This window comes from Nocardioides ganghwensis, from assembly GCF_014779655.1.
GTDB lineage: Bacteria > Actinomycetota > Actinomycetes > Propionibacteriales > Nocardioidaceae > Nocardioides > Nocardioides ganghwensis.
Genome location: NZ_JACXYX010000023.1, coordinates 1 through 55569, shown reverse-complemented (window position 1 = coordinate 55569; position 55569 = coordinate 1). Strand labels below are relative to the sequence as shown.

Genomic DNA, 55569 nt, shown 5'->3' with positions numbered 1-55569 from the left:
GCGACACCACGCTGCTGCTCGAGATCGACAACCTCCTCGGCAAGCCGTGGGACGACGAGCTGGAGACCTTCCGCCACGCGGGCGAGGGTGCTCCGGTGCGGTGGCTGCACCAGGTGGTGTGACGTCCTACCGGTTGCGCTTGCGCAGCCGGAACGCGTCGGTGACCTGCACCGAGGTCTCGTTGCTGGTTCCCTCGTAGGACGTCAGGAGACCCGTCAGCACGAAGCGCCCGGGCGCCGTCGCCCCGCGGCACAGCCGGTAGGTCAGCACGCCGGACTCGGCGTCGTTGGGGCCGATCAGGGACTGCGCGTTCACGCCCCGGCCGTTGCGGTCCTGCAGGGTGATGTCGAAGGTCCAGTCCTCCGACTCCGTGGTGACCGCGTAGGCGTACGCATAGTCCTTGCAGCCCCGCTTCAGCCGTCCGTCGGAGGCGCTGAGCGCACCTGACAGGACGACCGGGTCGGCCTGGACGGGAGGCTCGTCGCCGGGATCGGTGGGCAGGGGGAGCGGCAGGGGAAGCAGGCTCGTCGCGGTCAGCGCGGCGGTCGCGAGCAGGGTCGGCAACATGGCACCTCCGAGGGGTTCGAGGTGTCCAACGACCCACCTGTGACGTGCGTTACGTCGGCGCCGGCCTCAGAGCGGGATGTTGCCGTGCCGGCCGCGTCGCACGCCGGCCGTGTCGATCTCGTGGCGCATGGCGCGGGCGATGGCGCTCCGGGTGCGGCCGGGCTCGACGACCTCGTCCACGACGCCGATCTCGACGGCCTTGTCGACGCCGCCGGCGATGCGCTCGTGCTCGGTTGCGAGCTCCGCCTCGACCTGCGGACGGATCTCCGGCGACACCTCGGCCAGCTTGCGGCGGTGCAGGATGCGGATCGCGGCCACGGCGCCCATCACGGCCACCTCGGCGCCGGGCCAGGCCAGGACGCGCGTGGCGCCGAGCGAGCGGGCGTTCATCGCGATGTAGGCGCCGCCGTAGGTCTTGCGGGTCACCAGCGTCACCCGCGGGACCACGCACTCGCCGAAGGCGTGCAGCAGCTTGGCGCCACGGCGTACGACTCCGTCCCACTCCTGGCCCACGCCGGGGAGGTAGCCGGGCACGTCGACGAGGACGATCAACGGCACACCGAAGGCGTCGCACATCCGGACGAACCGGGAGGCCTTCTCCGCCGACAGCGAGTCGAGGCAGCCGCCCAGGCGCAGCGGGTTGTTGGCGACGACACCCACGGTGCGACCGCCGAAGCGGCCCAGCGCGGTGACGATGTTGGGCGCCCAGCGGGCGTGCAGCTCCTGCATGGTGCCGTCGTCGAGCACCGCCTCGACGAGGGGGTGCACGTCGTAGGCACGCTTCTTGGACTCCGGCAGGAGCGCCTCGAGGTCGCGGTCCTCGACGGCGTCGGCGTCGAGGCTGTGCTGGGCCCCGAGGAGGGAGGCGACCGTGCGCGCCCGGTCGAGGGCATCACGCTCGGACTCGGTGAGGATGTGGACGACACCGGAGCGGCGCCCGTGCGGCTCGGGACCGCCGAGGCGCAGCATGTCGACGTCCTCGCCGGTGACCGAGCGCACCACGTCGGGACCGGTGACGAAGATGCGGCCCTCGGGGCCGAGGATCACCACGTCGGTGAGCGCGGGGCCGTAGGCCGCGCCGCCCGCGGCGGGACCGAGGACCACCGAGATCTGCGGGATCACGCCCGATGCCTGGGTCATCACCTGGAAGATGCGTCCGACGGCGTGGAGGGAGAGGACGCCCTCGGCCAGGCGCGCGCCACCGGAGTGCCAGAGCCCGATGATCGGCACGCCGTCGGTGATGGCCCGGTGATAGGCGTCGACGACGACGCGGCAGCCCAGGTCGCCCATGGCGCCGCCCATGACGGTGGCGTCGCTGCAGAACGCGACGACGGAGGTGCCGTCGACGCGACCCACCGCCGCCAGCATGCCCGAGTCGTCGTCGGGGGTGAGCAGCTCGAGAGTGCCCTCGTCGAGGAGCGCGGTGAGGCGGTGGATCGGGTTGCGCGGGTCCTCCTCACGGGGGAGCTTCGCGGGCCTGGTGGCGGTGGTCGTCATCGATGGTCCTTCGGCGTGCTCAGACGCTGCCGAAGGCGACCGCGACGTTGGCACCGCCGAAGCCGAAGGAGTTGTTGAGCGCGACGATGTCGCCCTCGGGGAGGTCGCGTCGCGACGTCGGGATGTCGAGGTCGACCTCGGGGTCCTTGTCGTCGAGGTTGATCGTCGGGGGGCTGACCCGGTCGTGCAGGGCCATGACGGTGGCGACGGCCTCGAGCGCGCCGGCGCCGCCGAGGAGGTGGCCTGTCATCGACTTCGTGCTGGTGACCACGCAGCGGTCGACGTGCTCGCCGAGGACGGCGTGCAGCATGAGGCCCTCGGCGATGTCGCCCTTGGGCGTGGAGGTGGCGTGGGCGTTGACGTGGACGACGGTCGCGGGGTCGACGTCTCCCTCGCGCAGGGCCATCTTGATGGCGCGGGTGCCGCCGCGACCCTCGGGGTCGGGCTGGGCGATGTCGTGGGCGTCGTTGCTGATGCCGGCGCCGCGCACCTCGGCGTACACCTTCGCGCCGCGGGCACGGGCGTGCTCCTCGGACTCGAGGACCAGCACGGCGCCGCCCTCGCCGAGCACGAAGCCGTCACGGGCGGTGTCCCACGGGCGGGAGACGCGCGTCGGGTCGCCGCCCTCCTCGCTGCCGGTCTTGGACAGGGCCATCATGTTGGCGAAGGCGGCCATCGGCAGCGGGTGGATCGCGGCCTCCGTGCCACCGGCGAGCACCACGTCGGCCCGTCCGAGGCGGATCAGGTCGATGGCCATGGCGATGGCCTCGTTGCCGGACGCGCAGGCCGACGTGGGCGCGTGCACCGCGGCCCGGGCGCCGTACTTGAGGCTGACGTTGGCCGCCGGCGCGTTGGGCATGAGCATCGGGACCGCGAGGGGGGACACGCGGCGAGCGCCCTTCTCGAGGAGGATGTCGTAGTTGGCGAGCAGGGTGGTCACTCCGCCGATGCCGGACGCGACGGCGACGGCGAGGCGCTCGGGCTCGAGGCCGGAGCCCTCGAGGCCGGCGTCGGCCCACGCCTGGTCGGCGGCGACCATGGCGAACTGGCTGGACCGGTCGAGGCGACGTGCCTTGACGCGGTCGAGGACCTCGGACGGCTCGACGGCCACGCGGCCGCCGATCTTCACCGGCAGCTGCTCGACCCACTCGTCGGTGAGGTGCGAGATGCCGGAGGTGCCGGCCAGCAGGGCCTGCCACGTGGAGGCGACGTCGCCTCCGACGGGGGAGGTGGTGCCGAGGCCGGTGACGACTACGCGGGTCGAGGGCATCAGATGAGGTTCCGTTTCTCGCGGGGTTCGGGGGGTTCCTGGGTCACGGGGGCCGGGCTGGACGGCGGCCCCCGTGACGTGGGAGAGGGCGTCAGCCCTGGGCGCGCTCGATGTAGGCGACCGCGTCGCCGACGGTCTTGAGGTTCTTGACCTCGTCGTCGGGGATGGTCACGCCGAACTTCTCCTCGGCGGCCACGACGACCTCGACCATGGAGAGCGAGTCGACGTCGAGGTCGTCCACGAAGGACTTGTCCAGCTGGACGTCGTCGGCGTCGACGCCGGCGACCTCGTTGACGATGTCGGCGAGGTCAGCGCGGATTTCTTCGGTGGTGGCCATGGGCCTTCCCTTCTTGTTGGGGGTGGTGCTTGGGGTGGTCTGGAACGGGGGTCTGGAGCTAGGGGACGGTGACGACCTGGGCGGCGTACGAGAGCCCGGCGCCGAACGCGATGAGCAGGGCCGTGTCGCCGGACCTGGCCTCGCCCTCGGCGATCATCCGGTCGAGCGCGAGCGGGACCGATGCGGCCGAGGTGTTGCCCTGGTCGGCGACGTCCCGGGCGATCTTCACGGTGTCGGGCAGCTTCATGGAGCGAGCCATCGCGTCGATGATCCGCATGTTGGCCTGGTGCGGGACGAAGACGTCGAGCTCGTCGAGGCCGATGCCGGCACTGTCGAGCGCCTGCTGCCCGATCTTGGCCATGGCGAAGGACGCCCAGCGGAACACCGGGTTGCCCTGCATCACCAGGTGCGGCATCACGCCGCTGCCGGGGACCTCGGGGCTGCCGACGACGTCGCGCCAGTCCTCCCGCTGCCGGATCAGGTCGAACTGCTCGCCGTCGGAGCCCCACACGACCGGGCCGATGCCCGGGGTGTCGCTGGGGCCGACGACCGCCGCACCAGCGCCGTCGGCGAAGATGAAGGCGGTGCCGCGGTCGGTCAGGTCGAGGATGTCGGTGAGCCGCTCGACCCCGATGACCAGGACGTGGCGGGCGCTGCCGGCACGGACGAAGTCGGAGGCCAGCGAGATGCCGTGGCAGAAGCCGGAGCACGCCGCCGAGATGTCGAAGGCGGCCGCCTGGTTGGTGCCGAGCTCGTGCGCGATGGCCGTGGCGACGGCCGGCGTCTGGAGCAGGTGGCTGACGGTGGCGACGACCACGCAGTCGATCTGGCCGGCGTCGATCCCGGCACGCTCGAGGGCGATCCGGGACGCCTCGACCGACATCATCTGCACCGACTCCTCCGGACCGGCCCAGCGGCGGGTCTTGATGCCGGAGCGCTGCTGGATCCACTCGTCGCTGGAGTCGATCGCCTCGACGACGTCGGCGTTCGGGACGACGCGGACGGGGCGGTAGGCGCCGATGCCGAGGATGGCCGCGTGCGGCGCTCCGGTCGTGGTGGTGATCGTGGTCATCAGCTCGAACCTTCCGGGTGCAGGCGCAGCAGCGGCTGGCCGGGGGAGACCAGGTCGCCGTCCTCGACGAGCCACTCGACGACCGAGCCGCCGTGCGGGGCGGTGATCTCGGTGCGGTCGCGCAGGCTGGCGACGGCACCGATCACGACGCCGGGCACGAGCACGTCGCGCTCGACCGCCTCGGACGAGAGGTGGAACGTGCCCTTGGCCGGGGACACGATCATCCGCCAGGTCGGGGTGGTCTCGATCATCGACGCCTCGCCGTGCTTGTCGCAGAACTCGCGGGCGGCGTCGAGCTGGTCGGGCGTCTTGAGGGCGAAGGTCTCGACCCCCTTGAGCGCGCGTTTGGCGATGCCGGTGAGGGTGCCGGCCGGCGGCATCTCGAGGATGCCGGTGACGCCGAGGTCGGACATCGTCTCCATGCAGAGGTCCCAGCGCACCGGGTTGGCGATCTGCCCGACGATGCGGCGCAGCACCTCGCGACCGTCGTGGACGACCTGGCCGTCACGGTTGGAGATGACCGGCGTGCGCGGGTCGTGGGTCGAGACCGACCGGGCGAGGGAGGCCAGCCGGTCCACGGCCGGACCCATGTGGGTGGTGTGGAACGCGCCGGCGACGCTCAGCGGCATCAGGCGGGCCTTGGCCGGGGGGTCCTCGGCGAACGCGGCGAGCTGCTCCATCGTGCCGGCGGCCACGACCTGGCCGGGACCGTTGTCGTTGGCTGCGGTGAGGCCGTGGCGCTCGACCGAGGCGAGGACCTCCTCGCGGTCGCCGCCGAGGACCGCGGTCATCCCCGTCGCGGTGACGGCCGCGGCGTCCGCCATCGCGTTACCGCGCTCGCGCACCAGGACCATCGCCTGCTCGGCGGTGATCGCACGGGCGCCGGCGGCCGCGGTGAGCTCGCCGACGCTGTGTCCGGCGACCGCGCCGATGCGGGAGAACGCGTCGGCCGGGTGCGGGAAGAGGTCGAGCGCCGCGACCAGTCCGGTCGCGACCAGCAGGGGCTGGGCGATCTTGGTGTCACGGATGGTCTCGGCGTCGGCCTCGGTGCCGTAGTGGGCCAGGTCGATGCCGGCCACGGTGGCCAGCCAGTCGAACCGCGCGGCGAAGACGGGGTCCTCGAGCCATGGCGTGAGGAATCCGGGGGTCTGGGCCCCTTGTCCGGGGGCGACGATGACGAGCACGAGACCCACTCTGCCGCCTCCGCCAGCAAGGTCGCGGGTCCGACGCCGACGAAACTCACCCCCAGAATCTTGTAGGTTTCCTACAGTTCCGTACGACCCGACTGGCGCCCTAGGATCAGCGCCAGCTGGAGGGTGAACGCCTCGCGCGGCCGCGTGGGGGACCAGCCGGTGACGTCGGTGACCTGACGGAGCCGGTAGCGCACCGTGTTGGGGTGCACGAACAGCGCCCGGGCGGTCGCCTCGATCGACGAGCCGTGCTCGAACCAGGCGCCGAGGGTCTCCAGCAGCGTGCCGCGCACGCCCATGAGCGGCAGGTAGACCTCGTCGACGAGGTGGCGTCGCGCGTGGCCGTCGCCGGCGAGGACGCGCTCGGGGAGGAGGTCGCGGCTGGACACCGGCCGGGGCGCGTCCGGCCACCCGCTGGCGGCGCGGTGTGCCGACAGTGCGGCTCGGGCCGACGCGCTGGCATGGGCCAGGTCGGCGGTGACCGGTCCGACCACGACGGGGCCGTCGCCGAAGTGGTCGAGCAGCCGCGTCGCGGCAGGGAGCGGGTCGCTGACGCCGCCGAGGACGACGACCAGTCGGTCGCCCTGGATGGCGCACAGGGCGTCCATCCCGCCGGCGCGGGCGGAACGGCGTACGGACTCGAAGACGTCGAGCTCCGCGCGGTGGGGCGGCACGGCACCCAGCACCACCGCGACGTCGCCGTGGGCGCCCCAGCCCAGCGCGCTGGCCCGGGAGAGCACGGTCTCGTCGGCCTCGGCCCGGACGACGGCGTCGACGACCAGCGCCTCGAGACGTGCGTCCCATGCGCCGCGCGACTCCGCGGCCCGCGCGTAGACGGCGGCGGTGGCGAACGCGACCTCGCGGGCGTAGAGCAGCACCGCGTCGTGGACCTCGCGCGCGTCCTCCGGGTCGAGCAGGGCGTCGATGGTCGTCTCCACGACCCGGATGCTGAGGCGGACCAGCTCCACGGTCTGCTGGAGCGAGATGACGCCGGTGAGCTCGCGCGGCGCCGCCCCGAAGACCACCACGTCGAGGGGGTCGTGCGCCGAGGCCTCGACCTCCTGGTCGTACCAGTCGACGAAGCCCCGGATGCCGGCCTGCACGATCAGCCCGACCCACGAGCGGTCCTCGGCGCTGAGGTCGTCGAACCACGGCAGGTCGGTCGACATCCGGCCGGTCGCCGCGGTGCTCAGGGCCCCCGTCGAGTTGCGCAGGGCCTCGGCGGCGCGGCGTCGTGACGGAGACATGGAGCGACTCTAGTGGGGGCTGGCGCGTAGTGGGATTCCCACGAACGCGGGCCCGAGGTCACGACTTGGCATCGGCGCCGGGCCGGGCGTGGCGAGGGTGGCGGTGTCTGGTTGAATCCGGGACCTGCCCCCGCCCCGTTGGAGTCCCCGTGCCCCGTCGCACCAGCCCGCACCTGCAGCACGTCACCGTGCACGGCCACCGTCGCGCGTACGTCCGCATGGGCTCCGGGCCGGTGGTGCTGCTGCTGCACGGCCTCGGCTGCGACCACACCACGTGGGCGCCGGTCATGGAGTCGCTGGCGCGCACGCACACCGTGATCGCGCCGGACCTGCTCGGCCACGGCGCCTCGGACAAGCCGCGCGCCGACTACAGCGTGGGCGGCTACGCCAACGGCATGCGCGACCTGCTGACCGTGCTGGGTGTCGACTCAGCGACCGTGGTGGGCCACAGCTTCGGCGGAGGCGTGGCGATGCAGTTCGCCTACCAGTACCCCGAGCGGACCGAGCGCCTGGTCCTCGTGGGCTCGGGCGGGCTGGGGCCCGACGTCAGTCCCGCCATCCGGGCCATCACCACACCCGGCTTCCACCAGCTGATGGGGGTGCTCACCGCACCCGGCCTGCGGCACGTCACGACGGCGACCATGCGGCTGCTCGCCCGCAGCCGGATGCCCCAGGCGCGCGACCTCGGCGAGGTCGCCGACATCTACGACTCCTTCAAGGACCCCCGCACCCGCGCAGCCATCCGCCACGTCGTGCGTGCGGTCGTCGACTGGCGCGGCCAGATCGTCACGATGTCCGACCGCGCCTACCTGACCGAGGCCATGCCCATGTGCGTCATCTGGGGTGCCGACGACATGGTGATCCCCGTCAGCCACGCCAGCAACGCGAGCGCCCTCGCGCCGTCCGCCCGCATCGAGGTGGTGCCGAACGCGGGACACTTCCCGCACCGCGACCACCCCGAGCGGTTCGTGAAGATCGTGCGCGACTTCATGCGGTCGACCGATCCGAGCCGGTACGACCGCGAACGATGGCGTCAGCTGCTGGACGACGGCGCCCGGGTGCCTCCGGTGCAGGCGGAGGCGGGGGAGTCGCCGCTCGCACCGGTGCACTCCGTACGACGCGCGTCGAGCGCCTGACGGGGCGCCGCCGGCTATCCCCAGCTCGCGGCGTCGGTCAGGCAGAACGGGTGGCCGGCCGGGTCGAGAAGCACCCGCCAGGTCTCACCGGGCTGCGGGTCGGCCAGCCGGGCGCCCAGCCCCACCGCGCGCGCTGACTCGGCGTCGAGGTCGTCCACGGCGAGGTCGAGGTGGAACTGCTTGCGGCCGCCCTCGTCCGGCCACGCCGGGGGCCGGTGCCCCTCGACGCGGCCCAGCCCCAGCGCAGGACCGCCGCCGGGCGCGGCGAGCATCGCGTAGTCCTCGCTGCTCGCCGTCACCTCCCAGCCGAGGAACGTCGACCAGAACTGGGCGGACGGCGCGACCTCCGCGCAGTCCAGGGTCACCATCGCGATGCGTACGGTCCGCTCCTGCTCGCCCACTGTCTCTCCTCTGCTCGAACGTGGTGGTCCCGACAGTGTCGGTCGCGCCGGGAGGCCGGGGCTTGGACAAAGGCGACAGGTGCCGGCGGGGGCCTAGGCTGGCCGGGTGCCCTCCCGATCCGGCCGCGTGCAGGCTGCCGTCGTGCGGCCCAGCCGGGCGGAGCGGCGCATCGAGGTGGGCCGGGCCGAGCCCGGCAACGACCTCGCGGACCTCGTGGACTACTTCTGGTGGGTCCGCTGGGACGTGCCCGACCCGTACGACCAGGAGGTCGTGCCGCGGCCCGTGGTGCACGTCTCGGCCGAGGCCGTCGCGGGTGGTCCTCGTCTCCTCGTCCACGGTGTCCACCCACGCATGTTCCGCCGCCGCCTCGAGGGGGCCGGGCACACAGTCGCGGCGGGGTTCCGCCCGGCCGGGTTCCGGCCGTTGCTGCGCGGCGACGTGGGGGCGCTGGAGGGGCGGGAGGTGCCGGCGTCCGAGGTGCTGGGCGTGGACGACCGGGCGGTGGCGGAAGAGGTGCTGGCCTGCACCCGCCCCGAGGACGGCGCGGCGGTGCTGGGGCGATGGCTCGCCGGGTTGCCGCGCGAGGACGACCCGCTGGTGGGGCGCCTGGCGGCGCTCGTCGAGCGGGCTGAGGAGGACACGTCCCTCGTACGGGCCGACCAGCTGGCCGACCTGGCAGGGGTGAGCCTGCGGACGCTCCAGCGCTGGTTCCGCGGGCACGTGGGGATCGGCCCGAAGTGGGTGGTGCAGCGGTTCCGGCTGCTCGACGTCATGGCCGCCGCCCACGGTGGCGAGGACGTCGACTGGGCCGGGCTGGCGGCGCGGCTGGGCTACGCGGACCAGTCCCACCTGATCCGGGCCTTCACGCAGCTGGTGGGCCACCCTCCCGCGTCGTACGCGCGGGAGGCGTGACCCACCACCAGGGGAACGACGCCGTCAGGCGTCGCCGCCCTCCTGCTCGATGTCCTTGGTCGCGGTCGGGTCGTCGATCTTGTAGCGCTCGGCAGCCTCGACGACCTTCTCCACGGGAACCTCACCGGCGTCGGCGAGGGCCTGGAGGGCCTGGACGACGACGCTGACGGCGTCGATGTGGAAGAAGCGTCGGGCGGCGGGGCGGGTGTCGGCGAAGCCGAACCCGTCGGCACCGAGGACGCGGTAGTCGGCCGGCACCCAGCGAGCGATCTGCAGCGGGACCGCGCGCATGTAGTCGGACACCGCGACGACCGGACCCTGCACGCCGGCGAGCTTGTCGCTGACGTAGGCGGTGCGCTTCTCCTCGCCCGGGTGGAGCAGGTTCCACTGCTCCGCGGCCGCGCCGTCGCGGGCGAGCTCGTTCCAGGAGGTGACCGACCACAGGTCGGCCTGCACGCCCCAGTCCTCGGCCAGCATCCGCGCGGCGTCCTCGATCCACGGGTAGCCGACGCCGGATGCCATCAGCTGGACCCGCGGGCCCTCGCCGTCGGCGGTCGAGACCCGGTGGATGCCCTTGAGGATGCCGTCGACGTCGACGTCGGACGGCTCGGCCGGCATGGAGACGGGCTCGTTGTAGACGGTGAGGTAGTAGATGACGTCCTCACCGTGGCCGTCCGGTCCGCCCGAGCCGTACATCCGCTCGAGGCCGTTCTGCATGATGTGGCTGATCTCGTAGGAGAACGCCGGGTCGTAGTGGACGACCGCCGGGTTGGTTGCCGCGAGGAGCGGCGAGTGGCCGTCGGCGTGCTGGAGACCCTCGCCGGTCAGCGTGGTCCGGCCGGCGGTGGCGCCGATGAGGAACCCGCGGGCGAGCTGGTCGGCCATCGCCCAGATCGAGTCTCCGGTGCGCTGGAACCCGAACATCGAGTAGAAGATGTAGAACGGGATCATGTGCTCGCCGTGCGTGGTGTAGGCAGACCCCGCAGCGGTGGCCGAGGCCATCGCGCCCGCCTCGGAGATGCCCTCGTGCAGCATCTGCCCCTGCGCGGACTCCTTGTAGGACAGCAGCATCTTGCGGTCGACCGAGTCGTACTGCTGGCCACCGGGGTTGTAGACCTTGGCGCTCGGGAACATCGAGTCCATGCCGAAGGTGCGGTACTCGTCGGGCGCGATCGGGACGATCCGCTCGCCGATCTCCGGGTCCTTCATCCAGTCACGGAGCAGCCGGACGACGGCCATCGTCGTGGCGAACTTGTTCTTGCCGGAGCCCTGCTTGAGCTCGGCGTAGAGCTCGTCGCCGGGGAGCTTGAGCGCGGTGGCGCGGTTGACGCGGCGCGGCACCGAGCCGCCGAGTGCCTTCCGGCGCTCGAGCATGTACTCGATCTCGGGGGAGTCGGCGCCGGGGTGGTAGAACGGCGCGCCGCCGGTCTTCTCGTAGGACTCCTCGAGGTCGCGGTCGCTGATCGGCAGGTAGAGCCGGTCGCGGAACTTCTTGAGGTCCGGGAGGGTGAGCTTCTTCATCTGGTGGGTGGCGTTCTTGCCCTCCAGGGCGTCGATGGTCCAGCCCTTGATGGTGTGGGCGAGGATCACCGTGGGCTGACCGGTGTGCTTGGTCGCGGCGTCGAAGGCGGCGTAGACCTTGCGGTAGTCGTGGCCGCCGCGCGGCAGCTTCTCGATCTGCGTGTCCGACATGTGCTCGACCATCTTGCGCAGGCGCGGGTCGCCGCCGAAGAAGTTCTCGCGGACGTAGGCGCCGTCCTCGGTCGAGTAGGTCTGGAACTGCCCGTCGGGGGTGGAGTTCATCCTGTTGACGAGGACGCCGTCGACGTCCTTGGCGAGGAGGGCGTCCCACTCGCGACCCCACACGACCTTGATGACGTTCCAGCCGGCACCGCGGAAGTTGGCCTCGAGCTCCTGCATGATCTTGCCGTTGCCCGTGACCGGGCCGTCGAGCTGCTGGAGGTTGCAGTTGATGACCCACGTGAGGTTGTCGAGCTCCTCGCGCGCGGCGACGCGGATCGCACCGAGCGACTCGGGCTCGGCCATCTCGCCGTCGCCCATGAAGGCCCACACGCGCTGCTGCTTGGTGTCCTTGATGCCGCGGTTGTCGAGGTAGCGGTTGAACCGGGCCTGGTAGATCGAGCTGATGGCGGTCAGGCCCATCGAGACCGTCGGGAACTCCCAGAAGTCCGGCATCAGGCGCGGGTGGGGGTAGGACGGGAGGCCGGCACCCTTGCCGTGCTGGACCTCCTGGCGGAAGCGGTAGAGCTGCTCCTCGCTCAGGCGGCCCTCGAGGAAGGCGCGGGAGTAGATGCCCGGGGAGCCGTGGCCCTGGATGTAGAGCTGGTCGCCGCCGCCCTCGTGGTCCTTGCCGCGGAAGAAGTGGTTGAAGCCGACCTCGTAGAGGCTGGCGGAGGACTGGTAGGTGGCGATGTGGCCGCCGACCTCGAGACCCTTGCGGTTGGCCGAGGACACCATGACCGCGGCGTTCCAGCGGATGAACGCGCGGATGCGGCGCTCGACCTCCTCGTCGCCGGGGAACCATGGCTCCCGCTCCGGGGGGATGGTGTTGATGTAGTCGGTGGAGCGCAGGGCCGGGACGCCGACCTGCTTCTCGCGCGCGCGCTCGAGCAGGCGCAGCATGACGTAGCGGGCCCGGTCGCGACCCCGGTCGTCCAGCATCGCGTCGAACGACGCGAGCCACTCCTGGGTCTCGTCGGGGTCGATGTCGGGCAGCTGGGTGGGGAGTCCCTCGTGGATCACCGACGCGATGGGTTGGGCCTTGTCGGACAGGGAGGTGGACTTCTCGGCGTCACTCACCCGCTCATCGTGTCACGCGAGCCCGCCCCACGAAATCTACCCGCGGGTAGTCCCGCAGGGCGTACATCCGGGTCCACGGTCGGCCCGCCGGGCGGGACGGGGTTGCGGCTCCTGCCGTGTTCCTGTGGACTGTGCGCAACCATGCCCGACCAGCCGGCTGACAGCCGACTGTTCGGGCGCACCCGGACATTGGAGGCAATGCGTGAGCTCGACGGTGGGCGACTCTGCCCCGGTGACAGGCACGGGGGACCGGCTCGGGCTCAAGCCCGGCATGGTCGTCCAGGAACTCGGCTGGGACAACGACACCGATGACGAGCTGCGCGTCGCGGTCGAGGACTGCATCGACGCCGACATGGTCGACGGTGACTACGGCAACGTGGTCGACGCCGTGCTGCTGTGGTGGCGCGACGACGACGGCGACCTCGTCGACGGCCTCGTCGACGCGTTGACCGACCTGGTCGGCGGCGGCTCCATCTGGTTGCTGACCCCGAAGGTCGGACGACCCGGGACGGTGGACGCCGCGGACATCTCCGAGGCCGCGCCGATCGCCGGGCTGTCGCAGACGACCACCGCGGCGGTCAGCAAGGACTGGCAGGCCACGCGGCTGGTCGCTCCGAAGACTCCCGCGTGACCGCCCGCGACCTCTCGACGTCCCTCGCGGCCCGGGCCTCGGGCGTCGCCACCACGCTCGGCGTGCTGGGCCGCGCCGGCGTGATCCGCCCCTACGGGCCGCGCACCCTCGCCGACATCGGACGGGTCGTGCTGCGCTGGGGCACCGGCCCGGCGGGCGGGTTCGCGACGCTGGCCGCCCGGGCGCCCCACCAGGTCGGCGTCGTCGACGAGCTCGGCGAGCTGACCTGGGGCGAGCTGCACCGCCGGTCCAACTCCCTGGCACGCGCGCTGTCCGAGCGCGGGGTGCGCGAGGGCGACTCCGTGGCGGTGATGTGCCGCAACCACCGCGGCTTCATCGACGCCTCGATCGCCATCGCCAAGCTGGGCGCCGACATCCTCTACCTCAACACCGCCTTCGCGGGTCCGCAGCTGGTCGACGTGCTCGAGCGCGAGGCGCCGAGCATGGTCATCCACGACGAGGAGTTCACCGCCCTGCTCGCCGGTGCCCGGGTCGAGCGCCGCGTCCTGGCGTGGACCGACGGCGACCCCGGCTCGGCGGAGACCCTGGAGCGGCTCGTGTCCGCGCACGACGAGGGCGACCTGCACCCACCGCAGCGGCACGCCCGGATCGTCATCCTCACCTCCGGCACCACCGGGACGCCCAAGGGCGCGCCGCGCAAGGAGGCCGGCATCGACGCGGCCGTGTCGCTGCTCTCGCGGATGCCGCTGCGGGCGGGGTGGCGTACGCACATCGCCGCGCCGCTGTTCCACACGTGGGGCTTCGCGCACCTCGCCCTCGCGATGCTGCTGGGCTCGACGGTCGTGCTCCGGCGCACCTTCGACCCGGAGGCCGCGCTGCGGACCGCGCAGGACGAGCGGTGCCAGTCGATGGTCGTGATCCCGGTGATGCTCCAGCGGATGCTCGCGCTCGACCCGGAGGTGCTCGACGGGATCGACCTGTCCCGCGTCGAGGTCGTCGCCTCGTCCGGGTCCGCGCTGCCCGCCACGCTCGCCCGGGCCTGGATGGACCGCTTCGGCGACAACCTCTACAACATCTACGGCTCGACCGAGGTGGCGTACGCCTCGATCGCCACGCCGGAGGACCTGCGCGCGGACCCGACGTCGGCGGGCAAGCCTCCCTACGGGACGGTCGTGAAGATCCTCGACGAGGCCGGCCGCGAGCTCCCCCAGGGGGAGACCGGACGGATCTTCGTCGGCAACGGGCTCCTCTTCGAGGGTTACACCAACGGCGGGTCCAAGGAGGTCGTGGACGGCCTGATGTCCTCGGGGGACGTCGGCTACTACGACGAGGCCAGCCGGCTCCACGTGGCGGGCCGTGACGACGACATGATCGTCTCCGGCGGGGAGAACGTCTTCCCGCAGGAGGTGGAGGACTGCCTGGTCACCCACGAGCACGTGGCGGAGGTCGCTGCCGTGGGCGTCGCCGACGAGGACTATGGTCAACGCCTGCGTGCCTTCGTGGTGCGCACCGGCGAGGTGTCGGAGGACGAGCTGCGCGACCACGTGAAGGCCAACCTGGCAAGGTTCAAGGTGCCCCGCGAGATCGTGTTCCTCGACGAGCTGCCCCGCAACGCCACGGGCAAGATCCTCAAGCGGGAGCTCGCCGGGTGGGACCGGAACCAGGACGAGAAGGACGGCGAGGAACCAGCGTGACCTGCGAAGGACTGTGCATCGGCGACGAGGCACCCGACTTCACGCTCCGCGACCAGTTCGGCCAGGACGTGCGGCTCAGCGACTTCCGCGGTCGCAAGGCGGTCGTGCTGATGTTCTTCCCGTTCGCGTTCACCGGTGTGTGCACCGGGGAGCTGTCGGGGGTCCGGGACCGGCTCGACGAGTTCCTCACCTTCGACACCGAGGTCCTCGCGATCTCCTGCGACTCCGTCTACGCGTTGCGCACCTTCGCCGAGTCGGAGGGTCTCAACTTCCCGTTGCTGTCGGACTGGTGGCCGCACGGCGCCGTGTCGACGGCCTACGAGGTGTTCGACTCCGGCCGCGGTGCGCCCCGGCGATCGTCGTACGTCGTGGACCGCGAGGGCCGGCTGCGGTGGGCGGTGCACAACGCCAACCCAGACGGACGGGACCTCGACGAGCACCTCCGCGAGCTGCACGCGGCTCTCGAGACGCACCTGGTCTAGACAGATCCGGACGCTTTTTCCGGATTCTTGGAACCACCCTTGGGCCGGGGTGTAATCTTCATCTTGTTGAGCCGCTGGTGACCCGAGACGCCAGCGGCTCAACTCATTTCTCCCGCAGGTGCCGGGTCCCGTAGGGTGTGCCACTGCGCGTCGGTAGCTCAGCGGTAGAGCACTCGGTTTACACCCGAGCGGTCGGCGGTTCGAAACCGTCCCGACGCACCCCGTCCCCAGCTCGTCCGCAGGTCGACAGCCTTGCATGAGAGCCCTCTCATCGGAGCCTCACGGTCGGCTCACGGCGGCGCGCCAGTCTTCTCGTACACCCGGGGCCGCACCGGCCCCCGACGAGAGGAACCACGATGAGGAAGATCCTTCCCACCACCCTGCTGGGTGTCGCCGGGCTGACCGCCTTCGGCCTGATCGGGATGTCGTCGCCGGTCGTCTCCGCGGGCAACGACGAGGCCGCCAAGCGCGAGGACGACGCGCCGTCGCTCGTCCTGGTCGCCGACGACGACGATGACGACACGAACGACGACGATGACGACACGGGAACCAACAGCCCGTCGTACACCGACCAGAGCCGCGACACCAACGACAACACCAACAGCCGCGTCACCGACGTGAGCCGCGACCGCGACAGGAGCCGCGGCGACAAGACGCGTGACTGGACCCGCGACGGCGGCGACCGCACCCGCGACTGGTCAGCCAACAAGACCAACGACCGCAGCCGCAACGACACCCGCGGCCGCGGCTGAGCGGGCGGCGGCCGGGGAGGGACGCGACCATGGGCAGGAACGACGACGGCTGGCGCCTCGACGAGGGCGAGCTCCTCGCTCCCGGGCTGAGCGCACTGCGCCGGCTCGGCGGAGGAGCCGCGTACGAGGCCTGGCTGTGCTTCGACGAGGTGACCTGGTCGCCCGTCGTCGTGAAGGTCCTGCGTCCCTCCCAGGTCGAGGACGAGTCCTCCCGGCGCGGGCTGCGCCGGGAGGTCCTCGCCCTCGCCACGGTCAACCACCCCGTGGTCGTCCGGGGGCTGCGCGACGGGCAGGACGGCGACCGTCCGCACGTCGTGCTGGAGCACATCGACGGCCCGCGCCTGTCCAGCCTGATCCGCCGCTACGGGCGGCTCCAGGAGCAGCAGTACCTGCCGCTGGCGATCGACGTCGCCGCGGCCCTGCACTACTTCCGCCACATCGGCTGGACGCACCTCGACATCAAGCCGAGCAACGTCATCATGGGCGCCCCGGCGCGGCTCATCGACCTGTCGGTCGCGCGCCCGGAGGAGGACGCGCGGCGCCTGCGCCACCCGATCGGCACCGATGCCTACATGGCGCCCGAACAGTGTGACCCCGGGGCCTCCCACGAGCACGGCGGTCCGGTGCCGTCCTTCGCCTCCGACGTGTGGGGACTCGGCGCCACGCTGTTCCACGCCGTCGCCGGCCGCAGGCCCTTCGAGCACGGCGACCCCGACGCGCGCGACGTACGCCTGCGCTTCCCGCAGCTCGTCGACGCGCCCGTCGCGCTGCCCGACGACGTGCCCCCGGCCGTCGCCGAGGTGATCGCGGCGTGCCTGCGCGTCGACCCCGATGCGCGCCCGCTGCCGCACGAGGTGGCCGAGGCGCTCGAGCCCGTGCTGGCCGGCCTGCCGCGCGGCTCGCTGGCCGCCTTCAACCCGAGGGGCTAGGAAGAGAGGGCCTAGGAAGAGAGGGCCTAGGAAGAGAGGGGCTGGGAAGATCCCGGGTTGAGCCGGTAGCCGACGCCGCGGACGGTGGCGATCGACCCGGTGCCGAGCTTCTTGCGCAGGTAGCCGACGTAGACGTCCACGACGTTGGAGCCGGGGTCGAAGTCGTAGCCCCACACCAGGTCGAGGAGCTGCTCGCGGGTGAGGACCTGGCCGGGGTTGAGCAGGAAGATCTCGGCCAGCGCGAACTCGCGCGCCGACAGCTCGGACTCGCCCTGAGGGCCGGAGATGCGGCGCGTACGCCGGTCCAGGCGCAGGCCGCCGACGACGAGGTCGTCGCCGCTGGCCGGCGCGTCCGTCGGGGCCAGCGAGCGCAGGCGGAGCCGGATGCGTGCCATCAGCTCGGCGAAGCGGAAGGGCTTGGCCATGTAGTCGTCGGCGCCGCTGTCGAGCGCGGTGACGGTGTCGGTGACGGAGTCGCGGGCCGTGAGGATGATGACCGGCATGCGGCTGCCCTGGGAGCGGAGCTGGTCGAGCACCTCGAAGCCGTCCATCCCCGGCAGGCCGATGTCGAGCACCATGAGGTCGAAGCGTCCCGACAAGGCCTCGTCGAGGCCGCTCGGACCGTCGGCCGCGACCGTCGGCTGGTGGCCCTCGGCGCGCAGGCCCTTGGCCACGAACGCGGCGATCCGCTCCTCGTCCTCCACGATCAGGATCTGGGCCACGTCGTCTCCTCGCTCGTCTGGCTGGTCATCTGGTCATCGTCCGGGCAGGGAGGGCGATCTCGACCTGCGCGCCGTGCGGCTCGGCGTCGGTGATGCGTACGGCCCCTCCGTGGGCCTCGGCGATCGCGCTGACGATGCTCAGGCCGAGCCCGAAGCCGTCGTCGCCCGCTCGCACGTGGCTGCGTCCGAAACGCTCGACCACGGACTCCCGGTCCTCGACGGGGATGCCGTCACCGGTGTCGCGGACCCAGAGCCGTACCTCGTCGTCGTCGCAGGCCGAGCCGATCGCCACCACGGAGCCTGCGTCGGTGTGCTTGACCGCGTTGTCGGCGAGCTGCAGCAGCGCCTGGGTGACACGTTGCTCGTCGAGCACCGCGCGGCCCCGCGCCATGGCGTCGAGCTGCCAGTCGCGGTCGCCGAGCGCTGTCGCCTTGGCCAGCACCGACTGGGTCAACGAGGTCAGCTCGACCTCGCCGAGGACGAGGAAGTCGGGACGCCGGCTCTTGGCGAGCAGCATCAGGTCGCCGACGAGGCGTGACATGCGGTCCACCTCGTCGAGGAGCAGCTCGCGGGTCTGGGCGAGCTCCTCGGGGTCGTCGCCGTCGAGGAGCTCGAGGTGCCCGCGGACGACGGTGAGCGGGGTCTTGAGCTCGTGCCCCGCGTCGTCGAGGAACTGCCGTTGCGCGGCGAAACCGCCGTCGAGGCGCTCGAGCATGCCGTTGATCGTGCGCGTGAGCGCGGTGATGTCGTCGTTGCCGCGCTCGGGGATGCGCCGCGAGAGGTCGGTGGCCGTGATCTCGCGGGCGGTGCTCTCGAGGGTGCGCAGCGGCGCGAGCAGGCGGCCGGACTGGAAGGCGGCGATGGTGGTGATGAGGCCGAGGGAGAGCAGCGCGATCAGCGTGTAGGTCTGCAGGGTGCCGTTGAGCTCCTCGTGCTCGTCGCGCAGGAAGTTGACGATGACGAGGGCGCCCTCGCCCTGCGCGTTGGTGACCGGCACGAGGGTCACCCACGTCTCGCCGAACGTCGGCGAGTCGATGACCCGCGTGCCGCCGACCCCGGCGAGGTCGGAGAGGGCCTCCTGGTAGGCGGGCTCGTCGAGCACCTCCTGGCCGTAGCGGTTGACGGTGCGCTCGGGGACCTCGCCGCGCACGTAGCCGACGAGCATCTCGTCGTCGTCGGGCACGTTGCGGGTGAGGAAGACGTTGAGCACCCGGCCAACGTCGTCGAACGGCTCGCCGGTGTTGGGGTCCCGCTTGAGGTTGCGGAACTCCGCGATCTCCTGGCTGATCTGCGAGGTGACCTGGCGCTCGATGCGCGCCGACTCCAGGGCGTACACGAGCAGGCCCGCTCCGGTCATCGCGGCTGCCGTGAGGACGGCGATGACGACGGTGATGCGGGTCCGGACGGAGACACGCGTGAAGCGGCGGCGGGCACCCTCAGTCGTCCCCGTCGGTCCGCTCGTCGTCGGTGTCGTCATCGTCTGGCCCGTCGTCGTCCCACTCGTCGTCGTCATCCTCCCCGACCGGTGTCGGCTGCGGTGTCACGACGCGGGCGTCGTCGCCCCCGCCCCGGCCGGAGCCGTCGCGCCGGCGGTCCCGGTCGCCGTTCCCGTCGCGCTCTCCCCGGCGCTCGCGGTCGTCGCTGGAGGTGGGGGCGGGTGCGGGTGGCGCCGGTGTCTCCGGCTCGTCGGCCGGGGCGTCGCGCAGGATGACCGGGCTGTGGTCGGCGGGCGGGGGCGAGCCGGGCGAGGCCAGCGACCCGGCGACGTAGGCCGTCACCGGCACCACGACCGCCAGGAGCAGCAGCGCCCTGGTCACCTGTCCCATGCCGGTGATCGTGGTCCCCGATCGTGGCGGGTGCGTGAGACGTGGATGAGAAGGCTCTTAGGATCCGTTCGTCGCGGACGAGGTGCCGTCCGTCGCAGCACGCTCGGCGACCCCCTCGTCGTCGTGGGTGACGCGTGCCACAGTTGGCGCATGATCGTCCCCTTCAGCGTCACCGACTTCATCGAGCGTGCTGCGGCCGTCTACGGCGAGCGGCCGGGGTTCGTCGACGAGCCCGACCAGCCAGCCGAGTCGCTGGGCACGCTGAACTACGCCGAGGCGTACGCCCTCTCGCGCCGCCAGGCAGCGAAGCTCGACGAGCTGGGCATCGGTGTCGGCGACCGGGTCGCGATCCTCAGCCACAACTCGGCACGGCTGCTGACGTCGTTCTTCGGCGTGTGCGGCTCGGGCCGGGTGCTGGTGCCGATCAACTTCCGGCTGCGGCCCGACGAGATCTCCTACATCGTGGCCCACTCCGGAGCGCGGGTGCTCTACGTCGACCCCGAGCTCGTCGACTCGGTGCGCGGCATCGACGTCGAGCACCGCTTCGCGCTGGGCGAGGACGAGTCGATGTTCGCCGAGGCCGGGGTGGAGCCACGGGCCTGGGAGCCGGACGAGAACGCGACGGCGACGATCAACTACACCTCAGGGACCACGGCGCGGCCCAAGGGCGTGCAGCTGACCCACCGCAACCTGTGGACCAACGCGGTCACCTTCGGGCTGCACGCCGGGGTCAGCGACCGCGACGTCTACCTCCACACGCTGCCGATGTTCCACGCCAACGGCTGGGGGATGCCGTTCGCGATGACCGGCCTCGGGGTGCCGCAGGTGGTGCTCCGCAAGGTCGACGGCGCCGAGATCCTGCGGCGGGTCGAGCAGCACGGGGTGACCGTCATGTGCGCGGCGCCCGCGGTCGCCGCCGCGGTGCTCGACGCGGCTCAGGACTGGGAGGGCGAGATCCCCGGCCGGGACCGGGTACGGATCATCATGGCCGGCGCCCCGCCGCCGACGAAGACCGTCGTGCGAGTCGAGGAGGAGCTCGGCTGGGAGTTCGTGCAGATCTACGGCCTCACCGAGACCTCGCCCCTGCTGACGGTCAACCGCGGACGCGCCGAGTGGGACGACCTGCCCGCGGAGGAGCGGGCGGCGAAGCTGGTGCGGGCCGGTGCGCCGGCCATCGGCGTACGCCTGCGCACCGACGAGCAGGGTGAGGTGCTGGCGCGCTCCAACGTGATCCTCGAGGGCTACTGGGAGCGACCGGACGAGACCGAGAAGGCGCTGGTCGACGGGTGGTTCCACACCGGCGACGGGGGAGTGATCGGCGACGACGGCTACCTCACGATCAGCGACCGCAAGAAGGACGTGATCATCACCGGCGGCGAGAACGTCTCCTCGATCGAGGTGGAGGACGTGCTCTTCTCCCACCCGGCCGTGGCCGAGGTCGCGGTCATCGGCGTGCCCAGCGAGAAGTGGGGCGAGACGATCAAGGCGCTCGTCGTGCTGTCCGACGGCGCGAGCGGCAGCCCCGAGATGGAGTCCGAGCTGATCGCGTGGTGCAAGGACAAGGCGGCCGGCTACAAGGCGCCGACGTCGATCGAGTTCCGCGACGAGCTGGCCCGCACGGCGACCGGCAAGCTGCAGAAGTTCAAGCTGCGCCAGCCCTACTGGGAGGGCCAGGAGCGTCAGGTCCACTAGTCCAGTCGTCTAGCCTGCGCGCATGCCCAGCCTCGCCGACGTCGTCGACCTGCTGCACACCTGGTACCCGCCCGGCACCGCCGACTCCTGGGACGCCGTCGGGCTGGTGTCGGGTGATCCGGTCGCCGAGGTCGGTCGCGTGATGTTCGCGGTCGACCCGACCCTCGAGGTCGCCCGCGAGGCGGTCGAGTGGGGCGCCGACCTGCTGGTGGTGCACCACCCGCTGTTCCTGACCGCCGTCAGCTCGGTCGCGGCGACCACGCCCAAGGGCAGGACCCTGCACACCCTGACCGCGGGCGGCTGTGCGCTGCTCACCGCGCACACCAACGCCGACCAGGCCGACTCGGGCGTCTCGGAGTCCCTGGCCCTCGCCCTGGGGCTGACCGACCTCGCGCCCATCAGGCCCGCGCCCGCCGAGCCGCTCGACAAGGTCGTCGTGTTCGTGCCGCTGGCAGACGCCGACGCCGTACGGACCGCGATGGCCGACGCCGGCGCGGGCCGGATCGGCGACTACGACTCCTGCACCTGGACCACGACGGGCGAGGGCCGCTTCCGGCCGCTGGACGGGGCCTCGCCCGCCGTCGGCCGGGTCGGCGACCTCGAGGTGGTGGACGAGGCGCGGGTCGAGGCGGTCGTCCCGCGCTCCCGGCGTACGGCGGTCGTGCGGGCGCTGCTCGCCGCGCACCCCTACGAGGAGCCGGCCTTCGACGTCCTCCCGCTCGCCGACCCCGGGCTCGCGGGCACGGGCACCGGGCGCGTCGGCACCATCGAGGAGACGACCCTCGACCAGTTCGCGGCACGTGTGGCGGCGGCGCTGCCCGCGACGGCCCACGGCGTACGCGTGGCCGGGGACCCCGCGCGGGTGGTGCGGCGCGTCGCGGTGTGCGGCGGGGCGGGCGACTTCCTGCTCGACGAGCTCGCCCGCAGCGACGTGGACGCCTATGTCACGAGCGACCTGCGGCACCACCGGGCGGGGGAGTTCCTCGAGCACGGCGGACCCGCGCTGGTCGACGTGGCCCACTGGGCAGCGGAGTGGACGTGGCTGCCGGTGGTGGAGTCTCGGCTGCGCGCGACGCTGGGCGATAGGGTCGACACCCGGGTCAGCACGCGGTGCACCGACCCGTGGACGTTCCGCCACTAGATCGCACCCGAAGTCGAAGCAGGAGAGCCGTTGAAGGCCGATCCCACCCACCAGCTCGCGCTCCTCGACGTCGCCGAGCTCGACCGGCGTGCCGCGCAGCTGCGGCACCAGCGGGCCAACCTCCCCGAGGTGGCCGAGATCAGCGCGCTCGAGACCGAGCGCACCGCGCTCACCGACCAGGTGCGCGACGCCCGCATCGTCGTCGACGACCTCACCGCCGAGCAGGCCAAGGCCGACCGTGAGGTCGAGCAGGTCAAGACCCGCCGCGAGCGCGACCGCACCCGGATGGACACCGGGCAGATCACCAACCCCAAGGACCTCGAGCGGATGCAGCACGAGCTCGTGTCCCTCGAGCGCCGGATCGCGACGCTGGAGGACGCCGAGCTCGAGGTGATGGAGAAGCTCGAGGAGGCCCAGCAGGTCCTCGACGGGCTCGCCATCCGCGCGGACGACATCGACGCGAGGCTCGCCGAGCTCGTCGCCGCCCGCGACGAGAAGCGCGCCGCGATCGACCGCTCGCTCGACGAGGTGTCGACCGCCCGCGGGCCCGCGACCGACGGCCTGCCCGACGACCTGATGGCGCTCTACGAGCGGCTGCGCGAGCAGAAGGGCATCGGCGCGGCGCTGCTGCGCGCCCGCCAGTGCGGGGGCTGCAACATGACCCTCGACGCGTCCGAGCTGTCCCGGATCCGCTCCGCCCCGGCCGACGAGGTCATCCGGTGCGAGGAGTGCCAGCGCATCCTGGTGCGCACCGACGAGTCGGGACTCTGAGGGGCCGACCCGCGATGCGCCTCGACGCGGAGCTGGTGGCGGCGCGCGGCCGTACGTCGCTGCGCGCCCGCGTCGCCCGGCTGCGCGCCAAGGGCTGGGTCATCGGCCAGTGCGCGATCGCGGCCGGGGTCGCGTGGTGGCTGGCCGCCGACGTGTTCGACCACCACCTGCCGTTCTTCGCGCCGATCGCCGCCGTGGTCTCCCTCGGGATGTCCTACGGCCAGCGCCAGCGCCGCGTCGCCGAGGTGACCGTCGGCGTCGCCCTCGGGGTGTTCCTCGGGGACGCCACCACCCACCTCATCGGCTCCGGCGGCCTCCAGATCGCGCTGATCGTCGCGGCCGGGATGTCGATCGCGCTGCTCCTCGACGCCGGGCAGCTGCTGATCATCCAGGCCGCCGTGCAGGGGATCGTCGTCGCTGCCCTCGCCCCAGCACCGGGGGACGCGTTCCTGCGGTGGACCGACGCCATCATCGGCGGGGCGGTGGCTCTGGTCGCCGCGACGGTCGTGCCGCGTGCGCCGTTGCGCAAGCCGCGCGACCAGGCGGCCGTGGTGGTGCGCAAGATCGCCGAGCTCCTGCGATCGTCGGCGGACCGCCTCGGTGACGGCGACGTCGAGCGTGCGCTGGCGGTGCTCCGCGACGCCCGGACTACCGACATCCTGATCGGTGAGCTGCGCGCCGCGTCGGAGGAGGGGCTGTCCGTGGTCAGCTCCTCGCCGTTCCGGCGGCGGCACGGCGAGCAGCAACGCCAGCTCGCCGAGCTGGTGGAGCCCCTCGACGTGGCCCTGCGCAACACTCGCGTGGTCGTACGTCGGGTGGCGGTGGCCTGCTACCGGCGCGAGCCCGTGCCGATGTCGTACGCCGCGCTGATGCGCGACCTGGCGGTGCTGGCCGAGCGGGTCGCCGACGAGCTGGTCGCCGACCGGATGGCCACGGCGGTGATCGAGGACCTGATCGCGCTGGGCCGCGCCACCGCCCAGGTCGAGCACAGCGACGACCTCTCCGCCGAGGTGATCCTCGCGCAGGTGCGGTCGATCATCGCCGACCTCCTCGCCCTGTGCGGGATGGACCCGCTCGAGGCGACCGACGTGATCCCGCTGCGCTGACAGGTCGCGAACGAGGGTCAGACCTGCGTGACGACGACGTCGAGCTGGGTGCCCTTCGGCGTCGGCTCGCCGACCTCGACCGTCCAGCCGAGGCGGGTGAGCGCGTCGGCGAGCGCGCCCGGCGTACGGGGGTCGGCGCCGTCCTCGAGCAGCGCGCGCACCATGCGGCCCTTGGTCGCCTTGTTGAAGTGGCTCACCACGCTGCGCCTGCCGTCCGCCTCGTGGAGCACGCGCACGGTCGCGACACGGCGCGACAGGTCCTTGGTCGGCCGCCAGAAGGCGGCGTACGTGCTGGAGCGCAGGTCGACGAGGAGGCCGCCGCGCACCGCCTCGGTGATCGCGTCGCCGAGCACCTCGCGCCACGCACCGGCGACCGACCCGACGCCGGGCAGGGCTGCGTCGCCGGAGAGGCGGTAGGCCGGGATCCGGTCGCCCGGCCGCACGATGCCGAAGAGCGAGCTGGTCACCGCGACGCGCGACGTGGCGCGCCGGCGGGCGGCGGGACTCAGGGTGTCGAAGCCGAGCGCGTCGTAGAGGACGCCGGTGTAGATCGAGTCGGCGCGCGCGGTCGGCGCCGCCTCGAGCGTCGCGTTGCGCTGGACGAGGTCGCGCTGGGCGGGGCCGAGCCCGAGCACCTCGACCGCCTTGTCGGGGTCGGCACGGCACAGGGTCGTGAGCGCCTCCAGCAGCGAGCTGCGCGTCGGGGTGAGCGCGGGCGAGGAGAGCGAGGAGAGGTCGAGGGACTTGCCGCGGCGCGGAGCGGTCTTGCCCTCGCTGGGGGGCAGCAGGATCAGCACGGGCACAGGGTAGGGGCGGCTGCCTCGACCTCCCGGATAGGGTCCTGACATGCCCAGCAACCGTGTGGTGAAGGTCCGGTCGACGGGTGACAGCGTCAGCGCCCAGGAGATGCGGGATGGCATCGCCACCATCCAGCAGGAGCTGGAGATCTCGGCGCGGTTCCCCGAGTCGGTCGAGCGGGCGGCGGCGGAGGCAGCAGCCGCACCGCGCCTGCCCGATCTGGACCGCACCGACATCGAGCTCGTGACCATCGACCCGGAGTCGGCGCGCGACCTCGACCAGGCCATGCACATCGAGCGTTCCGGCGACGGCTACGTCGTGCACTACGCCATCGCGGACGTCGGCGCCTTCGTGACGCCGGGCGACCCGGTGGACGTCGAAGCAAACCGTCGCGGCGAGACGCTCTACGGCGCGGACTCCAAGGTCCCGCTGCACCCGCCCGTGCTCAGCGAGGGGGCGGCCTCGCTGCTGCCCGACGAGGTCCGTCCCGCGCTGCTGTGGACCATCCGCGTGGACGGCACGGGGGAGGGGACCGACGTCCAGGTGGAGCGGGCCCTGGTGCGCTCCCGCGCCAAGCTGGCGTACGACGCGGTCCAGGCCGACCTCGACGCCGGGCGGGCCCCCGAGCTGATCGAGCTGCTCCGCGAGGTCGGTGAGCTCCGGCTCGCCCGCGAGGCCGCGCGGGGAGGCGTCTCGCTGCCGCTGCCCGAGCAGGAGCTCGTCGAGAACGGCGACGGCCACTGGGAGCTGGAGTTCCGCCGGCTGACGCCGGTCGAGACGTGGAACGCCCAGATCTCGCTGCTCACCGGCATGGCCGCCGCGTCGCTGATGGTCTATGCCCGGGTCGGCATCCTCCGCACGCTCCCGCCGGCGGACCCCCGCGACGTACAGCGCCTGCACCGCACCGCCCGCGCGCTCGGCATCGAGTGGCCGGCCGAGCAGCTCTACCCCGACTTCATCCGCACGCTCGACCCCTCGCGGCCCAACCACGCCGCGATGATCGTGGCGTGCACCCGCTTGCTGCGCGGCGCGGGCTACGTCACCTTCAACGGCGAGCTGCCCGAGCAGGCGCAGCACTCCGCGCTCGCCTCGGAGTACGCCCACGTCACCGCGCCGCTGCGTCGGCTGGCCGACCGCTACGCCGGGGAGATCTGCGTGGCGCTGTGCGCCGGCACCGAGGTCCCCGGGTGGGTGGTCGACGCGATGCACGAGCTGCCCGACACCATGGCCGGTTCCGGGCGACGCGCCAACCAGTACGAGAACGCGATCGTCGACCTCTGCGAGGCCGAGCTGCTCCACGACCGGGTGGGCGAGCGGTTCACCGCGGTCGTCGTCGACCTCGACGAGAAGGACCGGCGTCGGGGGGACATCACGATCGAGGACCCCGCCATCGAGGCCACGGTCACCGGGTCCGCGGAGCTGCCGCTCGGCGAGGAGGTCGCCGTCGAGCTGGTGGCTGCCGACCCGGGGGCGCGCAAGGTGGAGTTCCGGCTGGTCTGAGGGGCGTCGCGCGCACGGCGGCGGCGCGGGGTGGGAGTGGGTCGGCCTGTAGGCCGGGTTCTGTCCTGCTTGCGCAGGGGCGACCATCCATCTGCGACGACCGTTGCCGGCCGCCTGGTGCGATCTACCCGGATGCTCGGGCGGGCCGCCCTCGGACGCATCCTGTCTGATCTTGCTCCGGGTGGGGTTTGCCTAGCTGCGCCGGTCGCCCGGCGCACTGGTGGTCTCTTGCACCACCGTTTCACCCTTACCGGCGCCGCGCCGAAGCACGGAGCCGGCGGTCTGTTCTCTGTGGCACTGATCCCGCGGGTTGCCCCGGGTGGCTGTTGGCCACCACCCTGCCCTGTGGAGCCCGGACCTTCCTCGACCCGCCACCGAGGTGACGGACCGCGGCCGCCCGGCCGACCCACTCAGGCCCGAGTCTAGGGGTGCGTGAGCACCTCGGCGCCATCCTCGGTCACGAGGAGGGTGTGCTCGAACTGCGCGGAGCGGCGACGGTCCTTGGTCACGACCGTCCAGCCGTCGTCCCACATGTCGTAGTCGGGCGTGCCGAGGTTGAGCATCGGCTCGATGGTGAAGGTCATCCCGACGCGGATCTCGTCGTCGAAGCGCTCGTCGTCGTAGTGCGGGATGACGAGGCCGGAGTGGAACGCGGTGCCGATGCCGTGGCCGGTGAAGTCGCGCACCACGCCGTAGCCGAAGCGCTTGGCGTACGCCTCGATGACGCGGCCGATGACGTTGACGCGGCGACCGGGCCTGACCGCCTTGATCGCGCGGTCGAGCGACTCCTTGGTGCGCTCGACCAGCAGGCGCGACTCCTCGTCGACGTCGCCGGCGAGGAAGGTGGCGTTGGTGTCGCCGTGCACGCCGCCGATGAAGGCGGTGATGTCGATGTTGACGATGTCGCCGTCCTCGACGACCCGGGAGTCGGGGATGCCGTGACAGATCACCTCGTTGACGCTGGAGCACAGCGACTTGGGGAAGCCGCGGTAGCCGAGCGTGGAGGGGTAGGCCCCGTGGTCGCACAGGAACTCGTGACCGATGCGGTCCAGCTCGTCGGTGGTCACCCCGGGCACGACGTGCGAGCCGACGAGCTCGCGGGCCTGGGCGGCGAGCCGGCCGGCGACCCGCATCCGCTCGATCGTCTCGGCGTCCTTGACCTCCTCGCCGGTGAAGCGCGCCGGCGCGGGCCGGTCGACGTACTCCGGACGGGCGATGTGGGCGGGCACGGCACGACGCGCAGACACCTCTGCGGGGGATACGACAGACACGACGCGAGTGTAGTTTCGGCCCATGAGCGAGAACGAATACTGGTTCTGCCTGACGCACCACGCCGTGGAGGGCCGTGACGGGTGCAAGAACGCCGACCGGCTCGGCCCGTACGCCTCGTCGGCCGAGGCCTCCCGCGCGCTCGAGAAGGTCGAGGAGCGCAACGAGGAGTGGGACAACGACCCGAAGTGGAACGACGACGGCCCGGGCTCCGGCGACGGTCTCGCCGACGGGACGCCGGACAGCTGACCGCTACTTCTTCTTCGACTTCTTGCCCTTGATGGGTGAGGCCGACTGAGCGATGTCGGCAGCGGCGCGCACGCTCTTCAGCGCCCGCTTCGTGTTCTTGTCCAACGTCTTGGTCAGCTCGGAGATCGCCGCCTCGTACTGCTGGCTCACGCGCGCTGCCGTCTCGGCTGCCACGCGCTCGGCCGTCTCCTGCGCGACCTTCTGGATCAGTGCCGCGCTGCTGATGGCCTGGGCGCCGACGTCGACGGCCCGCTCGGCAGCGGACTTCCGGGCTGCACTGGCGACCGGCCTCGGGGCCGTCGGAGCGGACTTCGTGGCCGGCGACTTCTTCGCGGCGGTCTTCTTCGCGGGCGCCGCCTTCTTGGCGGAGGCCGCCTTCTTGGTGGGGGCAGACTTCTTGGCAGCGCTCTTCTTCGCCGGCGCCGCCTTCTTGGTGGGGGCAGACTTCTTGGTGGGGGCAGACTTCTTGGCCGTCGTCTTCTTGGCGGTCGTCTTCTTCGCCGGGGTGGTCTTCTTGGCAGCCGTCGTCGTGTCGGCAGCCGTCGTCTTGTTGGCCGGGGTCTCGCTCACAGCTCACTCCTCGCCTCGTGGGAGACCCGATCCTTGCGTGCTCGCCCGTCGTTGTCACCCGCTAGCGTGGCGCGGTGCCCGACCACCGACCCTCCACCCCGCTCTCGCCGTGGCCCTTCGCGGGCCTGGTCGGCTTGGCGTGCGTCGCCTTCCTGATCGGCGCGACGAGCGTCGCGGTCGGGGCGCCGTGGTGGGCGATGCTCGGGCTGGCGCTCGTGTGGCTCGTCGCGCTGGCGCTCGCGATCGCATGGTTCACCCGCAGGCCGCGCGCGGTCGTGGTGCTGCCGATCGCGGTCGCGCTGATGTGGTTCGGCACCGTGGTGGGCGGCGCGCGCTACCTGGGGTGGAGCTGAGCAGCTCAGAACGTGTGCTCAGGGCCAGGGAAGGTGCCGCCGCGCACGTCGTCGGCGTACGCCCGTGCAGCGTCGAGCAGCACCCCGTGCACGTCGGCGTACTGCTTGACGAAGCGGGCCATCCGCCCCGTCCGCAGACCGAAGGCGTCCTGCCACACCAGCACCTGTCCGTCGCAGCCGGCGCCGGCGCCGATGCCGATGGTCGGGATGGTCAGCTCCTTGCTGATCCGCTCGGCGACGTCGCCGGGGACCATCTCCATGACGACGGCGAAGGCGCCCGCCTCCTGCACGGCGTGGGCGTCGGCGATGACACGGTCGCTCGCGTCGCCGCGGCCCTGCACGCGGTAGCCGCCGAGCGTGTGCTCGGACTGCGGGGTGAAGCCGATGTGCGCCATGACGGGGATGCCGCCCCGGGTGCACTTCTCGATCACGGGGGCCATCTCGGCGCCGCCCTCGAGCTTCACGCAGTGCGCGCCGGCCTCCTTCATGAACCGGACGGCGGTGAGGTAGCCCTGCTCGGGGGACGCCTGGTAGCTGCCGAACGGCAGGTCGCCGACGACCATGGCCCGCGTGACCGAACGCGCCACCGCGCGCGTCAGCGGCAGCAGCTCGTCGACCGTGACGGGCAGCGAGGTCTCGTTGCCGAGGACGTTGTTGGAGGCCGAGTCGCCGACCAGCAGGAGGTCGATGCCGGCCTCGTCGAAGGTGGCCGCGGTGTACATGTCGTAGGCCGTCAGCATGGTGATCTTCTCGCCGCGCTCCTTCATCTCCCGCAGGTGATGGGTGCGTACGCGCTTCACGGGCGCAGCAGGTGCTGCGGGACCGGAGCCGTAGGGGGCGGTCTCCTCGGACGGTGTCGTCATCGCTCGCTCCTCGTCATCTCGCAGCTCCCCGGTGGAGTCCACGGACCACGTTCAGGCTAGTCCGGAGCAGGGCGTACGGCGCTGTGGCGGTCGTCACCCCGGTGCACGGCGGTCACTGGAGCAGCGTGGTCGCGGGAGCCAGCCCCTGCTCCTGGACGTAGTCCTCGTCGTCGCCGCCGTAGCGCTTGCACGGCCCGCTGAAGCTGACCGCCCAGGCACCCGGCCCGCGGGCGGCGGAGGGCTGGAAGTCCAGGTCGACCTCGCCGCGGCTCACGCTCACGTGCCCGTCGACCTGGGTGCCGTCCTCGAAGCCGGCGTCGGTCAGCGCCGTACGGACGGCGTCGAGCTGCGCGGCGGCGTCACCCTCGGGCGCCGTGATCGTGCCGCCGCCCGAGTAGACGTGACCCACCCCGCTCGGGCAGGAGCCCCAGCCGCCGCCCACCTCGACCTCGGTGGCGCCGAGCGCCTGCTCGACGAGGGGGACGGCCTCGGAGACCGCGTCGACCACCTGCTTCTCCCGGTCGCGGGCCGGAACCTCGTCGGAGCCCAGGCTGCAGGACGTGGCGCTGACGACCAGGGCGACCAGCGTGAGGACGGTGAGCGTGGCGCGCATGGCAGTCACCGTAGCCCTCACGGCCAGTGGTCCGGCCACAGGTCGTCCCAGGCGTCGCGCACGCCCTCGTAGGTCTCGACCACGCCGTCACGGACGCCCTCGTAGGCCTCGACCACGGGTTCGACCACGTGGTGGTTCACCTCGCCGCCGACCCAGTCGTAGAGGTAGTCGTGGGCCTCCTGGGTGCGACCGCCGGTGTCCTCGACGGCATCGGTGTTGCCCGAGACGATGTTGGCCATGTTGACGAGCGCGGCGTTGTCGTGGGTGGCGCTGGGGTCGTCGAAGTAGTTGACATGGTTCTCCATGAAGCCGGTGGTGACCAGCCCGGTGCCGTGGAACTCCTGGCCGTTGTCGACGGCGAAGTTGATCGCGCCGAAGTCGTGCTGGGCCGGGTCGGCACCGAGCCCGAGGCTGTCGTCCCACGTCCCCGGGAACACGCCGTCCTCGCCGCCGAGCCACGAGACGGGGTCGTGGTCGGCGGCCCCCACGAACACCTGCCCGGTCGGCATGTTGAGGTCGGGGACGTGGTCCACGCCCTCGCTGGCGCCGGGACTGCCGATGAGGACGAGACTGTCGGCGTCCATGCCTCCGGCCGCGGCGTACGACGAGGTGGTCGAGCCGTAGCTGTGGCCGATCACCGTCAGGTGGGGCTGGTCCCCTGTGCTGTGGGTGCTGTTGAGGCCGTCGACGAACTGGGAGAGCGCGAGGCCGCCCGCCGCCGCGTTGGCCTCGGTGACCGTGTGGGACACGTCGCCGGCGGAGTCGCCGAGGTCCCACGGCCACATCGACTCGGGGTTGAAGTTGGGGGAGTCGTAGCCGATCCAGGCGATGGTGGACACCGAGCCCTCGCGGGGAGGCACCTCGGCGGCCATCTGGTTCACCGTCTCCTCGTAGAGGTTGAGGGCCTGGCTGCCGTTCTCGTCGATCTGGGTGCCGTCCTGCATGATGCCCGGTACGTAGACGGCTGTGTGGTCGGCGGTGTCCGGGTCACCGTAGGCGACGGCGGCGATGCCGTCGCCGCCGAACGCGTGCGGCTGGTAGGCCATGATGAAGGCGTCGACGTCGAGGCCGGCCCAGGTGGGGGACGAGGCCTGGTCGACGGCCTTCTGGATGGACTGGGCGTTCTCGAGCCAGCGCTGCTCCGACGCGCTGAGCGGGTCGCCGGCGGCCTGCTTGGCGAGGAGGTGCTCGAGGTCGCGCTGCACGGCGGCGGAGTTGGCCTCGTCCCGGTCGCCCGTGGGCACGCCATTGGTGTTGCCCACGAGGCCCGGGTCGCTGATGAGCAGGGCGTTGCGCTCGGCCTGGGACAGGCCGTTCCACCAGGCGTTGACCGCGTCGGTGTCGGTGCCGAGCCGGCGCAGCTCGGCGGCGAGCACCTCGGTGTCGGCGCGGGACGGGTCGGCGGCGGCCGTACGGCCCTCGGCGAGCTCGTCGACTGCCGCCAGGGCGCGTACGCAGCGCTGCTCGTCGGCGTCCACGCGGTCCCGCCAGGCCTGGAGGTCCTGGTGGTAGGTGTCGAAGGCCGCCCGCAGCTGGGCCGCCTCGGCCTGGAGGGCCGGGACCTGGTCCTCGGTGGCGGTCCCGATGCGCTGCAGCAGCGCCTCGCGGTCGCTGTTGAGGCGCTGGCGGCGCTCCATCAGCTCCTCGCGCTCGGTGCGGCGCCGGCGCATCTGGGTGAGGAACGCGTCGATCGCGAGCGCGCCGCGTTCGAGGGCGGCGCCGACCGCGTCGGTGTCGCGGGCGAAGCGGGTGACGGCGTGGTCGGCTGCGTCTGCCGCACTGCCGCTGAAGTCGGCGGGGGCACCGTTGGCGCGCGCCCAGTCGGCGACGTCGTCGACCGCGGTCGCGGCGGCGCGGACGTCGGTGAGCACGGCGCCGGAGGCCTCCGTCACCTGCAGCTCGGGCTCGGTCGGGAGCCAGGCCGGGACGGCGATCGTGGTCACGGGCCCACCGCCTGCACGGGCGTGGTGCCGCGGTCCTCCCACAGCAGCAGCTGCTGGGTGGCCTGCACGCTGTCCTGGTCGGTGAGGAGGAAGTCGTACATCGTCTGGGCCAGCGCGTCGGCGTGGCCTGACGCCTGGTCGCGCAGGGCGAGGGTGCGCTGCTCCCAGGTGGTGAGGAAGGCGTCGGCCGCGGCCTGCACCGCGTCGCCGAGGAGGGCCGGGTCGGCCTGGGCGAGGTTCTTGCGGGGGCCGTCGAGGCCCTCGGCCTGCTCCTCCCACGCCGTACGGGCCCTCTGGAGCGTGGCGGTCCACATCTGGAGCGTCACGGGGCGACCTCCTCGACGGCGCGGACCTTCGGGGTCCGCAGCGTGAGGACGAGCGAGGTGGGCCGCACGGTGCCAGCGGCCTCCGCCCCGTCGCGCCGGCGGGCGACGAGGCGTGGTCGGTCACCGGGGACGGGTCGCGCCTGCCAGCCGAGGTCGACGAGGCCCTGTCCGGTCGCCCGGAGGAGCGCGACGTTGTCGCCCCGCGCGAGGTCGTCGACCACCGCCACGGCCTCGTACCAGGTCTGGTCCCACTCGTCGGTGTGCCAGCGGTGGTCGCGCTGGACCGAACGGAGGGGGGTGTCGGAGCCGAGCCGCTCGAGCAGGTCGTCGAGGTCGCGCTCGAGGTCTCCGGCGAGGGCGTCTCGGCCCGGCGGGTCGACCTCGGGAGCACGGCGTGCGGGCGCGGCCTGCGGCAGCACGACGATGTCGACCTCGGGGTGTCGTTCGCGCAGCACGCGGAGCATGGGGTCGGCCTGGAGCGGATCGGGGGCACCCGGGCCGGTCGCGGGAGGCGTCATGGGGGTCTTCTTCCGTGACCGGGGCCCGCTCAAACCTCCCGCGCCGGACTACGGCCTGCGCCGCCGGGTCAGCGGGGGGAGACGCGCAGCACCCGGTCGCGGCCGCCGTTGTCGGTCGTGAGGAGCAGGTCGCCGTCGCGAGCGGAGGTGACCGACCGGAGGCGGCCCAGGCGGGCCAGCCGCCGCGGGCGGGTGACCGACCTCAGCTCGCCGTTGGCGTCGAAGCGGAGGAAGAGCACCTCGGACGCCTTCAGTGCCGCGACCGCGAGCGTCCCGTCCAGTCGTCCCCACTGGGGTCCGCTCACCCACGCGGCACCGGAGGTGGCGAGGGTCGGGCTGCCGGACGACCACGCCGCCTCCTGCTGCTCGCCGGGCAGCGACTGGTCCGTCATCGGCACCGACTCGTCGTAGCCCGGGACGGGGTTCCAGCCGTAGTCACCGCCTGCGACGAGGCGGTTGACCTCGTCGTCGCGGAAGCTGCCGTGCTCGACCGACCACACCGACCCGTCCGCCCGCTGGGCCAGGCCCTGCACGTTGCGGTGACCGTACGTCCACACGAACCGGCGGGCACTGCCCGCGTCGGCGAACGGGTTGCCGGGCATCGCGGCGCCCGTACGCCGGTGGACGCGCAGCACCTTGCCGCCCAGCGAGTCGAGGTCGCGCGGGTTGGCGCCGACGGCGGCGTCACCCGTGCCGACGTAGAGGGCGGCGCTGCCGCGGTCGAGCAGCAGCCGGCAGCCGCCGTGACGCCCCGACGTGGCGGGCAGACCCCCCAGGACGACCCGCGGCCTCGACAACGAGCGCCACCTGCGGTCGACCTTCCAGCGGGTCACCCTCACCTCGTTGCTGCGGCGGGGCGACGCACCGTGGCACGCCCACAGGGTCCGTCGGGCGGGGTCCACCGCGATCGACATCAGGCCGGTCTCGCCCGAGACCCAGACCCGCCGCGACAGGTCGGCCAGGGTGCGCCTCTTCCCCTTGCGCACGACGCTGAGCCGGGCGCGGTCGCGCTCGGACACGACGAGTCGCCCGCCGGGAGCCTGCTGGACGTCCCATGCGTGCTCGAGACCGCGGACGACGGTGCGTACGCGCAGCCGTGGGACGGCGGACGCGCCGCGGGGGTCCGGGCGCGCCTCCGTACGAACGTCGGCCGTCCCGGCACCGGGGTCGGCGACCGACGGCGGCAGGCCTGCGAGCAGGCCACAGGCGAGGGCGGCGAGGGACAGGGACACCGAGGTGGTGCGGAGGCTGTGGCGCACGAGCGAGACGCTACGGGCGGGTGGGCGCTCGGTAAAGGGGGCCCGTCAGCCTCGGCGGGTGGGGCGGGCGAGCTGGATCCCGACCCGCGTCGTGGCGTAGCCCAGGCGCGTGTTGAGCGACCGCATGGGCCCGTTGCCGTCCTGGGTCCAGGTGTACACCTCGGTGATGCCGTGGTCGGCCGCCCACGCCAGGGTGACGAGCTTGAGGTGCACCGCCAGGCCGCGGCCGCGCCAGTCGCTGCGGACGGCGGTGAGTCCGTTCTCGGCGCGGGCCGGCTGGTCGGGGTCGAGGCCCAGGCCCGCGCACCCGACCACCTCGCCGTCGTGGAGGGCGAGGAACATCGGGTCGCCGAGCCACGAGCGGACCCAGCTCTCGGGGGTGACGTCGAGAGGGGTGTCGACCGCGAACCCGGCGAGCGCCTCCAGCCCGAAGCGCTCGTACGCCGCCTCCCACAGGCCGGGACGGTCCTGCGCGGTGACGACCTCGATGCCGTCGGGGCGCGGCGTCGGCTCCACGGGCCCGTCGATCCGGAAGGTCTGCTCGACCTCGCGGTTGACCTCCTCGAACCCGTTGCGCCGGGCGAAGGCGAGGGACTCCTCGTCGTCGGCGCCGGCGCGCAGCATCGGGAACCCGAGGGTCTCGACGTGCTCGACGAGCCGGTGGAGCAGCGCCGTGCCGACGCCGCGCCTGCGGTGCTCGGGCAGGACCCGCGGGATCACGCTGCCGGAGGCGGCACTGTCCGCACGGTTGGCCATCCCGTGACCGACGACGACGCCGTCCTCGCGGGCCAGCACGAGCAGCCGCTCGGGGGTGTCGCCCTCGCGGAGCTCGGCGACGGACTGCGTGCGCTCGTAGGGGACCACGGCGATCCGCACCCGCCGCCAGGCGTCGTACTCCTCGTCGGTGACGCAGGGCGTGATCTCGAGTGCCATGACCGCACCGTAGAACGCGCCGACGAAGTGGTCCCAACCATTTGTGCCTCCGGTGCGGTTGAGTGGTCAGGACCGAGCGGGGGACGCGTGGACGAGCAGGGATTCACCGAGTGGGTGGGCGGGCGGCAACGCCAGCTGCTGCGCTCGGCCTACCTGCTCACCGGCGACCTGCACCGGGCCGAGGACCTCGTGCAGGAGGCGCTGACCAAGGTGGCGCTGCGCTGGTCGCGGCTCGCCGACGGCAACCCCACGGCGTACGCGCTGCGGATCATCGCGCGCGACAACATCTCGTGGTGGCGGCGACGCCGTGACGTGCCGACCGACCGGCTCCACGACGCAGGGGCGACGTCGGAGCCGGAGATCGCGCTCGTCGTGAGGGGCGCGCTCGCGCGGCTGACCCCGAACCAGCGTGCCGTGCTGGTGCTCCGGCACTTCGAGGACCTCACCGAGCGCGAGACCGCAGACGTGCTCGGCGTCTCGATCGGCACGGTGAAGAGCCAGAACGCCGCCGCCCTCGCCCGGTTGCGCACCGGCGCACCCGAGCTCCTCAGCCTCATCGGGAGGACGCCGTGAACGACCTGGACCAGCTGCTCCGCGAGGCGACGGACCACGTCGCGTCGCCAGACCTTGCCGGGCGGGCACTCGCCGAGGCCCACCGGCGGCGCGTACGGCGGACGGCGGTCGGGGCGCTCGCTGCGGTGGCCCTGCTCGGCGGGGGCGTGGCGTGGGCAGTGCAGGAGCCGACGCCGAAGGCGGGGGTGGTGGACACGCCGGTGCCGACGCCGACGGCCACGCCGTCGGCCGCCGACACGGATCCTGCGACGCAGCCGATCTGGGACCCGTTCACCGTCGTGGACGCGCCGCGCCGCCCCAGCACGTTGCCCGAGCAGATCGCTCCTCCGGCGGACGCGCCGAGCATCGCGGAGGCGCCGTTGCCGGACGTCGTGCTGGCCTGGCCGGAGGAGGGCGTCGACCTGCGCGTGCTCGCGACCAACGGCGAGTGGCGCTCGGTGCCGGGCACCGCGAACGCCATCCAGGGGACCTTCCGCGACGTCGTCAGCCCGGCGATCAGCCCGGACGGCGACCGGGTGGCGATGGCGGTCGACGCGGGCGTCCTGGTGGTCGAGGCGACGACCGGTGAGCAGAGCGTCGTGCCGTGGCCGCCGGAGCTGGCGGGTCCGGTCGACTCCCGCCCCGGGCTGCGCTGGCTGCCGGGGGACGAGGGCTTCGTCGTCCTGCACTGGAAACGCCCGTGGCTGGTGGGTCTCGACGGAACGGGGGAGCCGGCACCGTTCGGTGGGGCGTACGGCAGCGGTGTGATGGTGGACCCCGACGACGGCACGATCCGCGAACGCACCCGAGCGTACGGTCGGCTCCGGATGTGGAACTCCGCCGACGACGCGTCGTCGGTGTCGCTCGGCGGCTACGGAGAGCGCTACGTCACCCGCTCGGGCTGGTGGCCTACACCGGCAACCCGGGACCGGACGGCGTGGCACTGATGAGCGGTCCCGTCGTCGTCGATCCGGGCACGGGCGAGATCCTCGGGTACGCCCCGATCAAGGACCGCGACTCGGTCTACAGCGACAACGCCCACCTGACGGCGCTCGGCTTCGTCGACCCCGACACCGTGCTGCTGATGGTGACGCCGATGGACTTCCGGACCATGAGTCCCGAGGACGGCGTCACGCACCTGGTGTCGTGGGACTTCCGCACCGGCGACTTCGCGAGGCTGGGCAGTGGCGGGCCGGGAGTGCGATGGATCGCGGTTGCGCCGGACCTGCTGGACGGGGTCTCGTGACAGGACTTCGTCCTTCCTCGACCAGCGGTGCGGAGCCGGTTCCCTAGAGTGGCGGCGTGGACTTCTACTCGGCCTACGCCCAGGGCTTCGCGCGCGTCGCGGCGGTCACGCTGCCGGTGCACCTGGCCGACCCCCTCGCCAACGCCGCTGTCGTGATCGAGCAGGCCCGCGTCTGCCACGACGACCACGTCGCGGTGGCGGTGTTCCCCGAGCTGTGCCTGACCGGCTACTCCGTCGACGACCTGTTCCTCCAGGACACCCTGCTGGCGACGGCCGAGGAGGCCGTCGCCGAGATCGTCGCGGCCAGCGCCGACCTGATGACGGCGCTGGTCGTGGGCGCGCCGGTCGTGCAGGGCAACCGGGTCTACAACTGCGCGGTCGTCATCCACCGCGGCTCGATCCTCGGGGTGGCGCCGAAGTCCTACCTGCCCAACTACCGCGAGTTCTACGAGCGTCGCTGGTTCGCGCCCGGTGACGACCGCCAGCTGGAGTGGGTGACGCTGGCCGGGCAGGACGTCCGCTTCGGGCCCGACCTGGTCTTCCGCTGCCTCGACGTCCCCGGCCTCGACCTCCACGTCGAGGTCTGCGAGGACATGTGGGTGCCGGTGCCGCCCAGCGCCGAGGCCGCGCTGGCCGGGGCGACCGTGCTCGCCAACCTCAGCGGCTCGCCGATCACCGTCGCGCGCGCCGAGGACCGTCGGCTGCTGGTCCGCAGCGCGAGTGCACGGTGCGCGGCGGCGTACGTCTATGCGGCAGCGGGGCAGGGCGAGTCGACCACCGACCTCAGCTGGGACGGCCAGACGCTGGTCTACGAGTGCGGCTCGCTGCTCGGCGAGGGCGAGCGGTTCCCCGACGGGCCGCGCCGTACGGTCGTCGACGTCGACCTCGACCTGATCCGGCAGGAGCGGCTGCGGCAGGGCTCCTTCGACGACAACCGGCGCACGCACCACGAGCGGACCGACCGCTTCCGCACGGTGGAGTGGGAGCTCGAGCCCCCGGCCGGCGACATCGGGCTGCGGCGCAAGGTCGACCGCTACCCGTTCGTCCCCGACGACCCGGCCCGTCTCGAGCTCGACTGCTACGAGGCCTACAACATCCAGGTCTCGGGCCTCGAGCAGCGGCTCAACGCCATCGGCACGCCGAAGGCTGTGATCGGCGTCAGCGGCGGCCTCGACTCCACGCACGCGCTGATCGTGGCGTGCAAGGCCATGGACCGGCTCGGCCGGCCACGCAGCGACGTGCTCGCCTTCACGATGCCGGGCTTCGCGACCGGGGCGACCACCAAGTCGTACGCCACCCGGCTCTCGCAGGCGCTCGGCGTCACCTTCGAGGAGCTCGACATCCGGCCGACGGCCGAGCAGATGCTGAAGGACCTCGGCCACCCCTACGGCCGCGGCGAGAAGGTCTACGACGTCACGTTCGAGAACGTCCAGGCCGGCCTGCGCTACGACTACCTGTTCCGCCTCGCCAACCAGCGCGGCGGCATCGTCGTCGGCACCGGCGACCTGTCCGAGCTGGCGCTCGGCTGGTGCACGTACGGGGTCGGCGACCAGATGTCGCACTACACCGTCAACGCCGGCGTGCCGAAGACGCTCGTGCAGCACCTGATCCGCTGGGTGATCAGCCACGGGGAGTTCGAGCAGGCCGCCAACGACGTGCTCGTCGAGATCCTCCAGCAGGAGATCACCCCCGAGCTGATCCCGACCGAGGAGGGCACGAAGCCGCAGGCGACCGAGGACTCCGTCGGGCCCTACAACCTCCAGGACTTCACCCTGGCGATGGTGGTGCGGCACGGCTTCCGGCCGCGCCGGATCGCCTTCCTCGCCTGGCACGCGTGGAAGGACGCCGACGCGGGGGAGTGGCCGCCCGGGTTCCCCGACGACGCGCGGGTGGCGTACTCGCTCTCCGACGTGCGGTCGTGGCTCGAGGTCTTCGTGAAGCGGTTCTTCGCCAACCAGTTCAAGCGCTCGGCGCTGCCCAACGGCCCCAAGGTGAGCCCGAGCGGGACGATGAGCCCGCGCGGTGACTGGCGGATGCCCAGCGACGCCAAGGGCACGGCCTGGCTGGCCGAGATCGAGCGGGACGTGCCGGCCTCCTAGGGCGACCTGGAGGGGAAGTCCGACACTTCGAGGGGGTTGTGAAGGCCTCGAAGTGACGGACTCCCCGCTCGGGCGGGGACTCTGCCTTAGCGACCCCTTAACGGCCGGCTGGAGCGCGGTTAGCCGCGCCTCGACGAACCTCCTGTCATGACGCCACCACCGGCGTCGGACGACGAGGAGGAATCGTGCAGAAGAAGGCAGTCATCGGAGGCGTCGCCGCCGCGGCCGTCGTGGTCGGGCTCGGCTCCTGGTGGGCCGTCGGCAACGCCGTCGAGGCCCAGACCAGCGAGCGCGGCACGTGCGGCGGCGCGACCTGGGAGCTCAGCGCCGAGGCGGAGGACGGCGGCACCGAGGTGAGTGCGGAGCTGCAGTCGTCGGGCCCGGGCGAGGAGTGGCAGGTCGAGCTGACCCGCGGCGACACGTCGCTGCTCACCGGCACCCGCACCACCGACGAGGACGGCGAGATCGACGTCGACGCCTTCAGCGACGGCAACCCCGGCGACGCGACGTACACCGTCACCCTCACGCCCGCCGACGGTGAGCCCTGCACCGCGACGCTCGGCGCCTGAGCCCGAAACCCCCCACTCCGATCCACGCCGATCCACCCACCTGAGGAGACCCACATGAAGAAGACGCTCATCGCCGGCACCGCCCTCGCCGCCACCGCCGCGGCCGGCGCCACCGTCCTCGTCGCGGCGCCCGCCAGCGCCGACGTCGAGCGGCGCGGGACCTGCGCCGGCGCGACGTACGAGCTCGACGTCGACCGCGAGCGCGGTGGCTTCGAGGTCGACGCCGACATCGACAGGGCGCGCGCGGGCAGCGAGTGGCGGGTCACGATCCGCCACGACGGCACGGTCGCGACCTCGCGGGTCCTGCGCGCCGACGGCGAGGGCGAGCTCGACCTCGACACCTTCCGCCGCAACACCGCCGGGGAGGACACCTTCAGGCTGACAGTGACCCCCGCCGGCGGGTCGTCCTGCTCGCTGAAGGTCACGCTGCGCTGAGCAACCGGAGCCCGGGTCAGGCCGTCCGGAGGGAGACGGCGACCCGGGCTCCGCCCATGTCCGAGGGGCCCGTCGTGAGCCCGCCCCCGCACTCCGCGGCCGTACGGGACGCGATCGACAGGCCCAGCCCCGTGGAGCCGGCGCCGCTCTCCCCGCGCCCGGTGGCGTCCAGGCCGGCGGGCAGGCCGGGGCCGGCGTCCTCCACCACGAGCTCGACGAGGTCGGGTGCCGCAGTCAGCGTGATGCGTACGGCGGCGTCGTCGGGGGTGTGGGAGAAGACGTTGTCGAGGAGCACGTCGACGAGCGCCTCCAGGTCGGCGCGGCTGGCGCGCAGGAGCGGCCCCGCCGGGGCCAGGTCGAGGTCGTAGGCCCGGCCCTGGTCCTCGGCGAGCGGCGCCCAGTGGCGTACGCGCTCGGAGATCACCGCGACCGCGTCGGTGCGTGGGTCGAGCCCCTCGCGCTCGGACCGGCGGGCCTCGCGGACGATCTCGTCGACGGTGGCCTGCAGGGCGTCGAGGTCACCGCCGAGGCGTTCGCGCAGGTCGGGGTCGTCGACGGTCTCGACGCGCAGGCGGAGCGCGGTGACCGGGGTGCGCAGCCGGTGGGACAGGTCGGCGACGTTCTCGCGCTCGCGCGCCAGCAGCAGCTGGATGCGCCCGACCAGCCGGTCGACCGCCCCGGCGAGCTCCTGCACCTCGGGCGGCCCGGTCACCGACGCGACGGGGGCCACCGGCGCGACGGTGCTCGTGCTCCCCAACGACTGGGTGTGGTCGGCCAGCTGCCGGATCGGCTGCACGAACGACCGCCCGAGCCGGTCGACCACGACGAGGGACCCGGCCAGCAGCGCCAGCGCGAGCAGGCCCAGCAGCCCCCAGGCCACGCCGACCACCGAGTCGAGACCGGGCTCGTCGACGACGACCCGGATGACGGGGGTCAGCGAGGGGAGCGCGGAGTTGCCGCCGCGCGAGACCGGGACGAGGATCTGCGACCCGCCCGGGACGTCGTCGACGCGCGCACGGCCGGTGTTGCGGGCGTCGAGCACGAGCCCGTCCTGCCCGCGGTCGGGACCGATCTCCACCCCGTTGGGGTAGAGCACGGTCACCCGGGTGTGCTCGCGGGCGTCGTTGAACCGGTCGACGTACTGCCCGACCGCACCGGCGTCCTGCCCGGACACCACGGTCTCGACGGCCTGCACCTCCAGCGCTGCGCGCGCCAGCCGGTCCTCGAGGGCGTAGCTCCGCACCAGGATCGCCATCGGCACGAGCATCGCCAGCAGCACCATCGAGACGGCCGCGGCCGCGGTGACCAGCAGGCTGCGGCGCACCTCAGCCGTCCCCGTCCCCGGCGTCCGGCGCTGCGAGCCGTACGCCGACGCCGCGCACCGTGGTCAGGTAGCGCGGGGCGGCGGCGGTCTCGCCGAGCTTGCGGCGCAGCCACGACAGGTGGACGTCGACGGTCTTGTCGGAGCCACCCCACGGCTGGCGCCACACCTCGACCAGCAGGTCGCGCTTGGTGACCACCTCGCCCGGCCGCTCGGCGAGGTGGGCGAGCAGGTCGAACTCGCGCGGCGTGAGGTCGACCTCTGCGCCGTCGAGGTGCACGCGGCGCCCGGCGAGGTCGACGGTCAGGTCGCCGACGGCGATCGTGGCGGGTCGCTGCCTGCCCGCCTCCACCCGGCGCAGGACGGCGCGGACGCGGGCGTCGAGCTGGGCGCTGGTGAACGGCTTCACGACGTAGTCGTCGGCGCCGGCGTCGAGCGCCCCGACGAGCGACGGGTCGTCCGCCCGGGCGCTGGCGATGATCACCGGCACCTGGCTCACCGCCCGCAGCATCGAGAGCACCTGCGTGCCGTCGACGTCGGGGAGGCCGAGGTCGAGCACGACCAGGTCGGGGGCGGAGTCCACGGCCAGCTGCAACCCGGACATCCCGGTGGGGGCGGACGTGACGGTGTGCCCGCACTCGCGCAGCCCGCGCACCAGCAACGGCCGGATCCGGTCGTCGTCCTCGATGATCAGCACCTCGGCCACGCCGCGACCGTACCGCCCGCTGCCGCGCCGGCCGCACGCCTTAACCGCGCCTTAACCCTCACCTCACCTCGCGCTGACACGGGGGAGGGCACGATGGGCGGGTGAGACGTCGGATGCTGCTCGTGGGCCTGTGGGCCGCGACCACCGTCGTCGCGGTGGTCGCCGGGGTCCTCGCGGTCTCCACCGTCGGCGCCACCATCCGCGACCGGGGACCGGTCGGCGACGAGGTCGCGCGCGACGTGTCGGTGCAGGCCACCTCCGTGCCCGAGCCCGACGGGCCGGCGGTGTCGGACGAGATCGCGGGGGAGTGGGGCGCCTTTCTGGTCGAGTGCCGGGACACGTGGGCCTACGGCGTCGGCGTACGCCCCGACAAGGACGACGGCTGGCGCATCGTCAGCTGGGAGAAGGGGCCCGACGACGACGTCGACGCCGTCTTCAGCGACGGCCGCAACTCCGTCGACCTCGAGGTCTTCTGCAACCGCGGCCGCCCCACCCTGGCCGAGCTCGAGCGCAACACCCTCGGCGACGACGACTGAACCATCCGGATCCGGTGCAACCTCCACGACGTGGGCTGCGTCCAGTCAGCGACAGACACCACACGGGGAGACAGACATGACCATCCGCACCACCCAGCTCACGTCGACGATCGCCGGCGCCGCCCTGCTCGCGGGATCGCTGGCCGCCACGGCACCCTCCGCCCACGCGCAGGTCCAGGACCGCGCGGCGGCGCGTACGACCCTCACGTTCACCGTCGACGACTGCGAGGGCTGCCAGGTCCAGCTCGTCAACGCCCGCAGCACCCTCGACGCCGACGTCGTCCACGTCTGGCAGTCCCAGGCCAAGGAGGTGCGCGACGGCCGGGTCACGTTCCGCGTCGCGACGAGGCGTACGTGGGGGATGTCCGTCACCGTCCGCGCCCCGTGGGAGGGCCACACCGGCTACGCCACGACCGTCGCGTGGCGCTACAACGGCGAGGGCGTCGGCGACACCGTCACCCTCGAGGAGGCCGTGACGAAGAGGAAGGCGTCCGCCTGCTGGGAGGGCGTACGCAGCCGCGAGGTGACCGTCCCGCTCGTCGTCGAGAAGGTCCGCGTGGACGGCGTGAGGAAGAAGGTGGCCGGCAGCATCGCCTTCGTGCCGACGACCCAGAGCTGGCTCCCGCCGATGCGCGAGGTCTGGGGCGGCGTCCTCGGCTCGCAGGACGTCAACATCTGCCGTTAGATCCGGATGCCGACTCCGGGGCCGACGTCGGCTCCGGTGAGGTAGAACACCGTGAGCACCGTGACCCAGGAGATCCAGAAGGGGACGACGAACGGGATCATCCGGGAGATGACGGTGCCGAGTCCGGCCTCGGGCTCGTAGCGCTTGAGCATCACCAGGAAGATCCAGATGTAGGGGTTCATCGGGGTGATGACCTGGGTGGCGGAGTCGCCGACGCGGAACGCGGCCTGCACGAACCCGGGCTCGTAGCCCAGCAGCGCGAACAGCGGCACGAAGACCGCGCCCATCAGCGTCCACATGGACGACCCGCTGACGATGAACAGGTTGAGCACCGACGCCAGCAGGATGAAGCCGAGGATGGCGGGATAGCCGGTCAACCCGATCGACTCGAGCCCGTCGGCGCCTGCGACGGCGAGCGCCGAGCCGACGTTGGTCCAGTTGAAGAGTGCGATGAACTGCCCCAGCATGAACGCCAGCACGATGAAGGCGGCCATGTCCTTGATGCCCAGGCCCATCACCTTCGGCACGTCGGCGGCCTCGCGCAGCGACCCGCTCACGAAGCCGTAGGCCAGCGCGGGGCCGAGGAACAGCACGAAGACGATGAAGACAGTCGAGTCGAGCAGCGGGGACTCGGGCAGGAAGGCGCCGTCGTCGTTGCGCCACGGCGACCCACCGGGGAGCACGGCGGCCACGACGACCGCCGCCAGGACGAGGAACACCAGCCCGGCGACCCGCAGTCCGCGTCGTTCGGCCGGCTCGAGGTCGGGCGAGAGCTCGGTCGGGGTCGCGCGCAGCGCCGGCGCCACGTCGTCCTCGGCCGCGGGAGCACTCTCGAGCGTCGCACCGGCGTCCTCCTGGTCGACCATGTCGACCGGCGCGCCCTCCCGGACCAGCCGGGGCTCGACGAGCCGGTCGATCACGAGGCCGGCGACGAGGGCCAGCACGACCGAGGAGACCATGTTGAACCACAGGTTCGAGACAGGGGTCACCGCTGCACCGGCCTGCGGCAGGGCGCCCGTGACCGAGCTGGTGATGCCGGCGAAGAGCGCGTCGAGACTGGTGACGAGCATCGAGGTCGAGTAGCCCGCGCCGACCGCGGCGAATCCGCCGACGAGGCCCGCGATCGGATGCCGGCCAGCGGCCTTGAACACCATCGCCGCCAGCGGCGGGACGACGATGAAGGCGGCGTCGGCCATCACCGACGCGTTCACGCCGACGAAGCCCACCGCGTACGGCAGGAGCCAGCGCGGCGCCGAACCGAGGCTGGCCCGGATCGCCGCGGAGAGCAGGCCGGTGCGTTCGGCGACGGTGACGGCGAGCAGGATCGTCACGACCGTCACCAGCGGCGGGAAGCCGATGAAGTTGGCGCCGAGGTTGACCGTCAGCCAGGCGAGGCCCTCGCCGGTGAAGAGCCCGCGCACGACGGTCTCCTCCTCCGCGCCCGGGATGGTCACCGAGGTGCCGGCGAGCTGCAGTGCGGTGGAGATGACGCCGACGAGCAGGAACAGGCCGAGGAACAGCAGGAATGGGTCGGGGAGACGGTTGCCGACGCGCTCCACGGCCGCGAGGGCCCGGTCGGTGCGCGACGTCGGGGTGGCGGTGGTCGTCATCGTCAGACCTCCCCGAAGTAGGACGGGACGTCGACGGCGCCGCCGGCGGCCTCGAAGTCCGCGGCCGCCGCGCGGCGCAGGTCCGGGTCGCACAGCCAGTCCGCCGACACGGCCGCCAGGGCCCAGGCGGAGTCGAGCACGACCCGGTCCGCCTCCTCGCTGACGGCGGCCTCGGCGAACACGCGGGTGTGCAGGGACAGGTCGGCGTCGGTGATCCGCACCATCGCGTGCACGCCCGGCATGCGGTAGGAGACGTTGCCGAAGTCGGTCGACCCGGCGAACATGCGTGGCACCACGCCCGGCGGGAGGACCGTACGCCCGCGCTGGCCGTAGCGGGTCGTCCAGGCGGCGGCCAGCGGCCCGTTGCCGCGGACGGGGAGGTAGGCCGGGGCCTCGTCCCACGAGAGCTCGACCCCGCAGCCGGTCATCAGGGCCGCGCCCCGCGCGATGTCGCCGAGCCGGTCGCTCAGGACGGCGAGGCCCTCGGGGTGCTCGCTGCGCAGGTAGAACAGCATCTCGGCGTGCTCGGGGATGACGTTGGGGCGTTCGCCGCCGGCGGTGACGACCCCGTGCACGCGGTCGGTCGGCGGCATCTGCTGGCGGTGCAGCCCCACGCCGGTGTACATCAGGTTGACCGCGTCGAGGGCGTTGCGGCCCATGAACGGCTGGGCCGACGCGTGCGAGGTCACGCCGGTGAACGTGGCCCGGAGCTGGCGGCGGCCGAGGAAGAGCGGCTCGGCGATGTCATAGGTGAACGGGTGCACCATGAGGGCGGCGTCGACACCGTCGAAGGCGCCGTGGCCGGCCATGATCTCCTTGCCGCCGCCACCCTCCTCGGCGGGCGTGCCGAGCCAGACCACCCGGCCGGGGAGCCGGTCCCGGACGGCGGCGAGGGCGAGGAACGCGCCCAGGCCGGCCGTGGCGATCACGTTGTGGCCGCAGCCGTGGCCGATGCCCGGCAGGGCGTCGTACTCCGAGAGCACCGCGATGGTGGGGCCGCCGGGGTCGCCGATCTCGGCGCGCAGTGCGGTGGGCAGGCCGTGGGCCTCCCGGACGACCTCGATGCCCCGGGCCTCGACGAGGTCGGCGAGGGCTGCCGCGGAACGGTGCTCCTCGAAGGAGACCTCCGGGTGGGCGGACAGGTCGTGGCTCGCGGCCAGCAGGGTCGGGCCGAGGTCGTCGACCGCGTCGCGGACTGCGCCGAGGAGGTCCTCGTCCGCACCGGCCGTGGTGGCCTCCGGGGCGCGGGCCGTACGGGCCAGTCGTGCGGTCTCCTCGGCCAGGTGGGCGAGGAGGAACCCGTCCGGCGGCGTGGGTGCGGTGGTGTCCGAGGGCAGGTGATGGGTGGGGTTCATCGTGCAGCGTCCCTTTCCCGTGGTGAGCGGGCCCGAGTCGGGCGGCTGGTCCGGCGACGGTAACACCACCGGTGCCCCCTAGGCTGTGGGCCATGGGCAAGCAAGAGGACTTCGTACTCCGCGCGCTCGAGGAGCGTGACGTCCGGTTCGTCCGGCTGTGGTTCACCGACGTGCTGGGCTTCCTCAAGAGCGTGAGCGTGGCCCCGGCCGAGCTGGAGAACGCCTTCGAGGAGGGCATCGGCTTCGACGGGTCGGCCATCGAGGGCTTCGCCCGCGTCTACGAGTCCGACATGCTCGCCCACCCCGACGCCTCGACGTTCCAGATCCTGCCGTGGCGCACCGGCGACGACGGCGGACCGGCGACGGCCCGGATGTTCTGCGACATCGTGATGCCCGACGGCAGCCCGTCGTACGCCGACCCGCGGCACGTCCTCAAGCGCACGCTCAGCAAGGCGGCCGATCGCGGGTTCACGTTCTACACGCACCCCGAGATCGAGTTCTACCTGTTCAAGGACATGCCCGGGAAGGGCGACGAGCCGCAGCCGGTCGACCGCAGCGGCTTCTTCGACCACACCGCGCAGTCGCGCGGCGCCGACTTCCGCCGCGAGGCGATCACGATGCTCGAGGCGATGGGCATCTCGGTGGAGTTCAGCCACCACGAGGGCGGGCCCGGCCAGCAGGAGATCGACCTGCGCTACGCCGACGCGCTCACCACCGCCGACAACATCATGACCTTCCGCACCGTCATCCGGGAGGTGGCCCTCGGCCAGGGCATCTGGGCCTCCTTCATGCCCAAGCCCTACACGACCCACCCGGGCTCGGGCATGCACACGCACGTGTCGCTGTTCGAGGGCGACCGCAACGCCTTCTTCGAGGCCGGTGCCGAGTACCAGCTGTCGAAGACCGGACGCCAGTTCATCGCGGGCATCCTGCGCCACGCGAGCGAGATCAGCGTCGTCACCAACCAGTGGGTCAACTCCTACAAGCGCCTGCTCGGCGGCGGCGAGGCCCCGTCCGGGGTGTGCTGGGGCCACAACAACCGGTCCGCGATGGTCCGGGTCCCGATGTACAAGCCCAACAAGGGCCAGTCGACCCGCATCGAGCTGCGCACCATCGACGCCGCCTGCAACCCCTACCTCGCCTTCGCCGTCGTCCTGGGCGCCGGCATGAAGGGCATCGAGGAGGGCTACGAGCTGCCGCGCGAGGCCGAGGACGACGTCTGGTCGCTCACCGAGCGCGAGCGCAAGGCGCTCGGCATCACGCCGCTGCCGCGCAGCCTGTGGGACGCGATCGGCATCGCCGAGGACTCCGAGCTCCTCGCCGAGACGCTGGGTGAGCACGTCTTCGACTTCTTCCTGCGCAACAAGCGCGCGGAGTGGGAGGAGTACCGCACCCAGGTCTCCGCCTACGAGCGCGACCGGATGCTGCCGGTCCTCTGAGATGGCGGGTCCCCGCATCCTGGCCGTCGAGCACGAGGACTCCTGCCCGCCCGCCCTGTTCGGGGACTGGCTGGTCGGCGCCGGGTGCGTGCTGGAGGTGTGCCGGCCGTACGCCGGTGACGCGCTGCCGGCGCTGACGGCGTACGACGGGGTGCTCGTGCTGGGCGGGGAGATGGGTGCGAACGACGACGACGCACACCCGTGGCTGGCGCCGCTCAAGGCGGGCACCCGTGACGCGGTGGAGCACGGGACGCCGCTGCTGGGGATCTGCCTGGGGCACCAACTCGTCGCCGCCGCGCTGGGAGGCGTGGTCGAGCCCAACCCGCGCGGTCAGACCGTCGGGCTCCAACCGGTCGGCTGGACCGAGGAGGCGGCCGCGGACGACTGGGTCGGCGGGCACGTCGCGGGACGTCCCGGCGGCGTGCGGGCGATCCACTGGAACAACGACGTCGTGGTGACGCTCCCCGAGGGTGCCGTGGTGCTCGCGCGCTCGCCGGGTGGCGAGGTGCAGGTCGCGCGCTTCGGCCCGCGCGCGTGGGGCATCCAGGCCCACCCCGAGGCCGACGCCGGCATCATCCGGCGGTGGGTCGAGACCGACCGGGAGGACGAGGTGGCGCGCGGCTTCGACGAGGGGTCCGTGCTCGCGGCCATCGAGGAGGCGGGGCCCGCGCTCGCGGCGTACTGGCAGCCGCTGGCGGCCCGCTTCGCGGCCATCGCGGCAGCCCACACGGTGGAGGCGGGGCGATGAGCTCGAGTGGTTCCTACGTGCGCAAGGGGTTCGTCGACGGCGCCGCAGCCGCGCGCGGCATCGAGCGGCTCGGTGACGCCGGCCGTCCGCTGACCGACAAGCTCGCGGCGACCGCGGACCCCGACGCCGCCCTCGAGGGCCTGCTGCGCCTCGCCGAGGTGCTCGACGAGGACGTCGAGGGCGCGGGCCGCGAGATGCTCGCGGAGGTGGCCGACGACGAGGGCACGGCCATGCGGCTGTGCAGCGTGCTGGGCGCGAGCGCCGCCCTCACCCACCACCTCGTCCGCCACCCCGAGCACTGGCGCGAGCTCACCGACCCGACGCTGGGCACCACCCGCCCCCCGGCGTACGCCGTGCGCGAGGCGATGCTGACCGCCGTGGGCGCCGACCCCCACGCCGCCGAGCCGGTCGCGGGGCTGCCGGACGCGGAGGCGGTCGACGCGTTGCGGGTGGAGTACCGCCGGATCCTGCTGCGGCTCGCCTCGCGCGACCTCGCCCACCACGTCGGCATCGACGACGCCGCCGCCGAGATCTCCGACCTCGCCGCCGCGACGCTCGACGCAGCCCTGGCGATCGCCCGGGCGCGGGTGGGGGAGACCGCGCGCGCCGCGCGGCTCGCCGTGATCGCGATGGGCAAGTGCGGCGGCCACGAGCTCAACTACATCTCCGACGTCGACGTGGTCTTCGTCTACGAGCCCGCTGCCTCGGAGTCCGGGGAGGTCGACGACGGCACCGCGCTGCGGGCGGCGACACAGCTCGCCTCGCAGCTGATGCGGATCTGCTCCGACCACACGCGCGAGGGCACCATCTGGCCGGTCGACGCCAACCTGCGCCCCGAGGGAAGCCAGGGCCCGCTGGTCCGGACGCTGGCCAGCCACCAGGGCTACTACGAGAAGTGGGCCAAGACCTGGGAGTTCCAGGCGCTGCTCAAGGCCAGGCCGGTGGCCGGCGACCCCGACCTGGGCCGGCGCTACTGCGAGATGGTCGCCCCGCTGGTGTGGAGCGCGGCCGAGCGGGACGGCTTCGTCGCCGACGTCCAGGCGATGCGGCGCCGGGTGATCGACCACATCCCCGCCCACGAGGCCGAGCGCCAGCTCAAGCTCGGGTCCGGCGGGCTGCGCGACGTCGAGTTCGCGGTGCAGCTGCTCCAGCTGGTCCACGGACGGGCCGACACCTCCCTCCGCGAGGGCGCGACCCTCAGTGCGCTGGCCGCGCTGACGCAGGGCGGTTACGTCGGCCGCGAGGACGGCGAGCGGCTCCACGAGGCGTACTCCTTCCTGCGCACGCTGGAGCACCGCATCCAGCTGCACCAGCTCCGGCGTACGCACGTGGTCCCCGAGGACGAGGCCTCCCTGCGGCGGCTCGGTCGCTCGCTCGGCCACCTGTCGGAGCCGGCCGCGCAGCTCGACAAGCAGTGGCGCTACCACCGCCGCGAGGTGCGCCGGCTCCACGAGAAGCTCTTCTACCGGCCGCTGCTGGGCGCCGTCGCCAAGCTGGCGGGCCCCGAGGCCCGGCTGTCGCTGGAGGCCGCCGAGGAGCGCCTGGCCGCGCTCGGCTACGCCGACCCCCGGGCAGCGCTGCGCCACCTCGAGGCGCTGACCAGCGGGGTCTCGCGCACCTCCGACATCCAGCGGACCCTGCTGCCGGTGCTGCTGGAGTGGTTCGCCGACTCGCCCGACCCCGACGCAGGGCTGTTCGGGTTCCGCCGGATCAGCGAGAGCCTGGGGCGTACGCCGTGGTACCTCACGATGCTGCGCGACGAGGGGGAGGTCGCCCAGCGGCTCGCCGCCATCCTCGGCACGTCGCGCTACGCCACGGACCTGCTCGAGCGGGAGCCGCAGGGCGTGAAGATGCTGGGGGAGTCGCTCGTCCCGCTGAGCGCCGAGGCCGTGCTCACCGAGATGCAGGCGCTGGTCGAGCGGGCCGAGACGCCCGAGGCCGCGGCCGTCGCGGTGCGGGCCGTGCGCCGCCGCGAGCTGCTGCGCATCGCGTGCGGCGAGCTCGTGGCCGGCACCGACGTCGCCCTGGTCGGGCAGGGCCTGAGCCGGCTCACCGACGCGACCCTGCAGGCCACGCTCGACATCGCCACCGAGTCCGTACGCCGCCAGCGCGGCCTCGACGCCGCGCCGAGCCGGATCGCGGTCATCGCGATGGGACGCTACGGCGGGTTCGAGCTCTCCTACGGCAGCGACGCCGACGTGATGTTCGTGCACGAGCCGGTCGAGGGCGTCGAGGCCCAGACCGCGTCGTCCTTCGCGACGGCGGTGGTCTCGGAGCTGCGGCGGCTGCTGTCGCTGCCGGCCAGCGACCCGCCGCTGGAGGTCGACCCCGACCTGAGGCCGGAGGGCAAGAACGGCCCTATGGTGCGCACCGTGGAGTCGTACGCCGCCTACTACGCGAAGTGGTCGTCGGTGTGGGAGTTCCAGGCCCTGCTGCGCGCCGACGCGGTGGCCGGCGACGAGGCCCTGCGCGCCCGGTTCACCGAGCTGATCGACCCGCTGCGCTTCCCGGCCGACGGCCTGCCGGACGCCGACGTGGTGGAGGTGCGGCGCATCAAGGCCCGCGTCGACGACGAGCGACTGCCCCGGGGAGCCGACCGGCACACCCACCTCAAGCTCGGCCGTGGCGGGCTGGCCGACGTCGAGTGGACGGTCCAGCTGCTCCAGATGCGCCACGCGGGCCGGGTCGTGGAGCTGCGGACGCCGCAGACGCTCCCCGCCCTGGAGGCGGCCGCCGCGGCCGGGCTGATCACCGCGGAGGACGCCGGGACGCTCGCCGAGGCGTGGCGGCTGGTGAGCCGGGTCCGCAACGCCGTGACGCTCGTGCGGGGCAAGCCGTACGACCAGCTGCCGCGCGATGCTCAGGAGCGGGCCGCGGTCGCCGGGGTGCTGGGCTATCCGCAGGGCTCGTCGGACCAGATGGTCAACGACTACCTCCGCACGACCCGCCGGGCGCACGCGGTGGTGGAACGGGTGTTCTGGGAGTGAAGCGCATGACTTCACTCGTGACGGGATGAAGCAATGTTCTTCAATGTTGGACAAATGAAGCGATGACCTTCACGATAGGTGGATGACCGCCGTCGCCACCCTCATCGGGGACATCGTGGGCTCGCGAGCCTCGCAGGACCGGGGCGACCTGCACCAGCGACTGGGGAGCGTGCTCGCCGAGGTGAACGACATGGTCTCGCCCGTACGCCGTCTCTGGATCACCGCGGGCGACGAGTACCAGGGCACGTTCGCCACCGTGGGGGAGGCCGTGCGGGCCACGCTGCTCGTCCGGGTGCGGCTGTGGCCGACCTACGACGTCCGCCACGGCATCGGCTGGGGCGAGACCACGGTGCTGGACGAGGCGGGCATCGAGGACGGCCCGGGCTGGTGGGCCGCTCGCGCGGCGATCGACGCGGCCGAGCGCGCCGCCGACACGCCGGCGCAGAGGTGGCTGCGCACGGCGTACGTCGTGGCCGACGGGGCGGTGGGTGGTGCCGACCCCGCTCTGGTGAATGCCGGTCTGGTCCTGCGCGACGAGCGGGTCAGCGGCCTGTCGGAGCGCTCGGTGTCGGTGCTGCGTGGTCTGCTGTCCCACGAGACCCAGCGCGACCTCGCCGAAGCGCTGGGGATCAGTGCGTCCGCGGTGTCACAGCGGGTGCGCGCCGACGGGCTGGCGGCGATCGTCGCGGCCCACGACCTGCTGGCCCCGGAAGGAGACCGATGAGCTGGCTCGGGATCCTGCTGATCGGGTTCGCCGTCACCGACCTCACCCACGCGGTCCGCCGTACGCGCTACCTGCCCGAGTGCGTCGGCGCCCTCGCGGCGCTCGTCGTGGGGGTGCTCGCCGGGCTCACCTCCGGGCGCGACGTCGTCGCGCTGCTGGTGATCGCGGTCGTCGTCCTCCTCTGGGGGCTGACGGTGACGTGGGGCTTCGGCCACCCGGGGCCCAAGCCGGCGCGCGTGCCGCTCGGGCTCTTCGTCGTCGCGCTCGTCGCCGCGGTCGCGTGCTCGGGCCTCGCACCCGAGGCGGGCGGACAGCTCGGGCGCTGGCTCGACTCGGTGACGCTGCCGGCGCTCGAGGGCCTGGAGGCCGACCGCTTCCTGCTGCTGCTCGGCGCCTTCGCGATCCAGCTCTCCACGGGCAACGTGCTGGTCCGGCTGGTCCTCAAGTCCACCGGCACCATCAACCCGCGCGCCGACGGCCAGATGCCGCCGACGCAGCTCAAGGGCGGGCGCCTGCTCGGCCCGCTCGAGCGGGTCTTCATCCTCGCCCTCGCGCTCGGTGGCCAGGTCACCGCGGCCAGCGTGGTGGTGGCGGCCAAGGGGCTGCTGCGCTTCCCCGAGCTGTCCTCGCGCGACGAGCAGCAGACGGTCCACGAGATGACGGAGTACTTCCTGCTCGGGTCGTTCGCGTCGTGGCTGGTGGCGCTCGGGGCGTTCGTGCTGGTCTCGTGAGCGGCACCGCCGCCTTGGCCGCCTGGCCCGGATGTCGCGGTTCCCGTTGCCGGACTCGCGTCATGGCAGCACACTCAGTGCATGAGTGACCGGCGAACCACCCGCGCGCGGCGCCAGCGGCGACCATGGTCGATCTTCGGCGCGGTGTCCGCAGCCGTGCTGGGCGCGTGCGTCGTCGCGACGGTCCGGTCGAGTGGTGCTGCCGACGCGGGCGTCGTCCTGCTGGGCGGCCTGATCGTGACCGGCATCGCGGCAGCGCTCGTGTCCTCGGTCGTCTCGCCACCTCCTGACGGCGCCGGAACCGGACGCGCCATGACCGGCGGCTTCGAGGGCGGGAGCGTCGGCGACCTCAGCGGTGGCGGTGGTGGGGACTGCTGAGGGTGATGGCGTGGCCGCTGCTCCTGTGACGCAAGGAGGCGAGCTGATTCCTCTCCGGCCGGCGCGGCAGCCTCAGGCGCCTGCCCGGAGGGCTTCGGCGATCGCGGGGAGGACCATCTTGTAGGCCCGTCCGCTCAGGTGGAGGCCGTCACTGACGAAGGCGTCGGGCCCGAGGGGCGCGATGATGCGCTCTGCACGTACGACCTGGGTGCCGGCAAGGTCGCAGACGGAGATCGCGGCGTCCCGGTACTGGTCGAGGGCCGCGTTCGTCCGGTCGCCCGACCTTGTCAAGCGGGACTCGTCGACACCACGACGAGGTCGTCCTCCCGAACGCCCGCGCTGGTCGCCTGCACGATGAGGTCCAACGCGGAAGCGCCACCCTCCGCGGCGTTGCAGACCTCCGGACCCAGCACCGGCAGGTCGCGCCGGACCCTCGCGAGGTGGCTGTCCCCCAGGCACACGATGCGCATGGCGTCACGCTATCCGGGCTGTCGTCAGGCCACGTAGAGGTCGACACCGGGTGGCGCCTCGAGGATCATCCGGGCCTTCTCGGGGTGGATGCACTGGCGTGACCGGTAGCCCGCATGGGTCTTCCAGCGGTGATGTCGTCGGCCGAGGGGGCCGGAGTTGTGGCTGCCGGTCTGGTCCGGCGGAGGTTCTCGAGTGTCATCCCCGTGCTGGTAGGGGGTGGGGTGGTCGAGGTCGACTCTCCTGCTGGTGGAGGTGGCGAAGGTCCAGTAGTCGCCGCCGGTGACGAGGTGGATCTGGTCGCGGAGGGCCTCGGGGTGCTCGTAGGCGGTGCAGCGGACTCGGGACGAGAGGTCCTTGACCGGTTGCACCTTGACGGTGTGGTGGCGCAGGAGCTCGGCGAGGCGGGTGAGGGTGAGGGGGCCGAGGCCCTCGACCCGGGCCACGCCGTGGCCAGTGTGCAGGGCTGCTTCGTGGAGGTGGACGTGGAGCACGGCCTTCGGCTTCAGCGGGGAGAGGTCCATGTCGAGGAGAGCGCCGAGGGGGTCGGCTGGGAACGCGTACGCGCGAGAGGGGGGAGCCTCCGGCTGCCCGGGCACGGGCTCGGTCGCGGTCGCGGTCTCTGTCTCGGCGTGCTCGAGCAGCAGGGTGAAGAGCTCGGCGGGGCGGGCGAGCCAGCCGAAGGCCAGGGCGCGCAGCTCGTCGGGGTGGGCCTCGGGGTGACGGGGCGCGATGATCTCCGCGACGCGGTGCACGGTCGCGTCCACCGCGGTCGCGTCGCCGGCCTCGAGGCGGGCGATGAGGGTGCGCAGGCCGTGCTCGTCGGTGCGGCCGAGGCCGAGGTAGCGGCGGCGGCGCTCGTCCTCGCAGCGCTCCTCGTGGAGGTCGGGGTCGGCCTCGATGATCTTGGCCTCGGCGACCTGCAGCACCCGGCCGGCGGACTCGCGGGAGATCATCCGGGAGATGGCAAGGTCGACGACGCCGACGTTGTCGCGCGAGAGGTGGCGGGAGAGCTTCGCGATCCGGCGGGCGGTCCAGGGCTCGCACTCGCCGCGGCGGCAGACCGCCCAGGTCAGGGGGAGGCGGTGCTGGAGGTCGAGGACGTCGGCGTTGGAGGTGGCGGTGACGCCGGTGCTGCGGGCGAGGGCGATCTCACCGAGACAGAAGTCCTGCACGCCGGGGGTGCCGTCGCCCCCGAGCTGCCTGAGGACGTTTCCGCCCCGGCGGGCGACGTGCCCGTCGGGGCCTTCGGTGGGATCGGTGGAGTGGCTCGCCGCCCAGGCGGCAAGGACCTCGAGCTTGTGGACCTCGCCGAGCCGGGCGGTTCGTTCGGCCTCGGTCGCGGCGGCGAGGAGCCCGGTCGCGTCGAGGTCGGTGAGGTCGGTGGTCATGGGTCGATCCTAGGGAAGGCAACCGACAGTCTGACCTGCGCGGATGGATCTGTGGAGAACTGTTTTCGAACAGACGGTCGAGAGTCTCGACACGCCGCTCGCTGCGCTCGCGCGCGAGTTCAACCGGCTGTTGCAACGAGCCTCTTGTTGAGGGCCTGGCCGGGAGTCTGCCACTCGAGAGTCTTGCGTGGTCTGGTGTTGAGCTTTAGCGCGACGGCCTCGCAGTCGGTGTCGGTGA

At 72.7% G+C, this 55569-nt stretch carries 58 protein-coding genes, 1 tRNA gene, 1 other RNA gene and 1 pseudogene (1 of these 61 only partly in view); 30 read left to right on the top strand and 31 right to left on the bottom strand.

Annotation, left to right across the window (positions count from 1 at the left end):
• On the top strand, positions 1–122 hold the final stretch of the coding sequence (locus IEZ24_RS20140; RefSeq protein WP_439116376.1) for a DUF3145 domain-containing protein. The gene continues 406 nt to the left of window position 1, outside the view; only the last 122 of its 528 coding nucleotides appear in the window; its start codon lies off the left edge, out of view; its stop codon occupies positions 120–122.
• Between the two features lie 4 nt (positions 123–126).
• On the opposite strand, the gene IEZ24_RS20135 is transcribed toward IEZ24_RS20140, so the two are convergent.
• The 7 genes from IEZ24_RS20135 to IEZ24_RS20105 form a co-directional block, all read right to left on the bottom strand.
• On the bottom strand, positions 127–567 hold the full coding sequence (locus IEZ24_RS20135) for a hypothetical protein (protein WP_129456796.1): 441 nt from the start codon (positions 565–567) through the stop codon (positions 127–129).
• Between the two features lie 66 nt (positions 568–633).
• Positions 634–2064, bottom strand: a complete 1431-nt coding sequence (locus IEZ24_RS20130) for an acyl-CoA carboxylase subunit beta (RefSeq protein WP_129456797.1) — start codon at positions 2062–2064, stop codon at positions 634–636.
• Between the two features lie 19 nt (positions 2065–2083).
• A complete protein-coding gene (fabF, locus tag IEZ24_RS20125; protein ID WP_191192890.1) occupies positions 2084–3334 on the bottom strand; it encodes a beta-ketoacyl-ACP synthase II in 1251 nt (416 codons plus the stop codon).
• A gap of 91 nt (positions 3335–3425) precedes the next feature.
• Positions 3426–3671 carry an acyl carrier protein gene (locus tag IEZ24_RS20120; protein ID WP_129456799.1) on the bottom strand — a complete coding sequence of 82 codons (246 nt, stop codon included), beginning with the start codon at positions 3669–3671 and terminating at the stop codon, positions 3426–3428.
• 58 nt (positions 3672–3729) lie between these two features.
• Positions 3730–4743, bottom strand: a complete 1014-nt coding sequence (locus IEZ24_RS20115) for a beta-ketoacyl-ACP synthase III (RefSeq protein ID WP_129456800.1) — start codon at positions 4741–4743, stop codon at positions 3730–3732.
• Positions 4743–5927 (bottom strand): acyltransferase domain-containing protein, encoded by a 1185-nt coding sequence (locus IEZ24_RS20110; RefSeq protein WP_129456801.1) that lies wholly within the window; start codon positions 5925–5927, stop codon positions 4743–4745. The genes IEZ24_RS20115 and IEZ24_RS20110 overlap by 1 nt, the downstream gene beginning before the upstream one ends.
• A gap of 80 nt (positions 5928–6007) precedes the next feature.
• Positions 6008–7180, bottom strand: coding sequence for a PucR family transcriptional regulator (locus tag IEZ24_RS20105; protein ID WP_129456802.1), 1173 nt, complete (start codon positions 7178–7180; stop codon positions 6008–6010).
• Between the two features lie 149 nt (positions 7181–7329).
• On the opposite strand from IEZ24_RS20105, the gene IEZ24_RS20100 reads away from it, so the two are divergent.
• Entirely contained in the window at positions 7330–8316 is a 987-nt protein-coding gene (locus IEZ24_RS20100) for an alpha/beta fold hydrolase (protein ID WP_242498599.1), read from the top strand.
• Between the two features lie 14 nt (positions 8317–8330).
• Here the strand turns inward: IEZ24_RS20100 and IEZ24_RS20095 are convergent, their stop codons facing one another.
• A complete protein-coding gene (locus tag IEZ24_RS20095; RefSeq protein WP_242498600.1) occupies positions 8331–8717 on the bottom strand; it encodes a VOC family protein in 387 nt (128 codons plus the stop codon).
• Between the two features lie 106 nt (positions 8718–8823).
• Between IEZ24_RS20095 and IEZ24_RS20090 the strand changes: the two genes are divergently transcribed.
• The gene (locus IEZ24_RS20090; RefSeq protein ID WP_129456803.1) at positions 8824–9630 is read left to right on the top strand and encodes a helix-turn-helix domain-containing protein; all 807 of its coding nucleotides are present in this window, start codon (positions 8824–8826) and stop codon (positions 9628–9630) included.
• Positions 9631–9654: 24 nt separating this feature from the next.
• On the opposite strand, the gene aceE is transcribed toward IEZ24_RS20090, so the two are convergent.
• Positions 9655–12450 carry a pyruvate dehydrogenase (acetyl-transferring), homodimeric type gene (gene aceE / locus IEZ24_RS20085; protein ID WP_242498601.1) on the bottom strand — a complete coding sequence of 932 codons (2796 nt, stop codon included), beginning with the start codon at positions 12448–12450 and terminating at the stop codon, positions 9655–9657.
• A gap of 232 nt (positions 12451–12682) precedes the next feature.
• Between aceE and IEZ24_RS20080 the strand changes: the two genes are divergently transcribed.
• From IEZ24_RS20080 to IEZ24_RS20055, 6 genes are all read left to right on the top strand, one after another.
• Complete coding sequence (locus tag IEZ24_RS20080) at positions 12683–13081, top strand: DUF3052 domain-containing protein (protein ID WP_275938097.1); 399 nt, start codon at positions 12683–12685, stop codon at positions 13079–13081.
• Complete coding sequence (locus IEZ24_RS20075; RefSeq protein WP_129456805.1) at positions 13078–14736, top strand: AMP-binding protein; 1659 nt, start codon at positions 13078–13080, stop codon at positions 14734–14736. Before IEZ24_RS20080 ends, IEZ24_RS20075 begins: the two co-directional genes overlap by 4 nt.
• Entirely contained in the window at positions 14733–15218 is a 486-nt protein-coding gene (locus tag IEZ24_RS20070) for a peroxiredoxin (protein WP_129456806.1), read from the top strand. Before IEZ24_RS20075 ends, IEZ24_RS20070 begins: the two co-directional genes overlap by 4 nt.
• A 147-nt stretch (positions 15219–15365) precedes the next feature.
• Positions 15366–15437: transfer RNA gene (locus tag IEZ24_RS20065), tRNA-Val, on the top strand.
• Between the two features lie 137 nt (positions 15438–15574).
• Entirely contained in the window at positions 15575–15970 is a 396-nt protein-coding gene (locus IEZ24_RS20060; protein ID WP_129456807.1) for a hypothetical protein, read from the top strand.
• Positions 15971–15999: 29 nt separating this feature from the next.
• The gene (locus tag IEZ24_RS20055) at positions 16000–16899 is read left to right on the top strand and encodes a serine/threonine-protein kinase (protein ID WP_129456808.1); all 900 of its coding nucleotides are present in this window, start codon (positions 16000–16002) and stop codon (positions 16897–16899) included.
• A 26-nt stretch (positions 16900–16925) separates the two neighbouring features.
• Here IEZ24_RS20055 and IEZ24_RS20050 read toward each other — a convergent pair whose 3' ends face one another.
• Genes IEZ24_RS20050 through IEZ24_RS20040 form a run of 3 tightly spaced genes read right to left on the bottom strand, consistent with a single transcriptional unit; the run spans position 16926 to position 19447 of the window.
• A complete protein-coding gene (locus IEZ24_RS20050; RefSeq protein ID WP_129456809.1) occupies positions 16926–17621 on the bottom strand; it encodes a response regulator transcription factor in 696 nt (231 codons plus the stop codon).
• 25 nt (positions 17622–17646) lie between these two features.
• Positions 17647–19098 (bottom strand): sensor histidine kinase, encoded by a 1452-nt coding sequence (locus tag IEZ24_RS20045; protein ID WP_224745608.1) that lies wholly within the window; start codon positions 19096–19098, stop codon positions 17647–17649.
• Complete coding sequence (locus IEZ24_RS20040) at positions 19058–19447, bottom strand: hypothetical protein (RefSeq protein ID WP_129456811.1); 390 nt, start codon at positions 19445–19447, stop codon at positions 19058–19060. Before IEZ24_RS20040 ends, IEZ24_RS20045 begins: the two co-directional genes overlap by 41 nt.
• Positions 19448–19597: 150 nt before the next feature.
• Between IEZ24_RS20040 and IEZ24_RS20035 the strand changes: the two genes are divergently transcribed.
• The 4 genes from IEZ24_RS20035 to IEZ24_RS20020 are packed head-to-tail and all read left to right on the top strand — an operon-like array spanning position 19598 to position 24157.
• On the top strand, positions 19598–21139 hold the full coding sequence (locus tag IEZ24_RS20035; RefSeq protein WP_129456812.1) for an AMP-binding protein: 1542 nt from the start codon (positions 19598–19600) through the stop codon (positions 21137–21139).
• 22 nt (positions 21140–21161) lie between these two features.
• The gene (locus tag IEZ24_RS20030; protein WP_129456813.1) at positions 21162–22280 is read left to right on the top strand and encodes a Nif3-like dinuclear metal center hexameric protein; all 1119 of its coding nucleotides are present in this window, start codon (positions 21162–21164) and stop codon (positions 22278–22280) included.
• A 30-nt stretch (positions 22281–22310) separates the two neighbouring features.
• Positions 22311–23051 carry a zinc ribbon domain-containing protein gene (locus tag IEZ24_RS20025; protein WP_129456814.1) on the top strand — a complete coding sequence of 247 codons (741 nt, stop codon included), beginning with the start codon at positions 22311–22313 and terminating at the stop codon, positions 23049–23051.
• 14 nt (positions 23052–23065) lie between these two features.
• Positions 23066–24157: an FUSC family protein gene (locus tag IEZ24_RS20020; RefSeq protein WP_129456815.1), complete on the top strand. Its 1092-nt coding sequence runs from the start codon at positions 23066–23068 to the stop codon at positions 24155–24157.
• A gap of 17 nt (positions 24158–24174) precedes the next feature.
• Here IEZ24_RS20020 and yaaA read toward each other — a convergent pair whose 3' ends face one another.
• Positions 24175–24954, bottom strand: a complete 780-nt coding sequence (gene yaaA / locus IEZ24_RS20015; protein WP_129456816.1) for a peroxide stress protein YaaA — start codon at positions 24952–24954, stop codon at positions 24175–24177.
• A gap of 49 nt (positions 24955–25003) precedes the next feature.
• Here yaaA and IEZ24_RS20010 point away from each other — a divergent pair, with 49 nt between their 5' ends.
• The gene (locus IEZ24_RS20010) at positions 25004–26455 is read left to right on the top strand and encodes an RNB domain-containing ribonuclease (RefSeq protein ID WP_129456817.1); all 1452 of its coding nucleotides are present in this window, start codon (positions 25004–25006) and stop codon (positions 26453–26455) included.
• A gap of 33 nt (positions 26456–26488) precedes the next feature.
• Here IEZ24_RS20010 and rnpB read toward each other — a convergent pair.
• Together rnpB and map are read right to left on the bottom strand one after the other, a co-directional pair.
• Positions 26489–26864, bottom strand: an RNA gene (gene rnpB, locus IEZ24_RS20005) — RNase P RNA component class A.
• Between the two features lie 13 nt (positions 26865–26877).
• Positions 26878–27750 (bottom strand): type I methionyl aminopeptidase, encoded by an 873-nt coding sequence (gene map, locus IEZ24_RS20000; RefSeq protein WP_129456818.1) that lies wholly within the window; start codon positions 27748–27750, stop codon positions 26878–26880.
• Here map and IEZ24_RS19995 point away from each other — a divergent pair.
• Positions 27749–27973, top strand: coding sequence for a hypothetical protein (locus IEZ24_RS19995; protein WP_129456819.1), 225 nt, complete (start codon positions 27749–27751; stop codon positions 27971–27973). The genes map and IEZ24_RS19995 overlap by 2 nt on opposite strands.
• Before the next feature lie 3 nt (positions 27974–27976).
• Here IEZ24_RS19995 and IEZ24_RS19990 read toward each other — a convergent pair whose 3' ends face one another.
• Entirely contained in the window at positions 27977–28543 is a 567-nt protein-coding gene (locus IEZ24_RS19990) for a hypothetical protein (RefSeq protein WP_191192889.1), read from the bottom strand.
• A 74-nt stretch (positions 28544–28617) separates the two neighbouring features.
• Between IEZ24_RS19990 and IEZ24_RS19985 the strand changes: the two genes are divergently transcribed.
• A complete protein-coding gene (locus IEZ24_RS19985; RefSeq protein WP_129456820.1) occupies positions 28618–28896 on the top strand; it encodes a hypothetical protein in 279 nt (92 codons plus the stop codon).
• 5 nt (positions 28897–28901) lie between these two features.
• On the opposite strand, the gene panB is transcribed toward IEZ24_RS19985, so the two are convergent.
• The 7 genes from panB to IEZ24_RS19950 form a co-directional block, all read right to left on the bottom strand.
• Positions 28902–29759, bottom strand: coding sequence for a 3-methyl-2-oxobutanoate hydroxymethyltransferase (gene panB, locus IEZ24_RS19980; protein ID WP_129456821.1), 858 nt, complete (start codon positions 29757–29759; stop codon positions 28902–28904).
• A gap of 112 nt (positions 29760–29871) precedes the next feature.
• Positions 29872–30372, bottom strand: coding sequence for a hypothetical protein (locus IEZ24_RS19975; protein ID WP_129456822.1), 501 nt, complete (start codon positions 30370–30372; stop codon positions 29872–29874).
• A gap of 17 nt (positions 30373–30389) precedes the next feature.
• A complete protein-coding gene (locus IEZ24_RS22485) occupies positions 30390–32315 on the bottom strand; it encodes an alpha/beta hydrolase (RefSeq protein ID WP_129456823.1) in 1926 nt (641 codons plus the stop codon).
• On the bottom strand, positions 32312–32641 hold the full coding sequence (locus IEZ24_RS19965; protein ID WP_129456824.1) for a hypothetical protein: 330 nt from the start codon (positions 32639–32641) through the stop codon (positions 32312–32314). The genes IEZ24_RS22485 and IEZ24_RS19965 overlap by 4 nt, the downstream gene beginning before the upstream one ends.
• Complete coding sequence (locus IEZ24_RS19960) at positions 32638–33159, bottom strand: hypothetical protein (RefSeq protein WP_129456825.1); 522 nt, start codon at positions 33157–33159, stop codon at positions 32638–32640. The genes IEZ24_RS19965 and IEZ24_RS19960 overlap by 4 nt, the downstream gene beginning before the upstream one ends.
• 68 nt (positions 33160–33227) lie before the next feature.
• Positions 33228–34418: a PQQ-dependent sugar dehydrogenase gene (locus IEZ24_RS19955; RefSeq protein ID WP_129456826.1), complete on the bottom strand. Its 1191-nt coding sequence runs from the start codon at positions 34416–34418 to the stop codon at positions 33228–33230.
• A 45-nt stretch (positions 34419–34463) separates the two neighbouring features.
• Positions 34464–35351 (bottom strand): GNAT family N-acetyltransferase, encoded by an 888-nt coding sequence (locus tag IEZ24_RS19950; RefSeq protein WP_129456827.1) that lies wholly within the window; start codon positions 35349–35351, stop codon positions 34464–34466.
• Between the two features lie 87 nt (positions 35352–35438).
• On the opposite strand from IEZ24_RS19950, the gene IEZ24_RS19945 reads away from it, so the two are divergent.
• The 6 genes from IEZ24_RS19945 to IEZ24_RS19920 all read left to right on the top strand — a co-directional run bounded on the left by IEZ24_RS19945 (position 35439) and on the right by IEZ24_RS19920 (position 40252).
• Positions 35439–35924 (top strand): SigE family RNA polymerase sigma factor, encoded by a 486-nt coding sequence (locus IEZ24_RS19945; RefSeq protein WP_129456828.1) that lies wholly within the window; start codon positions 35439–35441, stop codon positions 35922–35924.
• Positions 35921–36850 carry a hypothetical protein gene (locus IEZ24_RS19940; RefSeq protein WP_129456829.1) on the top strand — a complete coding sequence of 310 codons (930 nt, stop codon included), beginning with the start codon at positions 35921–35923 and terminating at the stop codon, positions 36848–36850. Before IEZ24_RS19945 ends, IEZ24_RS19940 begins: the two co-directional genes overlap by 4 nt.
• On the top strand, positions 36850–37149 hold the full coding sequence (locus IEZ24_RS19935; protein WP_129456830.1) for a hypothetical protein: 300 nt from the start codon (positions 36850–36852) through the stop codon (positions 37147–37149). Before IEZ24_RS19940 ends, IEZ24_RS19935 begins: the two co-directional genes overlap by 1 nt.
• 56 nt (positions 37150–37205) lie before the next feature.
• Positions 37206–39248 carry an NAD(+) synthase gene (locus IEZ24_RS19930; RefSeq protein WP_129456831.1) on the top strand — a complete coding sequence of 681 codons (2043 nt, stop codon included), beginning with the start codon at positions 37206–37208 and terminating at the stop codon, positions 39246–39248.
• Between the two features lie 185 nt (positions 39249–39433).
• On the top strand, positions 39434–39817 hold the full coding sequence (locus IEZ24_RS19925) for a hypothetical protein (protein WP_129456832.1): 384 nt from the start codon (positions 39434–39436) through the stop codon (positions 39815–39817).
• Between the two features lie 54 nt (positions 39818–39871).
• Positions 39872–40252, top strand: coding sequence for a hypothetical protein (locus IEZ24_RS19920; protein ID WP_129456833.1), 381 nt, complete (start codon positions 39872–39874; stop codon positions 40250–40252).
• Positions 40253–40268: 16 nt separating this feature from the next.
• Here the strand turns inward: IEZ24_RS19920 and IEZ24_RS19915 are convergent, their stop codons facing one another.
• Both IEZ24_RS19915 and IEZ24_RS19910 read right to left on the bottom strand, forming a co-directional pair.
• On the bottom strand, positions 40269–41576 hold the full coding sequence (locus IEZ24_RS19915; RefSeq protein WP_129456834.1) for a sensor histidine kinase: 1308 nt from the start codon (positions 41574–41576) through the stop codon (positions 40269–40271).
• Position 41577: 1 nt separating this feature from the next.
• Positions 41578–42279 (bottom strand): response regulator transcription factor, encoded by a 702-nt coding sequence (locus IEZ24_RS19910; RefSeq protein ID WP_129456835.1) that lies wholly within the window; start codon positions 42277–42279, stop codon positions 41578–41580.
• A 101-nt stretch (positions 42280–42380) separates the two neighbouring features.
• On the opposite strand from IEZ24_RS19910, the gene IEZ24_RS19905 reads away from it, so the two are divergent.
• Both IEZ24_RS19905 and IEZ24_RS19900 read left to right on the top strand, forming a co-directional pair.
• Entirely contained in the window at positions 42381–42815 is a 435-nt protein-coding gene (locus IEZ24_RS19905) for a hypothetical protein (protein WP_129456836.1), read from the top strand.
• A gap of 76 nt (positions 42816–42891) precedes the next feature.
• Positions 42892–43500 carry a hypothetical protein gene (locus IEZ24_RS19900; protein ID WP_129456837.1) on the top strand — a complete coding sequence of 203 codons (609 nt, stop codon included), beginning with the start codon at positions 42892–42894 and terminating at the stop codon, positions 43498–43500.
• Here IEZ24_RS19900 and IEZ24_RS19895 read toward each other — a convergent pair.
• Together IEZ24_RS19895 and IEZ24_RS19890 are read right to left on the bottom strand one after the other, a co-directional pair.
• Positions 43497–45110: an AbgT family transporter gene (locus tag IEZ24_RS19895; RefSeq protein WP_129456838.1), complete on the bottom strand. Its 1614-nt coding sequence runs from the start codon at positions 45108–45110 to the stop codon at positions 43497–43499. The two genes, IEZ24_RS19900 and IEZ24_RS19895, sit on opposite strands and share 4 nt — an antisense overlap.
• Before the next feature lie 2 nt (positions 45111–45112).
• Entirely contained in the window at positions 45113–46465 is a 1353-nt protein-coding gene (locus IEZ24_RS19890) for a M20 family metallopeptidase (protein ID WP_129456839.1), read from the bottom strand.
• Positions 46466–46557: 92 nt separating this feature from the next.
• Here IEZ24_RS19890 and IEZ24_RS19885 point away from each other — a divergent pair, with 92 nt between their 5' ends.
• From IEZ24_RS19885 to IEZ24_RS19860, 6 genes are all read left to right on the top strand, one after another.
• Entirely contained in the window at positions 46558–47904 is a 1347-nt protein-coding gene (locus tag IEZ24_RS19885; protein ID WP_129456840.1) for a glutamine synthetase family protein, read from the top strand.
• Between the two features lies 1 nt (position 47905).
• Positions 47906–48652 carry a type 1 glutamine amidotransferase gene (locus tag IEZ24_RS19880; RefSeq protein ID WP_129456841.1) on the top strand — a complete coding sequence of 249 codons (747 nt, stop codon included), beginning with the start codon at positions 47906–47908 and terminating at the stop codon, positions 48650–48652.
• Positions 48649–51639, top strand: a complete 2991-nt coding sequence (locus tag IEZ24_RS19875; RefSeq protein ID WP_129456842.1) for a bifunctional [glutamine synthetase] adenylyltransferase/[glutamine synthetase]-adenylyl-L-tyrosine phosphorylase — start codon at positions 48649–48651, stop codon at positions 51637–51639. The genes IEZ24_RS19880 and IEZ24_RS19875 overlap by 4 nt, the downstream gene beginning before the upstream one ends.
• An 82-nt stretch (positions 51640–51721) precedes the next feature.
• On the top strand, positions 51722–52363 hold the full coding sequence (locus IEZ24_RS19870) for a SatD family protein (RefSeq protein ID WP_129456843.1): 642 nt from the start codon (positions 51722–51724) through the stop codon (positions 52361–52363).
• Positions 52360–53094 (top strand): hypothetical protein, encoded by a 735-nt coding sequence (locus tag IEZ24_RS19865; protein WP_129456844.1) that lies wholly within the window; start codon positions 52360–52362, stop codon positions 53092–53094. The genes IEZ24_RS19870 and IEZ24_RS19865 overlap by 4 nt, the downstream gene beginning before the upstream one ends.
• A gap of 81 nt (positions 53095–53175) precedes the next feature.
• Positions 53176–53472 carry a hypothetical protein gene (locus tag IEZ24_RS19860; RefSeq protein ID WP_129456845.1) on the top strand — a complete coding sequence of 99 codons (297 nt, stop codon included), beginning with the start codon at positions 53176–53178 and terminating at the stop codon, positions 53470–53472.
• A 72-nt stretch (positions 53473–53544) separates the two neighbouring features.
• Here the strand turns inward: IEZ24_RS19860 and IEZ24_RS19855 are convergent, their stop codons facing one another.
• The 4 genes and pseudogenes from IEZ24_RS19855 to IEZ24_RS22620 all read right to left on the bottom strand — a co-directional run.
• Complete coding sequence (locus tag IEZ24_RS19855) at positions 53545–53763, bottom strand: SGNH/GDSL hydrolase family protein (protein ID WP_129456846.1); 219 nt, start codon at positions 53761–53763, stop codon at positions 53545–53547.
• Complete coding sequence (locus IEZ24_RS19850; protein ID WP_129456847.1) at positions 53760–53942, bottom strand: hypothetical protein; 183 nt, start codon at positions 53940–53942, stop codon at positions 53760–53762. The genes IEZ24_RS19855 and IEZ24_RS19850 overlap by 4 nt, the downstream gene beginning before the upstream one ends.
• A 24-nt stretch (positions 53943–53966) precedes the next feature.
• A complete protein-coding gene (locus tag IEZ24_RS19845) occupies positions 53967–55331 on the bottom strand; it encodes a hypothetical protein (RefSeq protein WP_129456848.1) in 1365 nt (454 codons plus the stop codon).
• Positions 55332–55450: 119 nt separating this feature from the next.
• Positions 55451–55569, bottom strand: a pseudogene (locus IEZ24_RS22620) (IS30 family transposase); the annotation flags it as partial.

Coding starts and splice junctions, on each gene's coding strand:
- IEZ24_RS20120 (WP_129456799.1), bottom strand. CDS start 3,671: ATGGCCACCACCGAAGAAATCCGCGCTGACCTCGCCGACATCGTCAAC.
- IEZ24_RS19895 (WP_129456838.1), bottom strand. CDS start 45,110: ATGACGACCACCGCCACCCCGACGTCGCGCACCGACCGGGCCCTCGCG.
- IEZ24_RS20115 (WP_129456800.1), bottom strand. CDS start 4,743: ATGACCACGATCACCACCACGACCGGAGCGCCGCACGCGGCCATCCTC.
- IEZ24_RS20020 (WP_129456815.1), top strand. CDS start 23,066: ATGCGCCTCGACGCGGAGCTGGTGGCGGCGCGCGGCCGTACGTCGCTG.
- IEZ24_RS19890 (WP_129456839.1), bottom strand. CDS start 46,465: ATGAACCCCACCCATCACCTGCCCTCGGACACCACCGCACCCACGCCG.
- IEZ24_RS19900 (WP_129456837.1), top strand. CDS start 42,892: ATGACCATCCGCACCACCCAGCTCACGTCGACGATCGCCGGCGCCGCC.
- IEZ24_RS19880 (WP_129456841.1), top strand. CDS start 47,906: ATGGCGGGTCCCCGCATCCTGGCCGTCGAGCACGAGGACTCCTGCCCG.
- IEZ24_RS19845 (WP_129456848.1), bottom strand. CDS start 55,331: ATGACCACCGACCTCACCGACCTCGACGCGACCGGGCTCCTCGCCGCC.
- panB (WP_129456821.1), bottom strand. CDS start 29,759: ATGACGACACCGTCCGAGGAGACCGCCCCCTACGGCTCCGGTCCCGCA.
- IEZ24_RS19885 (WP_129456840.1), top strand. CDS start 46,558: ATGGGCAAGCAAGAGGACTTCGTACTCCGCGCGCTCGAGGAGCGTGAC.
- IEZ24_RS19920 (WP_129456833.1), top strand. CDS start 39,872: ATGAAGAAGACGCTCATCGCCGGCACCGCCCTCGCCGCCACCGCCGCG.
- IEZ24_RS19935 (WP_129456830.1), top strand. CDS start 36,850: ATGAGCGGTCCCGTCGTCGTCGATCCGGGCACGGGCGAGATCCTCGGG.
- IEZ24_RS19975 (WP_129456822.1), bottom strand. CDS start 30,372: ATGCGCGCCACGCTCACCGTCCTCACGCTGGTCGCCCTGGTCGTCAGC.
- IEZ24_RS20045 (WP_224745608.1), bottom strand. CDS start 19,098: ATGACGACACCGACGACGAGCGGACCGACGGGGACGACTGAGGGTGCC.
- IEZ24_RS19995 (WP_129456819.1), top strand. CDS start 27,749: ATGAGCGAGAACGAATACTGGTTCTGCCTGACGCACCACGCCGTGGAG.
- IEZ24_RS20130 (WP_129456797.1), bottom strand. CDS start 2,064: ATGACGACCACCGCCACCAGGCCCGCGAAGCTCCCCCGTGAGGAGGAC.
- IEZ24_RS19960 (WP_129456825.1), bottom strand. CDS start 33,159: ATGACGCCTCCCGCGACCGGCCCGGGTGCCCCCGATCCGCTCCAGGCC.
- IEZ24_RS20030 (WP_129456813.1), top strand. CDS start 21,162: ATGCCCAGCCTCGCCGACGTCGTCGACCTGCTGCACACCTGGTACCCG.
- IEZ24_RS20035 (WP_129456812.1), top strand. CDS start 19,598: ATGATCGTCCCCTTCAGCGTCACCGACTTCATCGAGCGTGCTGCGGCC.
- IEZ24_RS19860 (WP_129456845.1), top strand. CDS start 53,176: ATGAGTGACCGGCGAACCACCCGCGCGCGGCGCCAGCGGCGACCATGG.
- IEZ24_RS20055 (WP_129456808.1), top strand. CDS start 16,000: ATGGGCAGGAACGACGACGGCTGGCGCCTCGACGAGGGCGAGCTCCTC.
- IEZ24_RS20010 (WP_129456817.1), top strand. CDS start 25,004: ATGCCCAGCAACCGTGTGGTGAAGGTCCGGTCGACGGGTGACAGCGTC.
- IEZ24_RS20040 (WP_129456811.1), bottom strand. CDS start 19,447: ATGGGACAGGTGACCAGGGCGCTGCTGCTCCTGGCGGTCGTGGTGCCG.
- IEZ24_RS19850 (WP_129456847.1), bottom strand. CDS start 53,942: ATGCGCATCGTGTGCCTGGGGGACAGCCACCTCGCGAGGGTCCGGCGC.
- IEZ24_RS19870 (WP_129456843.1), top strand. CDS start 51,722: ATGACCGCCGTCGCCACCCTCATCGGGGACATCGTGGGCTCGCGAGCC.
- fabF (WP_191192890.1), bottom strand. CDS start 3,334: ATGCCCTCGACCCGCGTAGTCGTCACCGGCCTCGGCACCACCTCCCCC.
- IEZ24_RS20135 (WP_129456796.1), bottom strand. CDS start 567: ATGTTGCCGACCCTGCTCGCGACCGCCGCGCTGACCGCGACGAGCCTG.
- IEZ24_RS19950 (WP_129456827.1), bottom strand. CDS start 35,351: ATGGCACTCGAGATCACGCCCTGCGTCACCGACGAGGAGTACGACGCC.
- IEZ24_RS19865 (WP_129456844.1), top strand. CDS start 52,360: ATGAGCTGGCTCGGGATCCTGCTGATCGGGTTCGCCGTCACCGACCTC.
- IEZ24_RS20060 (WP_129456807.1), top strand. CDS start 15,575: ATGAGGAAGATCCTTCCCACCACCCTGCTGGGTGTCGCCGGGCTGACC.
- IEZ24_RS19875 (WP_129456842.1), top strand. CDS start 48,649: ATGAGCTCGAGTGGTTCCTACGTGCGCAAGGGGTTCGTCGACGGCGCC.
- map (WP_129456818.1), bottom strand. CDS start 27,750: ATGGGCCGAAACTACACTCGCGTCGTGTCTGTCGTATCCCCCGCAGAG.
- IEZ24_RS20105 (WP_129456802.1), bottom strand. CDS start 7,180: ATGTCTCCGTCACGACGCCGCGCCGCCGAGGCCCTGCGCAACTCGACG.